Source organism: Epilithonimonas tenax DSM 16811 (assembly GCF_000428485.1).
Lineage (GTDB): Bacteria > Bacteroidota > Bacteroidia > Flavobacteriales > Weeksellaceae > Epilithonimonas > Epilithonimonas tenax.
Map to the genome: position 1 here is coordinate 1 of NZ_AUAA01000003.1, position 57,671 is coordinate 57,671.

The following is a 57,671-nucleotide window of genomic DNA, read 5'->3' on the forward strand; positions in this document are numbered from 1 at the left end:
TCGATAAATATTCCGCAGAAATATTTATTGCAATGAGCTCTAAATCAGATAATTTTGGTTTAATTGGTTTGAAATAAAAATTTTCTTTGATGGTTAATTTTCTTAATTCCTTTAAAATAAAATCGTAAATTGCATCTAGGTTATTCATAACGTATTAGATTGATAGTCAATACAATATACGAAATTTTCGTATTATGAGTAACCTTTTTTATAATGCACTACGGGTTAAATTACAAAAGCAACAAGCTCCGAATATTCTCGGAGCTTGTTGCATGTAGGTGTGAACAACTTATTCTTTATTGAATTTGAATGCTTTTCCACCTTGTGAAAAATCGATGCTCTTTTTGTCCTTGCTGAAAGTGATAGACACATCGGCCTGCTCAAAAGTAAATTTGCTCTGTCCCTGGTATTCCAAAGGAAACTCCGGTTGGCCAGTTGCCTGCCCATATAACAGGCCTGCTTTATCCGTAAAAGTCAATTTCAACGGTACTTCTTTGGTGCTGAATGTTCCGGTAAATTCTTTCATATTCACTTTCTCTACCGGAACAGCCTGAGCCGAAGCCCAAACATTGTTTTTTGGATTGATGTCCGGCACACTGGAAGTTGGATCCAGCTTCACTTGCTCTACTTCTTTGGTAGAATTCACTTTGAAAGTCCATTCTGTATTGCGTTTCCAAACCTCGACAGGCACTTTCACCAATTGAGTCGTTCCGTCTTTGAATTTAACCTCCACTGTGGTTGGCATTGGCAATTGGCCAAGATTCTCGACAGTAATCTGTGCGCCGTTCTTATAATCGCCATTGAAAGGTTTTACCGCTTTCACAGCCTGATCTACTTTCCATTTATTGATAAACCAACCTCTCCAGAACCAGTTCAGCTCTTCTCCGGAAACATTCTCCATGGTATGGAAAAAATCCCAAGGTGTCGGATGTTTGAACGCCCATCTTGCCACATAAGTTCTGAACGCTTTATCAAACTTCTCAGGACCTAAGATTGTTTCTCTCAAAATCCCCAATCCCAAACCTGGTTTGAAGTAAGCCAGAACGCCGATACTTCTTTCCTTCATATTATCTGGACCTACCATGATCTGTTCGTAGTTGTCATTCAGGACAAAAGAACCCATTTTGCCAATATCTTGTTTGTGGTAATATTCCCCATTGTTAAAAGCTTCTGTAGAACCTTCATTGATAAAAGTATTGAAACCTTCGTCCATCCAAGCGAACAATCTCTCATTGGAACCCACGATCATTGGGAACCACGTATGGCCAAACTCGTGATCTGTAACGCCCCAAAGACTTTCTCCTTTGGAACTCATATGACAGAAAACGATTCCCGGATATTCCATCCCGCCTTCGTTTCCGGCAACGTTGGTCGCTGCTGGATAAGGATATTCATACCATTTCCCGGAGTAATGTTCGATGGAAGCTTTGGTATATTCTGTAGATCTTCCCCAAGCCTTTTCGCCGGCACTTTCTACAGGATAAGCAGAGATCGCCAAAGATTTTTTACCGCTTGGCAAGTTGATTCTCGCTGCATCCAAAATGAAAGCGGCAGATGAAGCCCAGGCAAAATCCCTAGCATTATCTATTTTGAATTTCCAGGTTTTTGTGCCTGACTTATTATTTTTCCCTAATTCAGATTCCGGGCGGATCGCAACCGTTTTCTCACTGCTTCTGGCTTGATTCCAACGGCTTACTTCCTCTTTGCTGTAAACTTCTTTTTCGTTCAGTAATTCTCCCGAAGCTACCACATATTGGTTGGCAGGAACCGTGATATTCGCTGAAAGTGTTCCGTACTCCAAATAAAATTCCGAAGCGCCTAAATATGGCGAAGTGTTCCACCCCAAAACGTCATCATACACGCACATTCTTGGGTACCACTGCGCCATTGTGAAGATCTTTCCGTTCTTGGTATCTTCGATTCCCATTCTGTCGGAACCATATTTTGGCGATAAAAAAGAATATTCGATCTTCAATTTCGCAATACCACCGTTCGCTTTCAAATCTTGCGGAAGGTCGATCTGCATTCTGGTATCGGTGATGGTATATTTTACATCTTTACCATCGTATTTTACAGATTTGACCTTGTAACCGCCATCAAACTCTTCGCCGTGTGCACCATTTCTACTTCCGGAAAGTGGCACCACTGCATTACCTCGCGAATCCTTTGCGAAAAGATTTTGGTCCAGTTGCAACCAAAGAAATCCTAACTGATCCGGACTGTTGTTCGTATAAGTAATTTCTGCTGAACCTGTGATTTCATTTTTAGCTTCATCCAGACTTACATTGAGTTGATAATCCGCTGAATTTTGCCAATATTTGTGACCTGGCTGTCCACTTGCAGAACGGGTTTCTGTTCCGGTCTGAGGATAGAACAAAGGCTTGAAAGCCTCGGTATAACTGTAGGCAGGCGTTTCCTGTGCGTAGCCTTTTGCTGTGAAGGCAAATATCGCAACCACAGAGAGAAGTGTTGGAAGTTTGAAGTTCATTAATAGATAGATTTATTGTTAAATAAAATTAGTCAATAAAATCCTGAACTTGTTACATCATTGGACTGAAGTCTCCTAAGGTTCATAAAAAAGCAAGCTTGCTATCGGGTGATAGCAAGCTTGCTTTTTTTATATAGAATCTAATTATTGAAAGTTTAAATCAATCATCTCTCTCAAAGATAATATCATCTCGATTATTTTTTGAAAGGACATTCTGCCAGTTATTGATGATTTGTAAATTATCGTCAAGTTTAATTTTAAATTTATAAAAACCTGATTTTTCCAAATCTATTTCAAAAGACTCATTTACTGTTTTAATCTCATAAACCATTTTAGATTCTCCAGCGACAGAATATTTTTTAGATATGACATTAATAATTTCGTCCCATCTTATAAATCTTCGGGATTCTTTTAATTTCAAGTAGAAACCTTCATCTCTATATTCAAAATCACCATCAAATTCTGCAAGTTTTTCAACATCTTCATACGTTCTAATGTCATTAATATTTCTGTAATTTTTATCCCAATAATATGCGAGAACAAAAATTAAAATTGCTAAAACAACAAGCAGAATAATCGTATTCATTCTTATCAGTTAGATTTTTTCGCCTTAATCATGGTCTCCAGCATATCCCACATTTCCTGAGGCACCTCCTCCAGCATATTGAATTCACCGGCACCTTGAAGCCACTCGCCACCATCGATGGTCACGACTTCGCCATTCACGAAGGATGAAAAATCAGAAACCAGATAAGCCGCAAGATTGGCCAACTCCTGATGTTCTCCTACTCTTTTGAGCGGATTTTTTTTAGCCAAATCAAATTTATCTTTCATATCGCCAGGTAGCAACCTGTCCCAAGCGCCTTTCGTAGGAAATGGTCCCGGAGCAATCGCGTTGAAACGGATGTTATATTTCCCCCACTCCACAGCTAAACTTCTTGTCATTGCCAAAACGCCCGCTTTTGCACAAGCCGATGGAACGACATACGCTGAACCCGTCCAGGCATAAGTGGTTACAATATTCAGAACGGTTCCAGGCACTTTGTTGTCAATCCAATGTTTCCCGATGGAAAGTGTGCAGTTCTTGGTTCCTTTCAAAACAATATCAAGGATCGAATCAAAGGCGGAATGCGTGAGTCTTTCGGTTGGTGAGATGAAGTTTCCGGCGGCGTTGTTTAACAGAATATCAATTCTGCCAAATTCTTTCAGCGCGGCTTCTTTCATAGCCTCCACTTCGTCCCAGTTTCGCACATCGCAAGCTACACAAAGGACTTTTCCGCCTGTTTCTTCTTCCAGTTCTTTGGCTGTTCCCTGCAGTTTCTCCAGGTTTCTGGAAGTGATGACGACCTTTGCTCCAAGCTGAAGAAAATATTTGGTCATCGCTTTTCCCAGTCCGCTTCCGCCACCGGTTACGATAGCTACTTTATCTTTAAGTGCGTCTTCGCGCAACATTGGCTGTGTATATAAATTCATTGATTAAGTGATTTTTAGATTACAATTTAAGGTTTTTGAGTCTTTGGTAAATTTAGATTTTTATTTTGTATTGAAATTTAATAAAAGTTATGCGCCAAATATGAACGCTCATTCAATCCATATTAATGAATCCTTCTCGCAACAAAAAAGTAAGGCAGATTCTCTGTTTATTCTTGAACTTCAAAAAGCAAACGCTCTCCGAATTTTTTTTCATTCAAATTTCCGTTATCATAAACTAGATTTCCGTTGACGAAAGTGTGGGTTACTTTAGAATGAAATACGGTTCCTTCTAGTGGACTCCATCCACATTTATACAATATATTTTCTTTTGCAACCGTCCATTTTTCATTTAAATCTACCAAAACCAAATCGGCTTTGTATCCTTCTCTCACAAAACCTCTTTTTTCTACTCTGAAAAGAACAGCAGGATTGTGGCACATTTTTTCCACGATTTTTTCTAAGCTAATTTTTCCTTTTCTAAAATTCTCCAGCATCACCACCAAAGAATGTTGTACCAAAGGCGCACCAGAAGGGCATTTTGTGTAAACATTTTGTTTTTCTTCCCAAGTGTGAGGCGCGTGGTCTGTGGCAATCACATCAATTCTGTCATCCAGCAAAGCTTCCCAAAGTCCGTCTTTATCTTTTTGCGTCTTTACCGCAGGATTCCACTTGATTAATCCTCCTTTTGTATCGTAATCTTCATTGGTGAAAGTTAAATGATGAACACAAACTTCTGCCGTTATTTTTTTATCTTTTAAAGGAATATCATTTCGGAAGAGTTCCATCTCCTTCGCTGTAGAAAGATGGAAAACGTGTAGTCTGGCTCCTGTTTTTTTTGCTAACTCAACTGCTTTTGAAGAAGATGTAAAACAAGCTTCCTCACTTCTTATTAAATGATGAAATTTCACCGGAATATCTTCACCATATTCATCCAGATATTTTTGCGTATTTTCTCTAATTGTAGCTTCATCTTCGCAGTGTACAGCAATGAGCATTTTTGTATTACTGAAAATATTTTCCAGCGTTTCAGGATTATCAACCAACATATTTCCTGTAGATGAGCCTAAAAACAACTTGATTCCGGGAACATTTCTAGGGTTTGTTTTTAAAATCTCTTCTAAATTATCATTGGTTCCGCCCATCATAAATCCGTAATTGGCGTATGCTTTCTGAGAACCAATTTCATATTTTTGAGCCAATAATTCCTGAGTTACAGCATTAGGAACGGTGTTGGGTTGGTCTATAAAACTTGTAATTCCTCCCGCAATAGCAGCTTTTGATTCGGATTCAATATTGCCTTTATGAGTTAATCCCGGTTCGCGGAAATGGACTTGATCATCAATCACTCCAGGCAAAAGATACTTTCCGGCGGCATCGATGATTTGGTCAACATTCTCTTCAGAAATATTTTTTGAAATGATTGAAATCAAATCATTTTCAATCAGAATATCACTTTGGAAAACCAAATTTTCATTAACTATTTGGGCGTTTTTTATTAGAATTTTCATTTTTAATTAGATATTAGAAGTTGGATATCAGAGGTAAGACTTAGATCTAAAAGTTTCATTTCAAGCAAAATTAAGTTTTTGAAAATTATTACCCGAATTTGTACTTTAAAATTAATGCAAAAGCGCCATTGTATTGATTTTAAATCTCGTCGATCAATCCATCTGTTTTTATATAACCTAGGAAATCCGGGTATCATCCATTGCAACACTCAACTTGGAGAAAGGAAAAACGTGTGCGACCAAACCCAAAAACCAATCAGCACAGCATGTTTACATCGAAAAAATCGAGCTGAGTAAAAAACCCTTTGAAGGCTAAAAATCGCAGCACGACAGTATTATGATTGGCGGAAAATTTGTTTTTTTTGTGAATTCCAAGCTGAAAAAATAAATCGGTTTCTTGTCAGAATAGCGTATTTTTGCAAAAATTTTTGAATTGAAATCGCAGATTCTATCTGGCCGATGCAAACCATAAACTATTAGATGAAAAAACTTCTCGGACAAACTGCTCTTTATGGATTAACAACTGTGATTATCAGACTGTTTCCTTTTGTAATCAATCCAATTATTACGAGAACTTTTGGTCCGACAGCCTATTCTCCTTTTGCAGATTTTTATTCCGTAGCAGGCGTTATCGCGGTGCTATTGACCCATGGTATGGAAACTACTTTTTTCCGTTTTGCTTTGGACGAGAAAGATGACAGAAAATTGATTTCAACTGCTTTTTTCAGTGTGTTGGCCGTGACTTTGGTTTATTTATTTTTCACTTTACTTTACCGGCAACCATTAGCTGTTGCTTTCAAAACGCCAGATCAAGTTGACCTTTTGGCCATTCTTACCGTCACTTTGGCTTTGGACGCATTTTGCGCTATGCCTTTCGTGATGCTTCGGAAAAACGAGAGGCCTTTGAAATATGCCGGAATCAGAATCACAAACGGAATCATCAATTTTCTGTTGGTTGTCTTTTTCATCATCATACTGCCTAGATATCCAGAAGGAATCTTTGGGTTGAAATACAGTCCGGAGTTCGGGATTGGATATGTCTTCATCGCCAATCTGGCAGCCAGTTCTGTCACATTTCTGATGCTATCACAAGAATTATTAATCGCAAGAATAAAACATTTCTCTTGGGAACTTTGGAAAAGAATGATCAAGTATTCCTGGCCGATCACGATTGCTGGATTAGCTGGGATCATCAATGAAACCTTTGACAGACAGTTCCTTAAATTCCTTTTACCGGAAGCTATTGGAAGGCATGAATTAGGCATTTATGGCGGTGTTGCAAAAGTGGTGACGTTCGTCATTCTTTTCCGCCAAGCGTACTCTTTGGGAATAGAGCCATTCTTTTTCAGCAATTCAAAAAACAAGAATGCAAAAGAGATGTATGTGAAGCTGATGGATATTTTCATCGCCATCAACTGCCTGATTGTCTTATTCTTATCTGTAAATCTCAATTGGATCGCAAAAGCTTACATCAACAATCCGGAATATTATGAAGGCATCTCTATTCTTCCCATTTTGTTCTTTGCCAGTTTATTTTTAGGAATCTACCTCAATCTTTCGATTTGGTATAAATTGACAGATCAAACCATCATCGGCGCATATATCTCTGCTATTGGGGTTTTTATAACCATCATTATTAATTTTTATTTTATTCCTAAATACGGCTATTGGGCTTCCACTTGGGCTACCATTGCCAGTTATTTTGCAATGATGGTTGTATCATACGTTTGGGGACAGTCCAAATACCCAGTTCCATACCACATTTACAAGAACGCCATGGTCATTCTTGTAACAATGGTAGTATCTTTGGCATATTACCAATATTTAAAAGAAAACATTTGGTTGGGAAATCTTATATTTCTAATTTTGGCAACCATTTTGATGAAGTCAGAGAACTTGATCCCTCAGAAGATGCTCCATAAAATCGGAATGAAATAAACCTATTACCCGCCTAATAGTCAACAACTTAACAATAGAAACTTATGAAAATAATAGTCCCAATGGCTGGACGTGGTTCCAGACTTAGGCCGCATACATTAACCGTTCCAAAACCGTTGATTCCAATCGGTGGAAAACCAATTGTACAGAGATTGGTAGAAGACATTGCAAAAGTTGCGAACCAACCAATTGAAGAGATTGCTTTCATCATTGGTGACTTCGGTTCAGATGTTGAAGAATCTCTTATCAAAGTAGCCGAGAATCTGGGAGCAAAAGGAAGTATCTATGCTCAAACAGAACCACTAGGAACAGCACATGCGATCAATTGTGCGAGGGCAAGTATGAGTGGGCCAGTAATTATTGCATTTGCCGACACACTCTTCCGTGCAGATTTCCACCTTGACACCAATGCTGACGGTGTGATTTGGGTAAAAAAAGTGGAAGATCCTTCTGCCTTCGGTGTTGTAAAACTGGATGACTATGGCTTCATCACAGATTTTGTGGAAAAACCTAAGGAATTTGTCTCAGATCTTGCCATTATTGGCATTTATTATTTCAATTCTGCAGAGAAACTGATGACAGAGATTGACCATATTATGGAAAATCACATTACAGAAGGTGGAGAATATCAACTCACAACCGCCTTGGAAAATCTAAGAGCGAAAGGTGCAAAATTCTCCCTGGGAAAAGTAGATGACTGGATGGATTGTGGTAACAAAAACGCAACTGTAGAAACCAACAGCAAGATATTGCAGTACGAACGAGCTAATATGGCGAATTTTCCGGAATCTGCAGAAATCGAAAACTGTATGATCATCCCACCTTGTTTCATCGGGGAAAATGTGAAAATCCTGAACTCTAAAATTGGACCTAACGTGTCTCTAGGTAACAACACTATTGTTATCAATTCTAATATCGACAACTCACTGATCCAGGAAAATACAATCATCGATCACGGGAATCTAAGTAACTCAATGATTGGAAACTCTGCCAAATACTTCGGCGTTGCGAGAGAAATATCTTTGGGAGATTATTCCGTTTTGGATTTCGTTTCGAAAGATTAATTTCATTTTAATCATACATCAACTTTGTCAAGGTCCAGAACTTTGACAAAGTTTTTTTTAGATACTTATGCGAAAATATAAGTTTATTTTTGGCGTTAATATTGTAAGTTTTTATCCAAAAAAATTATGCAAAAATATATTTTAATCCTACTTTCTGCTCTAGCTGTAACTTCCTGTAAAGTCCAAAAAACACAGAATACAGCGCCCGTAAGCACCACCAAACCACTTTCCGATAATGCCAATTTCTTTTCTGCAATTGAGAAAAAATCGACTTTCGATGCGGTCAAAATCAGCAGTAAGATCGATGCAAAAACAGGCTCATTCATCCCAACTCTGGATGCTGTCATTTACATAGAAAATGGCCAAAAAGTATGGATGAATCTCGTAGCTGTCATTCTGCAAGCCGCAAGAGGTGTTGCAACGCCTGAAGGAATCAAAGGCTATTATAAACTGGACAAAACCTATATTGATTCGGATTTTGGCTACCTCAATAAGCTTCTCAATGTCAACTTTATTGATTACAACGCACTGCAGAATCTGTTGCTGGGTAAAACCTTTATTCCTGTGTCTGAAAAGGATTATAATGTCACACAAAATGCTGGCGGTTTCAGCTTGAATTCAAAACAGACTCAGAAAATTACAGAGAATGGAAAAACGAGCGAATTTAAAATCGCATTAGATTATGATCGGGATTTCAACCTGAATCACGTCCTGTTAACCAACATCTCTAATAACAATGAGTTGGAAATCACTTACTCCAACAGAGAAATACTCAACAATGAGAGCTTTCCAAAAAGTGTTAAAATAATTATAAAAGCCAATAAAACAGACGAAATATTATTAGAAAATACGAAATTTGACTTTTCCCGGATGGAAACTACTTATTCCGTTCCTGCCAATTACAAAAAGACAGAGATTAAATGATCAAGAAATTAAGTTTTTTAATAAGTATCATCCTTTTCGGAAGCGCATTTGGACAAAAAGATAAAGAGGTTTTGCAAAAGCAAAATGCTGATCTGAAGAAACAGATATCTACCATCAATGCCTCATTAAATCAAACCAAACAGGAATCCAAACTTTCTATCGCTTACCTGAATGCCGTGAATCAAAAACTGACTTTACGCGAAAAAGTGTACAACAATACGCAGAAAGAAAAAAGATTCATTGAAGATGACATCTACACAAGACAGCTGGAAATCAATAAAAACAATAGAGAATTAGAGGTTCTCCGGAAAAACTATGCTGAGATATTGGTCAAAGCGTATAAGACGAAAGGTGTTCAAAACAAAGTGACTTTTATCCTCTCCTCGAAAAATGTAGGTGAGGCACTCAGTAGGATAGAATATCTCAAAAGATACTCAGAATATCAGGACAAAAAAGCCGCAGAGATCTCCAACAAGGCAAATGAGATAAAGAAGAACATCAGCCTGAAGAAAAAATCGGTTTCGGAAAAAGACAATCTGCTTCTCAATCAGAAGAAAGATCTGGCAACCATAGAGCTGGAAAGGATCCAGAAACAAAAGCTTTTGGACGAGTTCAAAAAGAATGAGGTCAAACTGACAGCAGAGCTGAGACAGAAACAGACCCAATCCAAAGAATTAGAACGTCAGATCAGGAATATCATTGCTGAAGAAATAAGAACAGCCAAGGCAAAAGAAGAAGCAGAAAGAAAAGCCGAAGCCGAGAGAAAAAGACTGGCTGAAATAGCTGCTAAAAAAGAAAAAGACAGAATAGAAGCCGAAAACAGAGCAAAAATAGCAGCTGCAGAAGCGGAAAGAAAAAAAGCTGAATTAGAAGCTAAACGTGCAACAGAACTTGCCGCAAAACGTGCGGAAGAACAAAGAAGACTAGCCGAAACCAATAAGGCCATCGAGAAAAAAGAAGCCGCAGAAAAAGCCACAAGAGATGCAGCCGAAAGATCCAAGGCTGCCAATGACAAGCTAGCTGCAGCCAAGGCCAATGAAGCTGCCGCTAACAAGAAGAAAGAGGATGCCCAAGACGAAGTTGAGAAAAAAGTAATGAAAAGCTACGGTGTAGGGTCTACTGTAGGTAATAATTTTGCTGATAACAAAGGAAGAATAGGTTTTCCTGTAGAAAAAGGCACCGTTACCCACCGATTTGGAAGACAGCCACATCCAATTTTCAAAAACATAGTGGAAGAAAATACAGGTATTAAAATTGCTGTTTCCGCAGGATCAAAGGCCAGATGCGTTTTCCCTGGTGTTGTTTCTACCATCCAGGTCATCAACGGTAGCCGTACCGTCTTTGTCAAACATGGTGCATATTTCACCATATACTCGAACTTGTCCAATACATTGGTCAAAGCCAATCAACAAGTCTCTGCTGGCACATTGATTGGAGAAGTTGGCAGTGATTTTGATGGGTCATATACATTAGATTTCCAAATCTGGAATGGTCAAAATCCGGTTGATCCATTAGGTTGGGTTTCGTATTAAAAAATAATTTAACTTTGTAAAAAAATCAAGATGACACTATCAACTGTTATACTAAGTATTTCTTGGCAGCATATCCTAATTGTAGCCTTGATATTGCTTTTGTTGTTTGGCGGAAAAAAAATCCCCGAATTAATGAAAGGTTTGGGCTCTGGTATCAAAGAGTTTAAAGATGCTGTAAAAGAAGAAGACAAAAAGAAAGACTCTTCCTCTACAACGAATGATCCTTCTCAAAATTTATAACCTGATTAATGAGTTTAACAGAAAAATCATGGGAAATCTTTAACCAGTCGGTCAAAGATTATCACATCACAGACGACGTTAACACTGAAGAAAACAATCCATTCCAAACCAACAGCTTGGAATGGATTTTGTATTCAAAGAACTGGATAGATACGGTTCAGTGGCATTTGGAAGATATTATCCGTGAGGAAGATATCGACCCAACGGATGCATTAAAAATAAAAAGAAGAATTGATAAACTCAATCAAAAAAGAACAGATCTGGTAGAACAGATCGATTTTTGGTTCTATAAAAATTTCGAAAATATAGTACCAAATTCCGATGCCAGAATAAACAGCGAAACGCCGGCGTGGTGTATAGATCGTTTTTCGATTCTTTCTTTGAAAATATACCATATGTCTATTGAAGCGTCTCGCGCAGATGCTTCCGAAGAACATCAATTACAGTGCTCTCAAAAGTTAAATGTACTTTTGGAACAGAAAAAAGACCTTTCTACAGCCATAGATCAGTTGCTTTCTGATATCGAGAAAGGTGCAGTTAAGATGAAACTTTACAAGCAAATGAAGATGTATAATGACGAAAGTCTTAATCCAGTCCTGTATCAAAAAATGCAGAAAAAATGAAAAGTTTTCATAAACTTTTAACGATAACAATTATTACAGCCTTTTTAGGATCTTGCTCCGCAAACTCTGCAGCATCGGAGCAGGTGCATTCTGATTTGCTTTCAGACACCTATTCCTATCTTTCTCCAGAAGCCATAGTTTACGCTTCGTCCATTTCTAATCTTATCGCAACTTTTCCAAAATTCAGAAATGATGCGGTCAACAAGGAAGTTTCTTCCCTAAAAGTTTCACTTTCAGACTACCTCGTTGCTGTCAGAGATTTCAATCAATCGTCTAAGCATAAATCTTTAGAAGATTTCGAAAAATATTATAAAAAGATTCAGAAACTTAGAAAATTCATGGTAAAAGATGATGAGGAAGTCCTGAACAGATATATGGTCAAAATCAAAACCAATATCAATCTTTTGGAAGCTGCTCAGTCAAAGACAGAAGAAATATCTATGTCTTCTAACTAATTTTACAACACGCTAATTAATGTTAAAATTACAAGCAGAATCGAATGTTCCCACAGATTTCGGGGAGTTCAGAATGATGGCCTTTTCTGAAAATGAAAAAGATTGGATGCCTCATATGGCTCTGATTGCTAAAAACACAGATCTCAGCAAGCCTGTCAATGTAAGAATCCATTCGGAATGTATTACGGGTGAAGTGTTTCATTCACAAAAATGCGAATGCGGACAGCAGCTGGATTCTGCGATGCAATATATGCAGGAAAACGGCGGAATGATCATCTATCTAAGACAGGAAGGAAGAAACATCGGTATCATCAACAAACTTAAGGCTTATGCTTTACAGGAAAAAGGTCTGGATACGGTTCAGGCCAATTTGGAATTGGGATTACCAGCTGATGACCGTGATTTCGGGATCGCTATAGACATACTAACAACCCTAAACGTAACATCTCTCAATCTGATGACCAACAATCCCGATAAAATAAAAATCATCCAAGATAGTGCTATCGGTTTTAACGCCAGAATACCTTTGCAGATCAAATCAAACGACGCCAGCGCTTCGTATCTTAAAACCAAGAAAGAATTCTTCGGACATCTTCTGGATGATGAGAATACGGACTCCTAAAAACATAAAAAAACCGTCTTACGACGGTTTTTTTATTTGAAAATTCAAATAACATTATTTTTTCTTTCCTGTAGCAGGACCAGCAACCGCAGTAGCCAAATCAGCTCCAGCTTTGAATTTAGCAACAGTTTTTGCTTCAATTTGGATTGGCTTTTTAGTAGCCGGGTTGATTCCTTGTCTAGCAGCTCTTTCAGATACTGAGAAAGTACCAAATCCTACTAAAGATACTTTACCGTCTTTTTTCTTAAGTGTTTCCGTTACGTTAGCAACAAATGATTCCAAAGCTTTTTTAGCAGCAGCTTTTGTGATTTCTGCATCTTTCGCGATAGCGTCGATTAATTCAGACTTGTTCATAATATTTATTAATTAAAGTTATGTTGTTATAGCAAATATAAGACAATTTTGATATCGTGCAAATATTTTTACAAAATTTAGTGAACTACGTACTTTTTTATAAAATCTGATGAATTTTCAACAAATGACATTTTAACGAAAACACGCATTTATAGACCGTACATTTTTAATAATTTACCTTTATTCATCAACAAATATAATACTTCGTAACAAAATTGTGCCAAATTCATAAATTCACAAAAAGCAATCTACATTTTATGACTATTTACAATCGGTACAACTTGGACAAAACGCGCCACAACTGCAGGAAAAACAAAATGTTCTTTTCCACTTTTATTATTTAACGTAAATTTGCAACTATGTTAATCGAAGTTTTTAAATCGAAAATCCACAGGGTACGCGTTACGGCCTCAGACCTTGATTATATTGGAAGCATTACCATTGACGAAGATCTTATAGAATCTGCCGGCTTGATCGTGGGCGAAAGGGTCTACATCGTCAATGTGAACAACGGCGAACGTTTTGACACTTATGTGATCAAAGGGAAAAGAAAATCCGGAGAAATCTGTCTTAATGGTCCTGCAGCCAGAAAAGTACAAAAGGGTGACATCATCATCATTATTGCTTATGCACAAATGACACCTGAGGAAGCCCAGAATTTCCAGCCCAAAATTGTTTTCCCAGACGAAGCGACCAATCTCCTTACATAATTCCCTGCTACATTGGAAGAAAAAAAATCCTCAGCATTCAAAAATGCAGTCACCGTGCTGGTTTCTATCGCTATTGCGGGACTATTTCTTTGGGTTGCACTGAAAGGATTGCACCTGGATAAGATCAAAGTTTCTCTCAAAAAGGCTAATTATTTCTGGGTGGCATTCGCTTCGGTTTTTGGAGTTTCCGCTTATTGGTTCAGAGCCATCAGATGGAATCTTCTTCTGGAACCTATGGGTCACAAAATATCGAACACCAATGCGCTCTGGTCTATTTCCTTTGGATATCTGATGAACCTTACAATTCCAAGAAGTGGCGAGGTTGCAAGATCTACAGCGCTTTACGGTGTAGAAAAAGTACCTGTAGACAAGTCTTTCGGGACCATTATCTTGGAACGTGTCATTGATCTGGTTTGTATGATGTTATTTCTTGGACTCACTTTGATTTTCAAATTTGAGGCGATCAGAAGTTTCTACGACAATTCTGGCTTCCAACCAAACCCTGCGATATTCATTTTAATTTTGGCTGCGGGAATCATTGGATTGATTTTATTTTTCAAATTCAAAGAAAAATTTCGACGCTTTGCTGTGATTTCAAAAATCATTGATTTCATTGACGGAATTTTTGAAGGTTTAAAATCAATTTTCAATTTAAAACAAAAAGGAAAATTCATCTTTTACACAGCAGGGATCTGGATCTGCTATTTCTTCGCTTCTTATCTCGTTTGTTTTGCACTTCCTGAAACATCAGATTTTACATTAGCAGATGGTTGTTTCATCCTCGTTATTGGAACTTTGGGAATGATCATTCCTGCAAGTGGCGGCATTGGGGCATTTAATCTAGCGATGAAATTCGGTTTTATGGCCTTATTCATTTCGATGGGAAAGGACGCCACAGCAGGCGGAGAATTGGGCCTCACCTACTCTTTCATCACATTGCCTTTACAGATCGTCATTATGCTTGTCATGGGCTTGATTTCCATCCCAATGTTGGCAAAGAACAGGAAAATATAACATCTTTCTTATTCTAACTCATCAAATTTCGCCTTCATTGTAGGATTTCCGTAAGTCAGTTTTTTTATGGTCAAATCTTCTGCTTTATTATTGGCAAGCCGCAGATTGTTAACAGAGGATAGTAAAGCGTCTTTTGTCTTTTGAAGATGAGTGATTGTTTTATCAATTTCATCAACTGCGGTCTTAAATTGCCTGCTCGCCAACTCATAATTCTTCGCAAATCCTTGTTTGAATATATCTATTTTCTCTTCGAAATTGGTAATATCAATATTCTGGCTCTTTACCAAAGCGAGTTCTTTTTTGTACTGTAAAGAGCTCATGGCAGCATTCCTCAGAAGTGTAATGATTGGTATAAAAAACTGTGGCCTAACTATATACATCTTTGGGAAACGATGCGAAACATCTACAATCCCTGTATTGTAAAACTCGTTTTCGGCTTCTAACAATGAAACCATCACGGCATATTCGCATTTTTTTTCAGTCCTGTCTTTATCCAGTTCTCGGAAAAAATCTTCATTCCGCTTTTTGGTTGCCGTTTGATCAGCTTCATTTTTCATCTCAAACATGATTGAAATAATTTCATTCCCAGAATCATCAAATTCCCGGTAAATAAAATCACCTTTACTTCCAGACCTGGAATCATTATCCTTTTCAAAATACACATTTTGAAAGGCGGTTGCACGCAGTTTATTAAACTCGATTTCACAATGCTGCTCCAGAGTTTCACCAAGCATTTTTGTAGAAAGCCTGGCTTTCATTTCTTTTACACGGTCGATTTCTTCGTCCTTATATCTAATGATAACATCTTTTGATTTGAGCTTTTCATCATACTGTTCTTTTAAAGATTTCTCAGAAAGTTCTTTTTCCAAATCTTTATTTTTCAGCTTATTACTCAGTTCATTTTTTTCATTTTCGATACTGTTTTTTTCATTTTCGATTTTTTGAACTGCTTCTGAAATCGCCAATCTTTTTTCTGTTTCAGCTTTTTCAATTGTCGCTTTGAGTTCCAGAATTTCCATTTCTTTTTCAGAAATTTTGCCCGTCATCTTCAGTTCGCTAACCGATTTTATCTGCGAAATTTCAGCATCTTTTTTGGAGAGTTGCTCTTGCAGATAACTTTTGAATTTTTCTTTAGTAAGTTCAATCTCACTGTTTTTTTCTCTCTCAGCAATTCTTACACGCTCTTGTAGTTCTTCTTCAAATTGATGATTGCGAACTTGTTTCAGAATCTCTGCAAATCCCGCTTCGTCCACTTTAAATGCTTTTTGACAATTCGGACAAATGATTTCGTTCATAATATTTCGGTTTCGTAGAGGCAAGGTACAAATTTATCAATAATTTAGAAATTAAAAATGATAGTGATAAAACCCAATAGCTGCTTGGGAATAGTCATCCCTGTGCACGCACTAAGTCGTCTCTGCGAAGCCGCGAAGTCTTCTCTGCGCACATTTCTAAAAGATGCTACACTAAATGGAAATTTAATTTGTATTTTTAGCTTCTAGGCCATAAATCTAATGCAGGAACACAAAGAAAATATCGAAACGAAAACCAATCCACACGAGGGTACAGAATCAATTCCAGCCATCAGATTATTCACTAAAGAAGACGGTTCCAGTAGTTTTGAAAGAGGAACTATTCCCACGCTCAAACCAATGAACACCACTACTTTCTGGATCAGCAACAAGACCGAAGAATGGGAAAAAAGCAAACATCCTGCACCAAGAAAGCAGCATGTAATCACAACCAAAGGGAAAATTAAATTCAAAGTGAGCGATGGTTCTACTTTTATTATTGAGCCTGGAATTATTCTGCTGGCGGAAGATACGATTGGCGAAGGACACAGTTGGGAAATGATGGATCCCAATGGCTGGGAAAGAATTTATCTGCCAATTCCCGAAGGCGCAGAAGATTATTTCACCAAAGAAATATAGCACCAACCTTTCTCAAGAATCAATATCATTGCGTAAATTTGCACTGTGAATCCCGACCTAGAACTTCAGCTCAAAACACTCCCTTCGGAACCCGGCGTTTATCGTTATTATGATAAGAACGACCATCTATTGTATGTAGGAAAAGCAAAACATCTTAACAAAAGAGTCCTTTCGTACTTCAACAAAAACCAAAATGGTTACCGCACCCGGATGATGGTTTCGAAGATTCACAGATTGGAGACTACAGTTGTGAATAGTGAATATGACGCACTTCTGTTGGAAAATAATCTGATAAAAGCCCACCAGCCATTCTACAATGTGATGCTGAAGGATGATAAAACGTATCCGTGGATTTGCATCAAAAATGAAGATTTTCCGCGAATATTTTTGACGCGAACCAAAATAAAAGACGGATCAGAATATTTCGGGCCTTATGCCAAAGTAAAACCCGCGAGGGTTCTTCTCGACACCATCAAGAATCTTTATAAAATCCGTACTTGTAATCTGAATTTGGCGCCTTCAAAAATAGATGAAGGAAAATATAGAGTTTGTCTCGAATACCACATCAAAAACTGCAATGGCCCTTGTGAAGACTTGGAATCCAAGGAAGATTATGACGAAAAGGTGGAAGCAATAAGAGGCATTATCAAAGGGGATTTCCGCTTCGCCAGAAAATATCTGGAAGAAAGAATGTTCCGTTTTGCTTCGAATCTTGAGTTTGAAAAGGCTCAGATGATTAAGAATAATATAGAATCTCTGGAAAATTACCAGGAAAAACATACCGTCGTGAATCCAAGTATTGATGATGTGGATGTTTTCGGGATGACGAGCGATGAGACGGCCGCTTACATCAATTATTTCAAAATCAGGAATGGCTCTATCGTACAGAGTTTTACGACTGAGATCAAAAAAGTCCTGGAAGAAACCGATGAAGATATGCTGGAGGAAGCTTTGGTGGAAATTAGACAGAAATTTGATTCGACTTCGAAAGAAATTCTGATTCCTTTTCATCTTGGTTTGGAAATCCCAAATGTCAAGTTGATCGTTCCAAAAGTGGGCGACAAGAAAAGAATCGTAGAACTTTCCGAGAAAAACGCCAAAGAATACCGACTGGAAAAACTGAAGCAAGTCCAGATCATCGATCCGGAAAGACACACCAACCGAATTATGGCGGAAATGCAAAAACTCCTGCATATGCCTGTAGAACCACGACATATTGAAGGTTTTGACAACTCGAATATCCAGGGAACCAATCCCGTTTCTGCCTGTGTGGTTTTCAAAGATGGGAAACCGAGCAAAGCGGATTACAGAATTTTCCATCCAAAAACGGTGGTTGGCCCGGATGATTTCAAAACGATGGAAGAAGTGATCTACCGCCGCTACAGAAGATTGCTGGACGAAGGCGATGACCTGCCTCAGTTGATCTTGATTGATGGTGGAAAAGGACAATTGTCCTCCGCCGTCAAAAGCCTGAAACTGCTAGGACTGTACGGAAAGATAACCATCGTTGGGATTGCAAAACGTCTTGAGGAGATCTATTTCCCAGAGGATTCTATCCCTTTATACATTGATAAAAAAGCGGAAACCCTGAAAATCCTTCAACGGGTAAGAGACGAGGCGCACCGTTTTGGTGTGAAACACCACAGAACCCGACGGACAAACTCGACCATCAAATCTGAACTGGAGCAAATCCCCGGAGTGGGCCCAAAATCCATAGAAATGCTTCTGACAAAACTGAAATCTGTCAAAAGAATCAAAGAAGCGGATCTTGTAACACTAGAAGAAATTCTCGGGAAAGTAAAAGCAAAAGTAGTTTGGGCGTTTTTCAACAGTTAATCAAACTCAAACATGACAAAAACCTTTGTCGGATAAGTGATGATTGATTCGGAATTTCGACTGTTAATTATTATCTTTGCAACCTAAATTTTAAACATGAACAAATACATAAAATTTGTAATTGCGGCAATCATTATCGCTTTGGGTGTCTATCTGATGTTCAACCGGAATATTGGCTGGGGCGTAGTTGTGGTTATTCTTTCCGCTATTCCAATTGCACTTTTCTTCAAAAATGAAAATATCCTTTTGGCTTTCTGGCAATTGCGAAAACAAAATATGGAAAAAGCATCCAAGTTTTTATCCAACATTACAGATTATAAATCTCAGCTTCACAAAAGCCAATACGGTTATTTTCATTACCTGCAAGCGTTGACAACGGCTCAGGATAATCCTCAAAAAACAGAAGGATTGATGAGAAAAGCATTGGATTACGGATTGAATATGAAGCACGACAGAGCAATGGCAAAACTGAATCTTGCTGCGTCCGCACTTGCAAAGGGAAGAAAATCTGAAGCTCAGAAATTACTTGAAGAAGCAAAACAGCTGGACTCTGCGGGAATGATGACAGATCAGATCAAGATGATCAAAGATCAGATGAAAATGCCGACAATGCAAAAACATATGCACAACCCTAATATGAGAATAAGAGGGAAATTCTAAAATTAATAAAGTTTATAGGTCAGATTTTGATCAATGACTTAACAATAAAAAGGATCGGAATAATTTTTCGATCCTTTTTTAATGTCTTACATTTCCTGATTGCTTTCGTAACCGTAGAATTTTGGGATTCTCCAGTGGTATTTTACGGCCAGGGTTCTGATCGTAACGATAAGAACAATGGTAAAAACCTGAACAAAAGTATAAGAAAGTGTAGAAAACCTTGTCAATAAGAGGAATGCACCACCACCCAATATACAGGCCGTTGCATAGATTTCTTTTCTGAAAATCAATGGAATCCGGTTCAGCAAAATATCACGGATGATCCCACCAAAACAGCCGGTGATAGTCCCCAAAGTCAAACAGATCAAGGGATGAAAACCTTCATTAAGCCCTTTTTGTATGCCGATAATCGTAAACAGTCCCAATCCAAAACTATCAAAGATAAACAGCGTCACCCGGAAGTTTTTCTCAATCGATTTGAAAATCATAGAAAATACACACGTGGCAAGAATCAGAACAAATGTTAGCAGATCTGTCATCCAAAACACCGGAACATCCAGCAAAAGATCTCTCACCGTTCCGCCACCAACCGATGTAACAAAGGCAATAATCAAAACACCGAAAGGATCCAGACGTTTTTGCATCGCTGCAAAACTGCCCGACATCGAGAAGGAAATGGTTCCAAGGATTTCTATAATAAGATTAAATTGTTCGTGCACGGTTTTTATAAATGATGATTGATTAATGATAAATGATGACGTTAGATAAAAAAATAATCGCTAATGAAAATCAATTATCGATTATCATTTATCATCTATAAACTCAGTTCCACCATCACCGGACAATGGTCAGAATGTTTGACCTCGGGCAGAATGAGGGCTCTGGTCATTTTGTCTTTCAACGGTTCTGAGACGAAGTTGTAATCCAAACGCCAGCCTTTGTTTCTTGCCCTGGAACCAGCCCTGTAACTCCACCAGGAATATTGGTCCGGCTGGTCATTGAAATGTCTGAAACTGTCTGTGAGACTATTTTCTTTCATAAAATTGGTCAGCCATTCCCGCTCCATTGGGAGAAATCCTGATGTGTTGGCCAAACCCACCGGATTGTGAATGTCAATCGATTCGTGGCAGATATTGAAATCGCCGCTGATGATGAGATTTGGGATGGTTTTTCTGAGTTCCTTAATGTATTCTAAAAAGTCAAAACAGAACTGCATTTTAAATTCCAGTCTTTCGATATTGGAAGCAGATGGCACGTAAACAGAAATCACGGAAAAGCCGTCGAAATCGGCACGGATAATTCTGCCCTCGTTGTCATAACTTTCAATGCCACAACCAGATTCTACGTGGTTTGGTTTTACTTTGGAAGCGATTCCCACACCGCTGTAACCTTTCTTCACTGCAGAATGCCAATAACTGTAATAACCGGCTTTTTCCAGACTTTCTATATCGATTTGGTCATTTCCTGCCTTGCTTTCCTGAATGCATATGACATCCGGACTTGCAACATTGAGCCAGCCGAGGAAGTCTTTTGTAAATGCCGCGCGGATGCCGTTGACGTTGTAGGAAATGATTTTCATAGTTTTTATAATTGATAAATGATGGTGGACGAATGATTTTTCAAAGTTCGGGAATTTGGATTGAATGGTCAAAAGAAATATTGGATTCGACTTTTTGAAAGGTGAAAAGAGATACCAAACCTCAGCATAGCCCCGATAGGAACGGCATCCTTTTTTGCTTTTTGAGGACATTTTATTTGGATCACAAAACGTTCTGAAAGCAAAAAAGATAGAGTGGATAGCGGGTTGGACTGGTGAAAAGAAGTACCAAACGTCTTGCTCCGAAACATAAAAAGGCGGAAAAAGCATGCGCTTCTTCCGCCCTGATAAACCCAAATCTAATAAACTATGAAAAAACTATTTGGGTTCCAATATGCTGATCGGGATGATGACCTCCTCGAGGGAAATCCCACCATGCTGATAAGTTTCTTTGTAATAATTCACAAAGTGATTATAGTTTTTTGGGTATGCTAAGAAAATATTGTTCTTCGCAAATATATATTTTGAACTTAGATTTCCCTTTGGTAGAAAGAGTTTGCCGGGATCATTTACCGCCCAAACGTCTTTGTCTTCGTAGGTTAAGCTTCGTCCGGTTTTGTATCGAATGTTGGTAGACGTTTCTCTGTCGCCCACGACCTTACTAGGTTTTTTAACATAAATTGTGCCGTGATCTGTGGTGATGACCAATTTGAATCCACTTTCTGCGGCGGCCTTGATGATTTTCAGCAAAGATGAGTTTTCGAACCAATTGTATGTCAGAGATCTAAAGGTTTTATCATCTCTAATTAATTGATTGACGATACTATTGTCTGTTTTTGCGTGAGACAGGATGTCTATAAAGTTGTAAACAATGACTAGCAAATCATTGTTTTTATGTTGATTAAAATCTTCTAAAACTTTGCGTTCAAAATCCGAATTCAGGATTTTCAGGTATTTCATAGATTTGCCGGACAATCCCAGACGTTTCATCTGATCTTCCAGGAAGTCTCTTTCGAATTCGTTTTTGTTGCCTTCTTCGTTGTCATTGAACCAATTGTTCGGGAATCTTTTTTCGATTTCTGATGGCATCAAACCTGCAAAAAATGAGTTTCTTGCATACTGAGTCGCCGTTGGCAAAATACTGAAATAATAATCCTCGGACGTTTTGTTGTAGAACTTGGTGAACAGAGGTTCTATCACTTTCCACTGGTCGTATCTCAGATTATCGATCATCAAAAGAAGCACTTTTTCTTCCTCCAGTTCCGGTTTCACTTTGTCTTTGAAGAGCGTGTGGCTCATCATTGGTTTGTTACTACCAGTAAGCCATTCTTCGTAATTATTTTCTATGAATTTCGAAAACTGAATATTGGCTTCTTCTTTTTGATTCTGAAGCAGATCTGCAAACTCGTTATCAGAAACTTTATCAAATTTGACTTCCCAGTTCAGGATTTTCTTGTAATATTCTGCCCAATCCTGATAAGTTCTGAGGTAGGACAGCTCCATACTCAGGTTTCTGAACTCCTGCTGATAATCTACAATTGTTTTCTGCTCTACAAGCGATTCACTTTGCAAAATCTTTTTGAGTGACAAAAGGACTTGGTTTGGATTCACTGGTTTCAGGATATAATCTTCGATCTGCGAGCCGATGGCCTGCTCCATAATGTGCTCTTCTTCACTTTTGGTCACCATCACGATTTTGATCGCATTATCTTTTTCTTTGATCATTGGAATAGCTTCCAGACCAGAAATCCCAGGCATATTTTCGTCAAGAAGTGTCAGCACGAATCTTTCTTTTTCTATCAATTCCAAAGCCTCATTTACATTGTTTACTGGTGTTACACTGTAGCCTTTATTTTCCAAAAAGACAATATGAGGTTTGAGCAGATCTACTTCATCATCGATCCATAAAATTTTTCCTGACATATATTTTTATTTAAGTTTAAAGTATCAAAAGTATGACCAAAATATCACAATAATATGTAAATAACCGAAGATGGGCGTTAAATATTAGTTAAAGGAAAATTTAATTTTACAATCAATTATCAGGCTCAGTATATCAATATATTTTTAAATCTTTTAGAAATTTATTATTTTAGAAGATAAAAACACAAATATTTTATGTTAACTCAATCTTCAATTATCAATTTTTTCTGAAAGTAAAACGAGTTCATGCTTGCTATTGATAAAATCCACCAACATAGGGCGGAATAATTCTGGCAGTCTTTCTGGATTTTTTCCCAACATATTTGCAAGGTTTTAAAGTTCTAAGATACAAATTTTTGCAAGGAAAAACAAGTAGATTGATATTTAAAATATTAATATTCAGTGCGTTAATTGTATTTTAAGGAGTGACTAATTATTTTTTTTAAAATCACTGGGTATTTTTTTATTCCACCGAATTTTCATCTGGTGGATATAAGGGCAGTTATGATGGTTTTTTTGGAACCACGAGATATTTTTCTCAAAACGGACAATGGAATATTGGAGTAAAATACAAAAGGATATTCAAGCCGTAATAAATGAACCAGACGCCAAAGAATTATTTGATTTGATGAACAAGAAATATGCACACATCCATCAAATAGGCTACCGCAGTATGCCTGAAAATATGTATTTGGATTGGTTGGTTTCTTTGAGAACGGAAAGGGCGAAATATGAGGGTAAAAGACTTAGTGAATAAGGTTTACTTTTTCGAAAACTCATCTTGCTTCTTAGAAACAAGCTTACTAATCATAAAAAAGGTCGCTGTTTTTCCAGCGACCTTTTGTGTTTTATTAATTGGAAAAGCTAATCAATTCCTTTTTCTCTGCATTGTAGAGATGAAACTCCAACATCTTGAAAGAATCTCTAGGAATGATTGTTACCCATTTTTTGTACTTCAGAAACCATTTGTTCTGGATGCTTGCCAGACCTTTGGTCAGATAAGCTTCTACAAATGGATGCACGTGAAGGAAAAGCTTTCCTTTCTCTGTCTGCATAAGTGTTTTGATAGAATCTTCCATCTTTTCGATAATCACGATCGGGGCGATGATCTCGCCGTCCTTATTCGGATTTTCTTCGTTGGTTTCTATGCTTTTTTCTGCGCGGACGCGCTGTCTTGTCATTTGGATCAGACCAAACTTCGAAGGTGGGAGAATCTTGTGTCTTGCCTTGTCACGCTTCATTTCGTCCCGGAAATGTTCGTACAGTTCCTTTCTGTGTTCTGCATCTACCATATCAATAAAATCCACCACGATGATGCCGCCCATATCACGAAGACGAAGTTGCCTTGCAATTTCTGTGGCTGCCATTTTATTGACTGTCAATGCGTGCATTTTATTAGTAGAAGATGAAGAAATATTGTTTCCGGAATTCACATCCACCACGTGAAGTGCTTCTGTATGCTCGATCACGAGATACGCACCTTTGGAAGCGGGGATATTCACGTGTTTCCCGAAACTCTGCTTCAACTGTTTTTCGACATTGTAATATTCCAAAAGCGGAATATGAGAATCGTAAAACTGAACGATGTTTTTTCTTTCAGGAGCAATGACCTCGATGTAAGCTTTCATATCTTCTACCATTTTTTCGTCATCACAGATGATGCTGACAAAATCCTGGTTGAAGTTGTCGCGAAGAATAGAAGATGCTTTGTCTTCCTCACTTAGGATCTTACTCGGAACTTTATTTTTCTGAATATTTTTGAAGCTTGTTTCCCACTTTTTCACCAGCTGATTCATATCATTATGAAGTTCAGCTACTTTTTTTCCTTCTGCTACTGTTCTGATGATGACCCCAAAACCTTCCGGACGGATACTTTCGATCAAAGTTTTGAGGCGTTCTTTTTCAGCACCGTCACTCACTTTTTTGGAAATCGAAATTTTGTTATCAAAAGGAATTAGAACCAAAAATCGTCCTGTGAGAGAGATTTGCGTAGAAATACGTGGCCCTTTGGTAGAGATTGGTTCTTTTGTGATCTGAAGAAGGACAACATCACCGGCAGTCAGTACTTTGTCCACCATTCCCATTTTGTCTATATCCTTGGCATGTTCAGCATTTTTGAGACTTGGCGTCTGCTGTTTTTTGGCGAGGGTATTTTTGAGAAACTTCTTGTAGGAGAGAAATTGTGGGCCTAGATCCTGATAATGCAGGAATGCATCTTTGTCTGTTCCAATGCTTACGAAAGCAGCGTTTAAGTTCGGGGCAAGTTTTTTTATTTTCCCTAAAAAAAGGTCTCCAACTACAAAATCGGATTTGGTTTTCTGCTCGTGAAGTTCAAAAAGGCGTCCATCTTCCAACAATGCGATCTTTGAAGCGTCTTCCTCATTGGAAATTATCAGTTCTTTCTTCATAACTTCATAAACTGGTTTTTTTACTAAGATTAGGTTGTAAATATAAAACAAAAATATAGTTGGCAATAGAACCAACTATATTTATATGTGTAAGACGTTAAAATAATAAATTATTTCTTCTTATGTCTGTTTGCTCTTCTTCTTTTCTTTCTTTTGTGAGTTGCAACCTTATGTCTCTTTCTTTTTTTTCCGCTTGGCATAATTTATATTTTTATACGTTAGTTAATTATTTTATTTTACTGCAACTTTGGTTTTCACTTTTTCTACAAAAGTTTTTGAAGGTTTGAAAGCCGGGATATTATGAGCAGGGATCTCTATTGCTGTATTCTTAGAAATATTTCTGCCTGTCTTAGCCGCTCTTGTTTTGATGATGAATGACCCAAAACCTCTTAAGTAAACGTTATCTCCGTTATACATAGACGTTCTGATCTCCTGCATGAAAGCCTCTATAACTTTCTGTGTATCATTCTTTTCTACTCCCAGCTTGTTCGAGATGGTATTTACCAATTCTGCCTTTGTCATTTTCTAATTTTCTTTATATTTTTGGTGTGCAAATATAATACATATTTTTGAAAACAAACAAACAAAATGCTGATTTTCTTCACATTGGAAAAAAGCTCATAAAGTGGTACGATACGAATGCCAGACAACTTCCCTGGAGAGAAAACCAATATCCTTATCATATATGGATATCCGAAATCCTTTTGCAACAAACGCAGGTCAAACAAGGTCTCGGACATTACCTCAGGTTTATAGAAAGATTCCCGAATGTAGAGGAACTTCACCAAGCTCCCGAAGACGAGGTATTGCTTTACTGGAAAGGCTTGGGCTATTATTCCCGGGCAATCAATCTTCACAAAGCGGCGCACCAGATCATCGAGGAATTTGATGGGAAATTCCCGACGCATTACCAGGATATCCTGACACTCAAAGGTGTCGGAAAATACACCGCTGCTGCAGTGGCAAGCATTTGTTTCGATGAAAAAATACCGGCGGTTGATGGTAATTTCTACCGGGTTTTGTCGAGGATTTTTGCGGATAGTTTTGATATGTCAAACTCTAAGGCGTTTCAATATTTCACAGATCTGGCCTTATTAATTATGCCAGAAGACAAACCAGGTGACTTTAATCAGGCCATTATGGACATTGGTTCGGAAATTTGCAAGCCCAAAAATCCACTGTGCGGTGACTGCCCGGTGAATGATGACTGCATCGCCTTCCAAACTGGCAGAATCTCCGAATTCCCCGTGAAAACCAAAAAGACAAAAGTCACAGATCTGAATCTGAAATATTACTTTATCAAATTTCAAAACCAGTTTCTCATCAAACAAAGAGCTAACGATTTCATCTGGAAAAAACTGTATGAATTCCCGACTTCGGTTCCTGGAGCTTGGGAAGAATTGATCATCCAATCCAAAATCATCAACCACAAACTGACGCATAAAAACATGACGATAGAGATCAACACCATCGCATTGGAATCAAAAAAAGAACTTGAAAAATGTGCCTCTGATTATGACTATTTGATTGTTGATGAAAACCAAGCTGACGAAAAATCTTTCCCAAAACCATTAGAAAATTTTTACAAGCAAAGAGAGATCCCGGAAATTGGAAAATTTCCTTTTTAAACTAATTTCAAAATATTAATTGAACTTCAGTATATTTGCCGAGATTTTGGTTCCCGAATGTTTCGGGATTAAAAGGGAATGAAGCGTAAATCTTCAACTGTCCCCGCAACTGTAGATCGCAACAAAAGTATTTTGCAACAATGCCATTGTCTGCCCAAGGTGGATGAGAAGGCGCAAAATCAGCGAAAGTCAGGAGACCTGCCAGAAATAATTTAAAACAAATGCTTTCGGAGGAAAGGCAGGTTATCATGAAACGTTTATTTACATTTTTTTCTCTGCTCGTTCTGCATCAGGTTTCCGCTCAGGAAAGACTGATTGATACTGTATTTATCGACAATCAATTCGCTAAAGTTTCGAAAACAGCAAAAATCAACCATCTAAGTTCTGATAAAATTCTGGAAAATTCTACTTCTTTATCCGATCTTCTAAGGTTCAACTCCAATATCTACATCAAAGAAAATGGCCGTGGTGCCACTTCATCGCCCTCTTTCCGGGGAACTACAGCTCAACAGACGGCTTTTGTATGGAACGGAATCAATGTCAACTCACCTTTTCTGGGACAAGGCGATCTAAATACGATGAGTCCGCTGAGTTATGAAAATGTCGCAATCAAATATGGTGGTGGCAGCGTGATCTATGGTAGCGGTGCTATTGGCGGTTCTATTCACCTAAACAACACATTGCTTTTTAACCGTGGTTTTGAAGGAAAACTTTTCTCAGAATACAGTTCGTTTACGACAAGTAACTCGGTTGCGTCGGCAAAACTCAGTACAGCAAATCTAAGCTTCAATGTTAACATCAACCATTCGCAAAGTGAAAACGCGTATGAAGTGGAAGAAAAATATTATAAGAACAGAAATGGCGCGTATCAAAACTCAGCATTCAATCTTGGAATGGCGCATAAAATATCCGCTGAAAATGAGTTGTATTGGCAGACCCAACTGTTTGACGGTGTTCAAAAATATGCCCTTTTATCTGAATTTTCTACACCCACAAAATATGACACCCAAAATTTCCGAAGTCTTCTTGGCTGGAAATTGAAGAAGACAAAACTCAGCAACGAATTCAAAATTGCGTATTTGACAGATGATTACCAGTATTTTGCAAATTCTGACAGAAAGGACTCTAAAAGTGGAGGTAGTTCCGGACAATATATTTTAAAGACCGATTTTAATTATGCTTTCACTGAAAAATCTTCCATCAATACAATCTTAGAGTACAATTATATAAAATCTGAAAGCCTTAATACCAACCGTTTGCCTTCCAACAGAAATCAAGGCTCTATTGCAGTTTTATACCGAAATCATGCATTGAAAAACCTGTTCCTGGAAGCTGGCGCCAAGAAAGATTTCGTAGAAGATTTCGTCAGTCCTTATCTGTTTTCTGCCGGAATTGAATTCTTGCCAACATCTTGGTATCAGATGAAATTTAATCTCTCAAAAAACTTCAGAGCACCAAGTTTCAATGATCTGTACTGGGAACCAGGTGGCAGTTTAGATTTAAAATCTGAAACTTCTCACCAGGCAGAATTATCTCAAATGCTTAAATACAAGAACTTGAAATTTTCCGTCACATCTTACATTATGGACATCACAGATATGATAAGATGGATTCCCAACCCAACTGGCTTGTACGCAGTCACCAATACAGAAAAAGTCAGATCCTGGGGCCTGGAAGCGCAGATTGGATATGATTATACCAAGAATCACCATCAGGTAAAAACGCAAATTTCCTATTCCTACACCAAATCTACAGATGAAAAACTGAAAAAGCAGCTGCCTTACGTTCCTTTTCATAATCTGAATGGTTTTTTTTCTTATCAATATAAAAGGTATGAGATTTTTGCTCAGGGCCTCTGGAATGGAAGAATCTTCAGCGATTCTGAAGAGTCGGAAAAATTGGCTTTGGAGTCCTTCGCCCTATGTAATGCCGGTGTATTTGTACAAATCATCAGAGGTGCCAAAGTCGGGATCAAAGTCAACAATATTACAGACAAAATTTACAGAACTGTCTACGGTTATTATATGCCGAAACGGAATTTTGCCGTCAATTTGAATTTAAATTTTTAATCTATAAAATCTTATGAAAATCAGAAAATTACTAGCAGGCTTTTTTGCCGCAACATTGCTTCTAACAACAGCCTGTAAAGACGATGAATTTATCGAAACCGACGGCGGCACAAAAGGCGCTTATGAAGGTGGGATCCTGATGGGTATTGAAGGTGGTTTTAATAAGAACCAAGCAGAAGTGTCTTATCTTTCTGCCGATCAGTCTACCTTCCTGGAAAATATCTTCGCAACCAATAATGCGAACCAGCCTTTAGGAGATATTTTGCAGACGATTGCCTTCAAAGACGACAAGGCATTCTTAGTAGTTAACAACTCAAATAAAGTAGACGTTGTAGACCGTTATACTTTTAAAAAAACGACCACTTTCCAGGTGGAGCAACCAAGGGGAATTGCATTTACAGGTAACTATGTGTATGTTACAAGCAACGATTTCTTCAGCAAATACGAAGTGAATGTTTATAACGCCTCCACTTTTGCACCAGTTAAAAAATTATCTTTTAACAGATATGCCGAAAAAATCGTGAATGTTGGAGATCAAATCGTGGTACAGACCGACGGCTCTACGTACGAAAGCACGCCTCCTTACAACGAAATTCCATCAGGGCATACGATCACGACAATCAATTCCGCAACCAACACGGTGGATAAAACCATCACACTCACAGACAACGGCATCATCAGTGATTTAGTTTCCGGAAACGGCTATGCGTATGTACTTTCTACAGGAAATTCAGATTCTTACATTTATGAAATCGATGCAAAATCCGGCACTTTCACCACTTCCAAATTAACTGGAATAAGAGCCAGTAAACTGAGATTCTCAGACAACAAATTGTACTTTGCAGACTCGGATGGCAACATTTACAGCAAGGGTACCGCAGCCACTACCACCGCTACAAAACTTTTCAAATACAGCAAAACAACAGGATTATATCTATACGGATTTAATATTATCGATGATAAAATTTACATCTCTGACGTTAATTTCAATGGTCCAAGCAAGATCTTCATTTATTCTATGCAAGGAACTTTGACGAAAACATTTTCGGCAGGAGTGGGCGTTAATGCCTTTTACAAAAATTAATTTTCATTAGTTAATTACGCTAAGAGCCTTGTCAAAATTTGACAAGGCTTTTTTGGAAACACTCCAGTATTAATGAATGCAGATTTAAGCATACTATTTGCATTATCCAAAACTCAAAAAATAAACCTTAATTTTGTAAAAAATTCGCAATGAGGGAAAAGATTGTCATTATCGGAGGTGGTTTCGCAGGTTTGCAAATTGCACGTCATCTTAACAACCAGGGAAAATACAAAGTCATGGTCATCGACAAGATGAACCACCACATGTTCCAGCCGTTGTTTTATCAAGTAGCAACAGGCCGAATCGAGCCATCCAATATCTCCTTCCCCTTCAGAAAAATATTTCAGAAATCCAAGAATATCCAGTTCCGGATGACGGAGGTGAAACAGATCATCCCAGCCGAAAATAAAGTCATTGGAGACGACGGCGTTTTCACGTACGACAAACTCGTGATCGCGACTGGTTGCAAAACCAACTTTTTCGGAAACGAAAAGATGCAAAAGCTGGCACTGGGAATGAAAAACACGCAGGAAGCCATCACGATCCGAAATCATATCTTAATGACTTTCGAAAAAATGATTATTGAAAGAAAAGCCAGTGATGATGGAAATTGGAACCTTGTCATAGTAGGAAGCGGACCAACAGGCGTGGAATTAGCGGGTGCATTTTCTGAAATGAAATCCAGCATACTGCCAAGAGATTATCCAAGAATGAATTTCTCAGATCTTAACATCATTCTCATCAGTTCCAGTGACAAACCTCTGGACGCAATGAGTCAGGAATCCCAAGATGCTGCAGAGAAATATCTGATTCAGTTAGGCGTCACTTTCATGAAAAATGAGCGCGTCACCGATTACGACGGTGAGGTGATCTATATGAAAAGCGGAAACTCTATCCCAACCAACAATGTCATTTGGGCAGCCGGTGTCACAGGCAATATCATTGATGATTTTAACAAAGAAAATCTGATAAAAAACAGATACATCGTCGACAGATACAACAAAGTAAAAGGCTTCGATAATATTTTTGCCATAGGTGACATCGCTTACATGGAAACACCAAAGTATCCGCAGGCACATCCTCAGTTAGCGAATGTCGCCATCAATCAGGGGAAAAATCTGGCTCGTAATTTCAAAAAAAAATCTGAAAAAGATTGGAAACAGTACGAATATACAGACCGCGGATCCATGGCCACCATTGGGAAACACCGCGCGGTGGTAGATCTTCCGAAATTTAAATTTCAGGGATTCCTTGCTTGGTATTTCTGGATGTTCTTACATTTGATGCTGATTCTGAGTGTCAGAAACAAGATCGCAATTTTCTTCAACTGGATGTGGAGTTACATCAATAAAGACTCTTCATTGAGGCTGATTATTGCACCAAGCAGAAAAAACGCAACAGAACAGTAATATAATCGATAGTTGCAAATCATAATTGATTGCAATTCATCACTTATCACTATCATTCATCATTTATTAATATGCGCATAGACATCATAAGTGTACTTCCAGAACTGATGGAAAGCCCATTTCAAACTTCGATCCTGAAAAGAGCAATGGAAAAAGGATTGGCAGAAGTGCATTTTCACAACATCAGAGACTGGAGCACCAGCAAACATCGTAAAGTAGATGACGAGCCCTACGGTGGTGGCGCAGGAATGATCATGACGGTAGAACCACTGGATCTCTGCATTTCTGAATTGAAATCCCAGAGAGATTACGACGAGATCATCTATCTCACGCCAGAAGGCGAAACGCTCAACCAAAGAATTGCCAATACCCTTTCTATCAAAAAAAACCTGATTTTCCTTTGTGGACATTACAAAGGCGTCGATCAACGTGTACGGGACCTCCATATTACCAAAGAAATTTCTATCGGCGATTATGTTTTAACTGGCGGCGAACTAGCAGCCTGTGTTTTGGCAGATTCGATCATCCGGCTCCTGCCCGGTGTTCTAAATGACGAGCAGAGCGCTTTGACAGACAGTTTCCAAGATAATCTTCTTTCGCCGCCCATTTACACAAGACCGGAAACTTACAAAGGATTATCTGTCCCGAAAATCTTACTGAGTGGAAACTCCGCTGCCATAGAAGATTGGCTGCACGATGAAGCCGTACGAGTGACGAAGGAAAGACGACCTGATCTTTTGGACTAATTTCCGTAAATAAAAACCACACTTTTAACCCACGGGTTTTCATCCTGATGAAGGTGTTACAGCGGCTCATTTATACGATCCGAAAACCAAAACTAGCGTTATCGTTTGGGAAAACCAAGCGAATGAAAACTTCGGTATTGCTTATTATTTTGAGCAGGAAATCAGAAAGATTGTGAACGATTCTAAACTGTTGAATTGATATTATCCAATGAAAAAATCAATATTAATCCTCTGCCTCGCCCTTTTCTCTGCTCAGGCCTTTGCTCAGCACTTGCTTGAACTTCGGAAAGAACTTAATGGGATCATCTCCACAAAGAATGCAACAGTTGGTGTTTCTATAAAAGGAATTGAAGATGAAGACACCTTGAGCATCAACGGCAATATGAAGATGCCAATGATGAGCGTTTTCAAATTCCATATTGCATTAGCAGTTTTGAGTGAAGTGGATAAGGGTAAACGCAATTTGAAACAGAAATTTTTCATCAAAAAAGAGGATCTAAAGAAAGATACTTGGAGCCCAATGCGTGAAGAATTCCCGGATGGAAACATGGATGTGACCTTAGACCAATTGTTACGCTACACCGTTTCCCACAGCGATAATAATGGTTGTGACATTCTTTTGAAATTAATCGGCGGTACAGAAGCAGTTCAGAAATTCATCAATAAAAGCGGAATAAAAGATTTCACCATCAAAATGAATGAAGACCAAATGCGAACTTGGGAAAATCTTTACATCAACACCACAACACCGATAGCTACGACAGAATTATTAGAGAAATTCTACAAAGGAAACATTCTGAAAAAAGCTACTACAAAATATCTTTACCAAATAATGGTGGAATGTTCGAGAGGAACAACTTGGATGAAAGCTGGACTTCCCGACGGAACAGAATTGGCGCACAGAACAGGAATTTCCGGAACGAATGATAAAAATCTGCGTGTCGCAATGAACGATATTGGAATAGTGAAACTTCCGAATGGAAGACATTTTATCCTTTCCATTTACCTGAAAAACATCACCGAATCAAGGGAAGACACGGAGAAAATCATCGCCGATATCACAAAAGCCACCTGGAATTATTTTATCAATAAATAAACAGCTTTGGTTTTGGAATAATTTATGATTTTCATAGTCGAAATATACCTTTCTAAATATGTTTAGAGAGGCTTTTTATTTATTTTTTTAATGATTATCTTTATTCAAAATTGGATTTATGCAGAAGACGGTTTATAATAAAAGTGAGTTGCGCAATTTTGTGAATGACAGCATTTCCGGGAAAGTAAAAACGCTTGAGTTTTACCTTAATTTCTCTCTGGAAGCCAGCCGAGACATCAAGAAAACTTCAAAATACGATTCGATAAGAGAAGAAATCCAAGAAGAAATTTATCTTCTGGACAAACAAATGGTGTCGCTGAAAAATATGCAGCGGGCGATGAGAAAAGTCCTGAATTCGGTTTCGGATCAGGTAAAACTCGGCTCATTGGTCATCACCAACAAAGCACGTTTTTACATCTCGGTTTCTTTGGGAGAATTTTTCTTCCAAGGCGACCGCTTCTATGCCATCTCGCCAGAAAGTCCAATGGCGCAGACGATGATGGGAATGAAACCCGGCGACTCCTTCGTCCTGAACAAGATTGGGCAGGAGATTGTGGAGGTTTTTTAAAATCCCAATCCTTTGCAGGGGTCGCGAAAATTTGAACAATTTTTGACGGGGGTAGTTACTACTTGACTCTTTTTTCTTTCCTCTTTGCTCTTTTGTTTTTCTTCCCGTATCTTTGAATATGGAAAACGCTACAATTTTAAAAAACATCATAGAAAAGCGCAGAAGCATCTTCCCAAAAGATTACTCTGATGCAGAAATCCCCCAACATATTCTTGACGAAATCCTAAGCAACGCCGTTCTAGCTCCCAATCACAAGCGTACGAAACCTTGGCGTTTCAAAACTTTCCGAGGCGAGGAAAAACAAAAGCTTGGAGTAGAACTTCAGACAATCTATAAAAACGCTACACCGGAAGCGCAGTTTCTGCAGAAAAAATACGATGATATCGGGTTCAAAATCTCAAAAGCGAATGCAGTGATTTCGATTGTTGTCAACTACAGTGGGTTGGTTCCGGATTGGGAGGAGATTGCAGCCGTTTCTATGGCCGTTCAGAATATGTATTTGACTTGTACGGCACATAATATCGGTTGCTACTGGAGTTCTCCAAAAATTGTTGAGCAATTGAAAGACTCTTTCACCATCGAAGACAATCAGCAATGTTTGGGTTTGTTTTATATGGGAAGCCTGGCTTAGATCTGTACTTTTTGCCAAAGCCTAGCCCTGATTGAAGTGGAAATCCTTTTTTGCGCGGGCTTCCAGAACCATGGTTTGACAAAACGTGAAGCAAAAAAGATTGCAACGGAAAGCAGGTTCCCGGCTCCTGAAAAATGTTATGTGACAATATAATTTTCAAATTGGTAGATTATTAGATTTTCAAATTGTTACATTAAAATATTTTTCTATCTTTGCGCACTTAATATTTAACCGGGACGTGTTCCCAAAATTTTAAAATTTATGTCAGTAAAAATCAGATTACAAAGACACGGATCTAAAGGGAAACCTTTTTTCCACATCGTGGTTGCAGATTCTAGAGCTAGAAGAGATGGTAGATTCATCGAAAAACTAGGGATCTATAACCCAATTACTAACCCTGCTACAATTGAATTGAATGTAGATTCTGCTGTACAATGGTTGAACAACGGTGCACAGCCAACTGACACTGCAAGAGCGATCCTTTCTTACAAAGGAGCTTTGTACAAAAAACACCTTCAAGGCGGTGTTGCTAAAGGTGCTTTTGACGAGGCTGAAGCTGAAAAGAGATTCGGTGCTTGGTTGGAAAGTAAAGAAGCAAAAGTACTAGGTAAAGTTGAAGGTTTATCTACAGCAAAATCTGACGCTAAGAAAGCGGCTTTGGAAGCTGAAGCTAAAGTAAACCAAGCAAGAATTGATGCTGCTGCGAAAGCTGAAGCTGATGCAAAAGCTGCTGAAGAGGCTGCAAACGCACCTGCTGAAGAAGTTGCAACTGAAGAAACTGCGACTGAAGAACCAACTGCTGAAGCAGAAGGAACTGAAGAAACTCAGGCTTAATTCTTTACAAAAAGATACAATCTCAAAGACACGATAATCTCGTGTCTTTGTTGTTTAATAAAAACCAATTTGTTTCCCCAAACTTAACGGGAGAAATTTGATTTTGACTTCGTCGAACCACTTCGCTAGGTTTCTTCCAGCCTTTAGGGCTGGGGAAAAGAAGAAAATTAATTTTTGAAATCATGAGAAAAGAAGACTGCTATTTTTTAGGAACCATCACCAGAACGCACGGCTTGCAAGGCAACGTGATCCTGAAACTGGACACAGACCAACCTGAAATGTACGATAAACTAACATCGATTTTTTTGGAAATCAATGGTTTGCTGGTGCCTTTTTTTGTTGAAAAACAGCAATGGCAGAGAGGCGATACCAAAATCATCACTTTCAAAAATTCTTCCGAAGCTTTGGTCAATCAATCCATTGGGAAAGGTGTTTACCTTCCGCTTTCTACGCTTCCTGCACTGACTGGGAAAAAATTCTATTACCACGAGGTTATAGGTTACGAAATCCGTGAAGAGGATGGAAAATCTTGTGGCACTATTGTCTCTATCAATGATATGACGACTCAGAACTATTTCTTTCTGGACCTTTCCGGAAAAGAAATCGTGATACCGATTATCAAAGACTGGATCCTGGAAGTCAACCGTGAGGAGAAATTTATCAAAATGTTTTTGCCGGAAGGTTTGATGGATGTTTTCCTGATTCCTTCGAAAAAAGACGAGTAATCTCTAAATCGAATTCTTCACACTTTCGATTCTCTCCAACATACAATTGAAAAATTTTTTACGATCGCGTTGTCCGGAAAAACTGAGCGATGTTGAGCTCTTGATTTGATGCTGAAAGAAATTGAGTGCGTCATCGCAAGTACTTTGGTCGTCCGTCATCATATAGCCAAACATATTGAATGGCACAAAAAGCGATGATTTTTCTTCATTTTTGAATAGAATACTATTGTTCAGAATCAAAATATCGTGGGCATAAATATGGAAATTTTTGTTTTTATTTTCTGCTTTTTTCTCGATGCTTTTGACTAATATTTTTAGTTCTTCGAGAATTAATTTCGCTGTTTCCTTGGACAGAATTTCGATTTCTGAATAAAATAAAACCTGGTTCAGAATGCTGGAAATGGTCGTGTTGTTCCAAATTTCTGTCACGTTCAAATTTTCATAAAGGTTTTTCAAATCCTCACTTTTGTCAGAATATCGTTCTAATTTGAAATCGTCGAATGGTTGCATAAAATCTTTTTCATTAAGAAGATTCATCCAGACAAACAACTTAAATCTCGACAACACAGAGTCCGAAATCGTATAAAAAAACGGAATATCCTTCGCGGAATAATAAACCTCAGTTTCTTTATTGATTTTGAAATCGTTCAGAAGATGCAATGCGTCATCAAAATAATTGAGCAAATCCGTAACCGTTCTGATGGGCTTGGTTTTCTTCGCAATGATTTGGTTGTTACTTTCCATAAAACTGTCGAGCGAAATATTATAGAATTTTGCCAAAACCAGACTTTCTTCCAGAGAAAATTTAGATTTCATCGAGGTTCTTCGGTGCGATGCGTCGTAACTGATGTTGAGAACATTGGCAATCTCATCGTTCAGAGATTTGTCTCCAATCTTGCTTCGAATCTGTTTCAATAAAAGTTCCTGATACATCTTTTGCGATTTTCACAAATTTAGAAAAAACATTAATTCTTTTCCGCATTGAGAAGCTTGAGTTTCAAATATAATTTTGACTCATAATTAAAATCAACTGTTATGAAAACGAAATTATTAATACTCTCAATTTTTATTTGCACCTTCTTTTTTGGACAAGATTCCTTAAAGCAAGATTTAAAACCAAAATCCGCGTTGGTCACTTTCAATCCTTCAAAAGTTGCAAGAAATACAAATGGGTTAAATCTCGGAATTTTTGATGCCTATCAGAAACAAAGAATCAATGGCATTAATATTCAAGCTAATCCTGTAACGTTATTATATTTATTAATTCCGAAAGCTATTGAACTTCCTAAAGAAGGCGAGGAAACTGTGACCGTAAATGGCCTTCATATTTCGACAGGAGGAATGATGGACGGCAAAAAATTAAACGGAATCGGGATTTCTATGTATCATATTTCTCAGGAGACCAACGGTATTTCGATAAATGGATTCAATAGTAATATTGGAAAAATGCATGGCGTACAAATCTCCTGGCTGAATAACTCTATCGAAAAAGGAAATGGACTTCAACTTTCATTTTCAAACGGGGCTGAAAAATTCAATGGTTTTCAAATTGGTCTCGCTAATGAGATTAATTCAGGAAACGGTGTTCAAATTGGGTTTTATAATTCTACTAAAAAACTAAAAGGTCTGCAAGTAGGCGTCATTAATAAATCCGAAAACAGAGGTTTGCAAATCGGATTTTGGAACAAGAATTCGAAAAGAACTTTACCATTAATTAATTTTTAAAGCGATGAAATTCTTATTTATATTCTTGGGAATTATTCTGGCGAATGCTCAGAATCAAACCGAAAGCAAAGATTACAAGTTGATTGTCGAATTAGGAATCATTTCTGATAATTCTTCAAAAATTTCAAAACCAAATCCCGCGTTTGCTTTTGGAATCCGGTATCGATATCCAATGGAAGCCGATACAAGATTGGAATTAGGAGGAAATTTGAAATCCGGAGCGACTATTTACAATTTCGATTACGGAAAGAATGGAAGTTTTTATAAAATCGAATCCAAAGGCTATATTCTTAATCTTGGAGGAAGGCTTGTGAAGGAATTTTCTATTAATAATCAAAAAATAGAATGGATAAGCGAGTTAACATTCAACACACTTTTCGTGGACGGAACCGGAATTCCGGACGATCCAATCCGTGAACCTGAAATTGAAAATACGACTCAAATCATCATCGATGCAGAATCTATTCCCACTTTGCAATTTGGGCAAGGACTGCGGATTTGGAAAGGAAATATTGGAATTGGAATCAAAGCCAGCATCACACCGTATGGACTTTGGTACAAAACAACTGTTCCAAATCAATTCAATGTATTTTCCGCAGAAGCGACGATTTCTATAAAACTTTAAATCATTAAAATGTACTACATCTTAATTACAACGTTTTTTCGTAAATTTGCACTCACTAATTTTTGATAATGAAACGACAGACAATTAAAGACCTATTAGCAGATTACAAAAAAGTATTACATCACGATATTACCATTCAGGGTTGGGTGAGAACATTCCGTGCGAATCGCTTTATTGCCCTTAACGACGGTTCCACAATTAATAATTTGCAGATTGTTGTTGATTTCGAAAATTTTGATGCCGATATTATTAGTAAAATAAGCACAGCTTCTTCTCTTAAAATTGTAGGTGAAGTAATAGAAAGTCAGGGTGCAGGACAAGCCGTAGAAATTATAGCTAAAAAAATTATCATTTTAGGCGACAACTTTTCTGAAGAAAGAGAAAAAACTATTCTTCAGCCAAAAAAACACGCTTTGGAAACGATAAGAGAGCAGGCACATTTGAGATTCAGAACCAATGTTTTTGGAGCGGTTTTCAGAATCCGTCACTCGGTGAGTTTTGCGATTCACTCTTTCTTTAATCAAAATCAATTTTTCTACATCAACACGCCAATTATTACCGGAGCCGATGCAGAAGGCGCTGGCGAAATGTTCGGCGTTACCAATTTTGATCTTAATAATATGCCGAAAACCGAAGAAGGCGACATCGATTTTTCTCAGGACTTTTTCGGAAAGAAAACCAACTTGACCGTTTCTGGTCAATTGGAAGGCGAAACTGCAGCGATGGGATTGGGAAGAATTTATACGTTCGGACCAACCTTCCGTGCAGAAAATTCTAACACAACGCGTCACTTAGCTGAGTTTTGGATGATTGAGCCAGAAGTGGCGTTCAATAATCTTGAGAATAACATCGACCTTGCTGAGGATTTCTTGAAATATGTAATCCAATACGTTTTGGATAACTGCAAAGACGATTTGGAATTCCTAGACAAACGTTTCGAAGAAGAGCAAAAATCAAAACCGGAGAAAGACAGAGCAAAAGAAGGCTTGATAGAGAAACTCACAAACGTGGTTGCGAAGCGTTTCAAGAGAGTTTCTTACACGGAAGCGATTGAGATTTTATTAAATTCAAAAGAAAATAAAAAAGGCAAATTCCAATATCCGATTGAGAAATGGGGAACAGATTTGCAGTCTGAGCACGAGAGATATCTGGTGGAGAAACACTTCGAAACGCCAGTTGTCCTTTTCGATTATCCGAAAGAAATCAAGGCCTTCTATATGAAACTGAATGACGATGGAAAAACGGTTGCCGCAATGGACGTTCTTTTCCCAGGAATCGGCGAAATCATCGGTGGATCTGAAAGAGAATCCAGACACGATGTTCTTCTTGAAAAAATGAAAGACTTCGGTGTTGATGAGCACGAACTTTGGTGGTATCTTGATACGAGAAAATTCGGTTCTGTGCCGCACGCTGGATTTGGTTTAGGATTGGAAAGATTAGTTCTTTTCGTAACTGGAATGACGAACATCAGAGACGTGATCCCTTTTCCAAGAACACCTAAAAATGCAGAATTTTAGGCATTAATTAACATATAAAAAGCAAATTCCTTCAGTTATTATTGAAGGAATTTTTTATTAACTTTACTTAAAATTTTACAATGAGCACAATTACTTTACATAACGAATCTGAAAATCAATTAAAATTAATTGAAGCGCTTTTGAAGGAATTGAATATAAAATTTGAGGTTTCGAAAAAGGAAAAGTTAACAGATTGGCAACAAAAGCAATTGCAAGAAGGTATTGACCAAGCTAAGCGAGGTGAATTCTTCACTGAAGATGAAGCTGAAAAAATCCTTGATAAATGTTTCAAATAAAATGGACGAAAAAAGCTTTGCTAGATTTAGCAGAAACTTTAAAATATTGGAATATTCATAATTCATCCGAAACTTATTCAAAAAAGTTGAGACTTGAAGTAAAGAAAAAACAATTAGAGCTCTCTGAAAATCCTAAAATTGGAATAAAGACCGTCTTTGATGAAATATATAAAATTAAAATTCTTAAATATTATTCATTATTTTTCAGAATTGAAAAAGGCACAATTGAAATTCTTGCGTTTTGGGATAACCGAAGAAATCCAGAAAATCTTGAACCATAAAGCAAAAACCTTCAGATTCCTTTGAAGGTTTTTTTGTTAACTTTTATTAACTCATCAAAAATCGTGCTAAACTTGTTGTTTTTTGAAAATTATTTTTTAACTTCGTAAACGTTAATCATAACTGATAAACGTTACCAATATGCTAAAGCAAAATCTACAAATGCGACTTGGGCAGAAACTTGCCCCTCAACAAATTCAACTGATGAAGCTGATACAACTTCACACTTTGGAGTTTGAAGAAGAACTCGAGAGAGAGCTTGAGGAAAATCCTGCTTTGGAAAAAGTCAACGAAGAAGAAAGCAAAGAAGATGACTACACAGCGGCAGAGGAAGCATACGAAAACGAAGGTACGGAAAGCATAGAAACAGATTTCGATGTCAATGATTATCTTTACGATGATGAGCCTAATTACAAAACCGCCAGCAGCAATTATTCTGCGGACGATGAAGAGTTTGACAATCAATCCTTACTGACAGAAGGACAAACGCTTTATGATTATCTTCTGGAGCAAATCCGACTATCAACCGTAGAAGAAGACGATTTGAAAATCTGCGAATATGTGATTGGAAACCTTGACACAGACGGCTATCTGAGAAGAGACATCAAATCTATTGTGGACGACCTCGCCTTTTCTCAAGGAATTTACACCACTACAGAACGAGTGACTTACATCCTTGAAAATTATGTTCAGAAACTGGATCCACCAGGAGTTGGTGCACGGGATCTAAGAGAGTGCCTTTTACTTCAAATCGAGAAAAAAGTAAGTTCAAATCCTGTTGTCATTTTGGCAGGAAATATCTTAAGAAATCAATTTGATGCACTGGCTAACAAACATTACAATAAAATCCTTCAAAAATACGACATCGAAGAAGAAGACCTAAAAGAAGCTTTGGACGAAATCGCAAGACTTTCGCCAAAAGTAGGTGGAAACTTCGATACACAAACAATCACCATCAATCAGGAGATTATTCCGGATTTTGTACTCCAAGTCAAAGACAATCAGGTGACCGCCACATTGAATAACAAAAATGCACCTTCTCTTCGTGTATCGGATGAGTATAAGGAAATTTTGACCACTTATTCCCACGACAAAAAATCCGCAGAACACAAGCAGGCAGCGCTTTTCATCAAACAAAAACTGGATGCCGCAAAATGGTATATTGACGCCATCAACCAAAGGCAGAATACATTAATGCAGACTATCACGGCAATTGTAAAACTTCAAAAGGATTATTTTATATCAGGCGATGAGAAAAATATCAGACCAATGATCCTCAAAGATGTTGCAGATATCACAGGATTTGACATTTCTACGATCTCAAGGGTGGTAAAAAGCAAATACGCCGACACACCCAACGGAATTGTTTATTTGAAAAATCTGTTCTCAGACTCTCTAACCAATGATGACGGCGAGGAAGTTTCTACCAAAGAGATCAAACAACATTTGCAAGAAGCCATTGACAAGGAAAACAAAAGAAAACCCTGTACAGATGATGCTTTGGTAGGCATTTTAAAAGAAAAAGGCTACAACATTGCCAGAAGAACGATCGCAAAATACCGCGAACAGCTGAATATTCCGGTAGCCAGATTAAGAAAAGAACTATAATAGAAACAATCCCGACTCATTTTCGGGATTTTTCCTTTTGTTTGATACAGAATGATCATTAAATTAACCATATAATTAACATTCCATTAAAGTTATTTAGAAAGATTACAAACTGTATTTTTGTGACATTTCTCAATGTTACTTGAGTCAACTATTTTCTAAATTTGTGGAAATTCAAATAACAAACAGAATTATGGCAGGGATTACGTCTTCTATAGGCAGAAAATATGCTATGGCACTTTCAGCAATGTTTTTGCTGATTTTCTTGGTGATACATTTGTCCACCAACATGATCTCAATCTTCAGTGAGGATACTTTCAACGCCGCTTCCCATTTTATGGGATATAATCCGGCCGTTCAGTTTCTGATGCAGCCGATTTTGATCTTCGGAGTTGTTTTCCATTTTGTAATGGGTTTCATTCTAGAAATCAGAAACAACAATGCTAGACCAGTGAAATATGCGATGAACCAAGGTTCTGCTAATTCTACCTGGATGTCGAGAAATATGATTATTTCTGGCGCTGTGATATTAGCATTCATTGCCTTGCACTTTTATGATTTTTGGCTTCCAGAGATCAGTTACAAGTACATCCAAGGTAATAACCCGGACGAGATCAGATACTGGGAAGAATTGCATCACAAATTTCACGATTTGTGGAGAGTGGTGCTTTATGTGATTGCTTTTGTATTATTAGGTCTGCATCTGGCACACGGATTTCAGTCTTCTTTCCAATCTGTTGGAGCAAGACATCCTAAGTACACACCTTTTATCAAAGCGTTTGGAAACTGGTATTCTATCATTATTCCATTAGGATTTATCATCATCGCAATTTATCATTTCGTTACTCAATAATAACAACATAAATTATGGGTTTAGATTCCAAAATTCCTGCTGGTCCTATTAAGGACAAATGGAAAAATCATAAAGATCACATGAACTTGGTTGCGCCTAACAACCGGGACAAAATAGATATTATCATCGTTGGAACAGGTTTAGCCGGAGGTTCTGCCGCTGCTACACTTGCCGAGCAAGGTTATAATGTAAAGGCATTCTGTTATCAGGATTCTCCAAGAAGAGCGCACTCTATCGCAGCTCAAGGTGGTATCAATGCTGCTAAGAACTATCAGGGCGACGGAGATTCTACTTACAGATTGTTCTATGACACCATCAAAGGTGGCGATTACCGCGCTAGAGAAGGCAATGTTTACAGATTGGCGGAAGTTTCCGCAAATATCATTGACCAATGTGTTGCACAAGGTGTACCATTTGGAAGAGAATATGGCGGACAATTGGACAACCGTTCATTTGGCGGCGTTCAGGTCAAAAGAACTTTCTACGCAAAAGGACAAACCGGACAGCAGCTATTATTAGGCGCCTATTCTGCGATGAGCCGTCAAATTGGTAAAGGCAGAATCAAAATGCACAACCGTCACGAGATGCTTGATCTTGTCATCGTAGACGGAAAGGCCAGAGGAATCATCGCAAGAAATCTTGTCACAGGTGAAATCGAAAAACATTCTGCTCACGCGGTGGTGATCGCATCAGGTGGTTACGGAAATGTGTATTTCCTTTCTACCAATGCGATGGGATCCAACGTTTCTGCAGCTTGGAAAATTCATAAAAAAGGAGCCTATTTTGCAAACCCTTGTTATGTACAGATCCACCCGACTTGTATTCCCGTTCACGGAACGCAGCAGTCAAAGTTGACCTTGATGTCAGAATCTCTTAGAAACTCAGGAAGAATCTGGGTTCCTAAAAACATTGAGGATTCTGTAGCCATTAGAGAAGGAAAATTAAGACCAGAAAATATCGCTGAAGAAAACAGAGATTACTATCTCGAAAGAAGATATCCTGCATTTGGGAATTTGGTTCCAAGAGACGTCGCTTCCAGAGCTGGAAAAGAGCGCTGTGACGCCGGTTACGGAATCGAAAATAATGATACAAAAGAAGGCGTTTACCTTGATTTCTCAACAGAAATCATGAAAAAAGGTAAAGAAACCGCTATCGAGAAAAATATTCATAATCCGACAGATCAGCAAATCTATGATCTTGGAAAAGCTTGGATTGAGGAAAAATACGGTAATTTATTCGTCATGTACGAGAAGATCACCGCTGACGATCCATACAAAACGCCAATGAAGATCTATCCTGCAGTGCACTACACCATGGGTGGTGTATGGGTAGATTACAATCTACAGTCTACAATCCCTGGATGCTTCGTCATCGGAGAAGCCAACTTCTCAGACCACGGGGCTAATAGACTTGGAGCTTCTGCTTTGATGCAAGGTTTGGCAGATGGCTATTTTGTATTACCTTATACGATCGCAGATTACCTATCCTCAGATATCAGAACCGGAAAGATCCCAACAGACACGCCGGAATTCAACAATGCTGAACAGGAAATTAAAGAAAAAATCAATTTCTTCCTAACCAATAAAGGAACACATACAGTAGATCACTTCCACAAACAATTGGGTCACATTATGTGGAACAAAGTAGGAATGGGAAGAACGCCAGAAGGTCTTAAAGAAGCCATCAAAGAAATCGAACAAGTGCGAAATAACTTCTGGAAAGATGTACGAGTTCCTGGTGATGCAGATAATATGAATCCAGAATTGGAGAAAGCTTTCAGAGTGGCTGATTTCTTGGAATTGGGACAATTGATGGCGATTGATGCATTGAACAGAAATGAATCTTGTGGAGGACACTTCCGTGAAGACCATGCCACACCGGAAGGTGAAGCAGAACGTGACGACGTGAATTACAAATACGTTGCAGCTTGGGAATACAAAGGTATGGACATCAATCAATCCGTAGTACACAAAGAAGATCTTGTGTATGAAAATATTGAAGTTAAAGCAAGAAGTTACAAATAAACAAAAACTATGAAAAGCATCATTTTTAAAATTGGAGCTGTCATATTTGCAGGAAGCGTGTTAACCAGCTGTGCACTTAGCAATTCCATAGAAAAGATTAATTATCAACCAGCATATACTGTAGAAAAAACAGTAACTTCTGCTAGCGGTGTTAAAGTAGAACCTATGAAAGATGAACGAGGTTATACTGATGAAAAAGTTATCTTCTACAAAAAGAATATGTATAATCAGACTATGTCTGGTGCCTATTTAGCAGAAGAACCTGTTCCGCAATTATTAACCAAAGCGATCAGTTCCGGATTAGTTAAAAAAGGAATTAATACTACAGGGACTACAAACAAAACCTTGAAATCGAGTCTTCAAAAATTTGATTATGAAGCAGTTTCAGGATTTTCATCTGTTCAGTTGATACCTCAAATCACGGTAAAATTCCAACTTATTGATGAAAATAATAAGATTGTGTGGACAGATATACTCGTAGGAAAAGCCAATACAAAGGGTGCGAATTTTTCAAAATTTTTGCCTCCTGCGATTGATAATCTTGTAGTACAGCTCATCAATAATGAAAGCTTTTTGCAAGCGCTTGAAGGTAATTAAGAATGAAGAAATTAATTTTATTATTGATTATTTTACCCACCATTGCTTTTTCTCAAAAGTTAGATCTTGGAGTTGACTTTGGTTATGGTTTTTCAAACATTGTCAATTCTAAAGTAACAGAAGGAAGAGCTGTAATAGGTTCCGCTATGTGGAAACCAAATTATGGTTTATCGGCAGTTTATTACTTCAAAAATCCAAATATTGCAATATCTTCTGCTATAAAGGTTGAATATAAGAGAACAGAAAAAGGTTCAATAAGTGAAGATTTTTCTTCTAATAAATATCAGTTTGATGTCAATTCCATCAATCTGCAATACAGAATAGCAGGAGGAATTGGTAATGGATTAAGGTTTTACGGAGATTTAGGTCTCGGATTTAATACGTTTGATAATAATTCAACTTATTATTTTGGAGACAAAGAACCCAAATTGGCCTTTAACAATTTAAATGAAAACTTGGATTTAAAAAAATCAGAAACCAATTTTATTTTTGGTGTAGGATTAGAAAAGTCTATCTATAAAAATGAAATATTTGCTTCTATTGGAGCAATAGGAGAAGCTGGAATCACCAAAATTGCTCCATCTTCCTATCGCACACAAGGCCTCGGTTTTACCTGCGGTATTAAATATGAATTTGATTTAAAAAATGATTAAAATCCTCTCAAATTATTAAATTATGAGTGCAAAAAAAGGCTTAAATCTTACGCTGAAAATTTGGAGACAAAAAAATAATAGAACAAAGGGACAGTTCGAAACCTATAAGATTTCTGATGTTTCTACGGATTCTTCATTCCTAGAAATGTTGGATATCCTGAACGAGCAGTTGATCAACGACGGGAAAGATCCTGTTGCTTTCGATCACGATTGCCGAGAAGGAATCTGCGGTATGTGTTCACTTTACATCAATGGTAGAGCGCACGGCCCGGATACAGGAATCACAACTTGCCAGCTGCATATGCGTCATTTCAAAGATGGTGAAACCATCCATATCGAACCTTGGAGAAGCGCTGCTTTTCCAGTAATTAAGGATTTGGTGGTTGACAGAAGTGCTTTTGACAGAGTAATGGCCGCAGGCGGATTTGTATCAGTGAATACTTCTGGAAACACTTTGGATGCCAATGCAATCTTAGTTCCAAAAGAAGACGCTGATAAAGCGATGGACGCGGCGGCCTGTATTGGTTGCGGTGCCTGCGTTGCTTCTTGTAAAAACGGATCAGCAATGCTCTTCGTTGGAGCAAAAGTATCACAGTTTGCATTGCTACCGCAAGGTCGCGTAGAAGCTACCAGAAGAGTTCTGAATATGGTAAAAGCAATGGACGAAGAAGGATTCGGAAACTGTTCCAATACCGGTGCATGTGAAGTAGAATGTCCGAAAGGAATCTCTCTTGAGAACATCGCTAGAATGAACAGAGAATATGCATCTGCAAACTTGAAAACTGCGAATCCATAATCTAGATTTTAGAAGTTAGATCTTAGAATTTAGACTAATATTTCAAAATATAAATCCGGTTGAGTTTTTCAATCGGATTTTTTGTTTGGAAATGATTTGGGCAGCTTCTCCGCCTTCCGTTCCCAAACCTAACGAAGTGGTTCGACGAAGTCAATCTTTTTTGCAGACGATTTCAGTCTAAATAGAAATTAAGTTAAAGCAAAAAAGGATTTCCACTCAAGCCGGGCTGCGGGATTCAGCATAAAAACAATATTTATCTAAAAACACAAAGTTTGTCATTCAGTAGGAAACCTAACAAAGTGGTTCTACGCAGTCAATCTCAACAGTATAGATTTCTACGGAATGATAATATGATGTTTAACTTGAAATCTGAAAAATTTGCTAAATCTGCGAGATTAATTTTTTTTACAAATCAAAAACACTTGGTCTTTTCGTGACAATACAATCCTTAATCCAAAGCATAAAAGCCATTCCAAGATAAAACAGGAAGAAAATACCAGCAGTCGCAAAAGTGGAATAGATAAAGAAAACACGAAGCTTAGAAACCGGAATTCCCAGTTTGTGTCCGTATCGCGTCAACACGCCAAACCATTCTCTTTCCATTTTGTGGCGCATTCTGTTGATTGAAACTGGTTCTTTCATCCCTATTCTTGTTACGTTAATCTTGGCTTTTCAACAACTGAAAACCGATACCGCAATTTAAGCATTTTTTCTGAGTGCAACATGTTTTGTATTGGTAAAGAAAAGCCTGTGTTTGCAACGCATTTTCAAACTTGACACCCAAGTTTATCCAATCTTCAAGCAAAGAATTTTTCTCTGGTTTCAGTTGCTTGTAGAAATCAAAAATATCATCCACGATTTCTGGATTGTGATTCTTCTGATAAAAATATTTGATCGGTAAAATGGCATTAATGATAATCAAATCGATGAAGTTTTTACTCAATAACTTCTGATTTTCTACCGTAGAAATCTTTCCAAAATTAAAATGATGATCCCAATATTCTGACGCGGAAATATCGTCGAAGATTGAAAACAAATCGTTCACCGATCTCGCTTCAATAATCTTTGAGAAAAGATTGGGCTGTGAATGATAAAGATTTGCCAGTTGCGAAAGCCTAATGGTGGGGAAATTGGGTGGACGAAGCTTGGAAAATTTTGGAGCGATTCTAACTTCGTCCAGATTGAATTTGACTTTCAAAAAATCAAATTCGCGTTTCCAGACTGTCATCATTTCATCTTTTGGCTCTTCGAGAAAGTTGCAAATACCGAATAGCAAAGCTTCTAATTGTGTCCTATTTTGTTTGATTTTTTGAACCACTGAAAATTGAAGACTTTCCGCCAACTGCAGGAAAATCGCCGCGTTGACATTCAATCCAAAAGTATAAGCCAATTGCTGAAACAAGACCGCTTCGTAATTGTTTTGATTTTTGTTTAAGGACAATTCCAGAGATTCAGATTTGTAATCTAATTTCTTGAGAAAAACTTCTTCTTCGAAAAACAATGGGATTTTATCTTTATCAAACAAATCTTCACAAGGAATAAACGAATGTTCTTCCCGTAAATTCTGATGCTTGTGAATCAAGGTTTTATCAATATAATTTTTCAATTCCAAAGTAGGAATCTGCTGGTTTTCCAATTCCGGAATGTCACAATCGTTGATGTAAACGGCGTGAAGAATCAGATTTCCAAACTCGGGATTTCCGGAATGGTTGTGGAAAAACCAATCGGAAGCTTTGGTGTGGATCTCGATGTTTCCGGCGAAAATGATATTGTCAATTTTAATTTTAGCCAACAAAAAATCCGGTCCCGAATTCTTGTTCCACTCGCCAAAGTCGAGGATTTCGATATTCTTTCCATCGACGGAAACAAAATCGAAACGCCGGAATTTTTTGAAATTCCAGAGATATTGTAATATTTCTTCATTCATTTGTGTGTTTGATTTTCGTTAAACAAAAACCCCTTCAAAGTACGTGACTTCGAAAGGGTTAAGTTATAAAAATTTTGGAAATTTCTAATTATTTTTGACAGCGAAAAAGTAGTAATAAAGTTTAACGCAAAGTTCGCAAAGATTTTTTTTATAATTATTGAGAATATTTTTAAGTTTCGCAAAGACGTAAAACTCATCAAAGCAAAAATATTTACGAATATGCGTAATCAGTAATGATTGAGTTTTTAACAGTTTTTTGTCATTCCGCAGGAATCTAAACTGCTATCTTTTCCGTGTGTTGAGATTCCTACGGAACGACAAAATTGGGTTTTAGGACAACTGTTGTAGTATGCGGACTCTGCAGCCCGACTTGAACGGAAATCCTTTTTTGCTTTGACTCTATTTCTATTTAAACTGAAATCGTCTGCAAAAAAAGATTGACCTCGTCAAAATAGTTTAATTCCCAGCGTCAATCAACTTCGCTTCTTCAAACTTCGAAATCGTTGTTTCATACATTTCGATGTAGATTGGAAGGATATTTTTGAGGTCAAATTTCATAGCTTGCGTTTTGGCGTTCACCTTCATCGTGGCCAATAGGTCTTCATTACTCAAAAGTTTGATACAGTAATTGGACATCGCTTCTACATTCCCGATTTCCGCCAGGAAACCTGTTTCACCTTGGATGTTAACCTCCGGGATTCCACCAGCATTACTGCTGATGACAGGTGTTTTTGCCGCCATTGCTTCCAGAGCAGCCAATCCAAAACTTTCCTGCTCTGAAGGCAAAAGAAAGACGTCTGAAAGCTGTAGAATTCTATAAAGGTCATTCACTTTTCCGAGTAATTTGATTTTCCCGATCAGCTCTGGATTTTCTTCCAGAAACTGATTGATTTTTTCCATTTCCGGACCTTCGCCAATGATGATGAGCTTCGATTTCACCTTTTTATTGACGTTTTTGAAAATTTCCATCACATCCTGAATTCTTTTGACGGGACGCAGATTGGAAACGTGAATCAGAATTTTCTCATCGTCAGTCGCAAACTGCTCTCTATGGCAGGTTTTGCAATCTTCATCAAAAACAGAATTATCAATAAAATTGGTAATCACCTGGATCTCTTTCTGAATATTAAAGAACTGAAGCGTATCTTTTTTCAGACTTTCGGAAACCGATGTTATCGTATCACTTTGATTGATAGAAAATTCGACGGCGTGTTTGTAACTTGGATGTTGTCCTACCAAAGTGATATCCGTCCCGTGAAGCGTTGTCACCAAAGGCACATCTTTGTGCTCTGCTTTGAGCATTTGCTTCGCCGTGAACGCTGCATAAGCATAAGGAATCGCATAATGCGCGTGCAAAATATCCAATTTGTAAAGATTGACAACGCGATAGATCATTGATGACAAGGCGATATCGTAAGGCTGATACTGGAACAGCGGATAGGTCTGAACATTCACTTTATGGAAGAAAATATTAGGGTTGGTAACGTCCAAACGTGCTGGCAATGCAGAACTTATGAAATGAACTTCATAACCTTTGTCGGCAAGACTCATTCCTAATTCTGTTGCTACAATTCCGCTTCCGCCGTAAGTTGGGTAACAAAGTATACCTATTTTCATTTTTTTATGTACAATGTATGTTGTAAAAAGTATAAAGACTCTTGATCTTAGTCTAAAATAACATTCCAAATTTACTCAATTACCGTCTTAGAATTTTTCGTTTCTGAACTATTTTTTCTATCAGGTTGATTGGTTGGTATTTTTGCATCAACATCCATTCCGATTCCGTATTTCAGATTGTCACTGACCAAAACTGGCAGTCTTCCCCATATTTTCGTTCGTCCTAAAAGTCCGTTGGCTGTGGCTTTCATCGCATCGTCATTATTTTCGTAAGAAACTAAGACTGTGGAAACTTTGGAAATATCAATATCTTTTAAGGCATAAGGACTTCCAAAAACATCCAGAATCACACTTTGGTTTTTGCTTAAATCTGAAAGAATCTTTTTGTTTGAATCTGAAATTTTGTAAGGTTTGTAAGCCGTGGAATTATCTTTATGAAAACCGACAATCACTTTGGAATTGGCTGGAATTGAATTGATTTCTGAAGCTTTTTTCAAAATCACCGTTGTTTCTGTATTGAGTTGACTGAGGAACATTTCAAAACCTGCTTCTTCCAATGGAACATAATAGTACGTTTCTTTGCAATCGAGCGGTAATAATTTCTTGTCATCTTTAATTAAAGTCAAAGCGTTGGCATACATTTTTTGAACGATTTGCGAATGGGAAGCATTGTTCAAATCCTCATTGATATTTTTTGGATTGACGTTGGAATACTGATCAAGTCCTAAAAAATACTTGGTCAAAAGGATCTTCTTTACGCTTTCTTCTACTCTACTTTGCAGGATTTCTCCGTTATCAATTGCTTTTTGGATCAGTTTTTTTCCTGTGGCAACATCTTGCGAAAACAGCATCAAATCATTCCCAGCTTTGAAAGCTAGTGCATCTAGTTCTCCCGCTTTGAATTTGTTTGCAACTGCGCCCATATTAAGCGCATCCGTTATAATCAAACCTTTGTAACCGTATTTTTCCTTCAAAATTCCAGTCACTATTTTTTTTGAAATTGAAGCCGGAATTCCTTTTTCACTTTCAAGACTCGGAACGTAAAGATGCGCCACCATTACACCACCAATTCCTTTGTCCATCATTGCTTTGAAAGGTGCCAATTCTGTTTTTTCCAAACGTGCCATATTGTGAGAAACAACTGGTAAATCCAAGTGAGAATCTTTATCGGTATCGCCGTGACCAGGGAAATGTTTGATAGCGGCAAGAATTTTATTATCTTGTAAACCGTTGGAATAGGCCAAAGCAGAATTCACGACATTACCGACATCAGAACCGAAACTTCTGTTCCCAATAATTGGATTATTTGGATTGGTGTTCACATCTACAACGGGCGCAAAATCCCAATTGATGCCCATTCTCTTGCAATCTTCAGCAATTTTGGATGCCATATCGTGAATCAGATTTTTATCCTGAATCGCTCCCAAAGTAATTGCCCAAGGATATTTATGTGCTTTCGCAATTCTCTGGAAAACGCCCCATTCTGCATCCATCCCGATCATCAATGGTACTTTTGACCTGGACTGGAACTCATTGACCAGATTAATTTCTCTCGCTGCATCGTCTTGCATCAGAATCAATCCACCGATTTTCTCATTGGTCACCATTGTTCTGATTTGACTGATATGAGCCTCGTCCTTGTTGGTATACAGTGCAACAATGAAAAGCTGACCTAGTTTTTCCTCTTGAGAAAGGCTGCTGTAGGTATGATCAACCCAATCATTTGCTTTTTTGATATCCGACTTGGAAATATTCTTTGGCTGATACTGAGGGTAATAAAATTGCGAAATAAAAGTTATTATAATAAGACTTAACCTTTTCATTTTTTTGATATCTAAAATTTAGAAAACTTTCTATAAAGATATTAAATCCGCTGAAAATGGCTATTTTTATGGTCTGTTATTTGTAAATAAATGATAACGTAAATATTTAAACTTATGAAAAAATTCCTTCCCCTTTTATTAGTACTGATATCCAGTATATTAATCTTCAGTTGTAAAGATGATGACGAAGAAGTAGTTGTAGATTATCCAACTGTTTATGATTTGAATATTAACCTTGTACAAAATGCGACAGATTATTATGGCTTCAATCAGCCATTTGACGGATCATTACTAAACCAAGATATTGTTTTGGTTTACCGCAAAAGTAATCCAGGTAACAACAGTGCGGTGTGGGAACCTCTTCCAAAAACCTACTTTTTCAATGAAGGTGCTATGGATTATACATTTGATTTTACCACTACCGACGTGCAAATTGACCTTAGAGCAGATTTTGATCTCTCCATCAAAAATGATAATAATTTCAGAAGCACTTTCCTTACGGGACAGACTTTCAGAGTGGTATTAGTACCAGCAGTTTATGGAAAAAATAGCGTAGATCCAAGAACTTTGTCTTATGAGGAAGTGATTGCAAAATATCATATTAATGACCGTAACGTTGGCAAATTCTAAAGTAATTTTTTAATTGACAAAATAAAGCCATGTCGGAATTCCGGGATGGCTTTTTTATAGGTTGAAAATAAATAATACCAAATTAGTATGAATTGAATTTTTATGGTTAAATTTGTGTTAAACTAAACAAAGAACAATATATTATGTCTATAAAACTTGGTGATACGGCTCCCAATTTCGATGCGGAAAGCAGTCTTGGAACACTTAATTTTTACGAATACCTAGGAGATTCTTGGGGAATCCTTTTCTCTCATCCTGCAGACTATACGCCTGTCTGTACAACGGAACTTGGTAAAACATCAGAACTGAAACCAGAGTTTGATAAGAGGCATACAAAAGTCTTGGCATTGAGCGTAGATGGAATAGAGAATCACAAAGGCTGGATCACGGATATTAATGAAACCCAGAACACAGAAGTACAGTTCCCCATCATTGCGGATCAAGATAAAAAGGTCTCAGCATTATACGACTTCATCCATCCCAATGCCAGTGCATCTTTGACGGTAAGATCTTTACTCATCATCGATCCAAACAAAAAAGTAAGACTAATTATTACATATCCTGCATCCACAGGTAGGAACTTCACAGAGATCCTAAGAGTTCTGGATTCTTTGCAATTGGTAGATGGCTATGGTGTGGCAACGCCTGTAGACTGGAAAGATGGCGATGATGTGATTGTTCCGGCAGCATTATCGCTGGAAGATGCGGAGAAAAAATTCAGCAAAGGGGTGAAAGTCGTCACGCCTTATTTACGGTACACACCTCAACCGAACAAATAAATGCATTAAAACAATGATGGTCAGAAGCAGTTCTGACCATCATTGTTCTATTAAGAGAAAACCCTTTCAAATTACTGAGCATAGAATACTTCATTGGAAAATTCGCCATTGCTCTTTGGCATTTCGATGGTGATATTTCCATTTTCAAAATAGCCAATTGTAGATTCTCCTGTTCCCAATTTTACTCTATAAACATCTTTCTTGGCTGTAGATCTGAATGTAGCAAAGGGAACAGAGCTGTTGCCATCTACTAAAATAAACTGATCTTCTGCAATTTGAATCCTCTGTAATGACAAATTACCTTTGGTAAATCTCTGTGCAACGTTAGTTGGTGGGTGTACCTCAATTGTTGCAGTCTGTTCCGCTTCTTTTATCACCTCCTGAAGTTTGGCATCCGCGGATTTTCCTGTAATGGCCGCAGGTTTCGAAACTGGCATTTTCATCAAAGCCTGTTTCAACGCATCCTGATAACCTGGTTCAAATTCTTTGATAGGGCTGCTTGCCTTCTGTGTGAAAACAACCTGGTTGTTACAGTCTTTGAACTGCACAATAACTTTGTTTCTAAACATACTTTTATCATCCAAGATCTCAGCATTTAGAACTGCACATGGATTTATAAGTGCTTCGGAAGGCCAACTGGATTTGGTTTCAGGAAGTACTGTGTATTTTTTTCCTTTCAAAGCATTTTCAAGAAGACCGTCCAAACCAAATGATCTATTATTTTTAAAGTCCGGAAATTCTTTTGGAATGACCACATATTTATAATCAGAAAAAGCCTGAGACTTCACAAAAGTTATAAAAAAAATGGATAAAAGAATTGAAATCTTTTTCATAGTTTGAAGTTTATAATATTATCTAAAGCCCTGCATATCCAATTTTAAAGAAAAGAAATTGGAGTAAAAATTGGAGCCGCCAATTCCGGAATTGGTAATAGCGTAATCCAAAGTCAATCCTTTATATTTGATCCCAATACCTGCGCTTGGCTGGAAAGAAACTTTGCGTTTCAGATCCTCGATATCAGAAATAGTTTGAAACCTATTGAGTCCCAACCTCACAAAGATCATATCCTGGAAAATCAGTTCTCCACCAGCATACGGCGTGATACTTGCGAAATCTGTAGAAACCAGGGCCGCGGTTTTAGCAAAATCAATATTAAGACCTGCTTCCGGCAAAAGTTTTAGATCTCTGTTGAATTCATATGTACGACTGACACCCAGATTTAGCTTTGGCATTGTGATTTCCATCTTGTCCTTTGGCGCCGGGTTGAACTCTTCTCCATTGACAACCGCTGACAATTCTTTCTGATTGATTGTCCAGAAGTTAACTGTAGTGGTGGCATCTCTGAGCATAAAACCCAAATTCCACTCCGTATCTGTATGATAGATCGCACCAAGATCGAATCCAAAACCGTAACCGCTTGCAAACTTTCCGACATTTCTATAAACCACTTTGGCTGTAGCCCCAACGTCTAGTTTTTGGTTGCCGTTCGGATGAAAAGCATAAGAAAATAAAGCAGCATAATCTGAGGTAGAAAATGAACTGATTTTATCATAATCAATATTCCCCTCGGAATCAATCAACTGGGTTGTATTGAGGATATTATCAACGCCTAACCGGACAAAAGAAATGGCAAAAACGCCGTTTCCATAATCCAGTGGTTTGGCATAGGACAGATAATCGTATTTGGCAATGGATTCAAAATATTCTGCATGCATGGCCGCCACCTGCCAATCTTTATCGATTTTCATCAATCCAGCGGGATTCCACATCGGAGAATAGACATCGTCCTGATTGGAAACCACAGCACCACCCATCGCAAGACCTCTTGCACCGGCACCAATATTCAGGAACTCATTGGAATATTTTCTGATGATCTGTGCATCAGAAAACGGGGTTAAAATAATCAGTAAAAAAAATAAAATTCTTTTCATTCCACGTTATTTACAGAGGTTTCTGTAATGGTTTCTTCCTGTCTTCTTCTCGATTTGATAATTCCGTTAACCACAATCGAGGCAATCATGACGAAAGAGGCACCATAAAAAACAGGACTCATATGCTCTGATGCTCCAAAGATAAAAAAAGCTAGGATAATCCCGTAAACCGGTTCCAGATTAACAGTCAGGATCAATGTAAAAGGCGAAATGAACTTCATCAGTTTCACACTTTCAAACATTGGGTAAGCCGTAAATACAGAAGCCAGCAATACTATTAACGCAATATCGGCATAACTTATTTCGCCGACAGAAGAAATTTGTCCTGTGAAAACAAAAAACAGACTGATAATTATCCAACCGCCGGCAATCTCGTAAAAAATAATATTTCCAGAGCTGGTTTTTCCAAACATTTTTCCATTCAGAACAGAGAATATCGTCCCAAAAAGCGCACAGAAAATCCCATAAACAATGCCTTCCTTATATTTCAGCTCTGCATTGAAAATCAATGAAATACAAATCACAATAATGATTCCGATGATCACTTCTGCCCAATCGGGTTTTCGTTTATAAACCAATGGTTCTATCAATGCGGCAAATAATGTTGATAATGAAAGACAAGACAAAGCAATAGAAACGTTGGAAACCTTGATAGACTGGAAAAAAAACAGCCAGTGAAAAGCCATTACACTCCCGATTCCCACCAATTTTATTAGTAAGTTTTTAGAAACCTTGATGCTTTCTTTTTTTATTAATCTTAAGTATAAATAAAGAAATACTGCAGCAAATAACATCCTGTAAAACACAAGTACCTGAGCCTCTGCTAAGATCAATTTCCCAAGAATTGCCGTAAAACCCCACAAAAAAACGATAAAATGCAACCTCAGCAAATAGGAATTCTTCATTGTAACTATTGATTTTCAGTTTGCAAAATTACTATAAATAATAGAGATTCTGATTCTAAAAAGCAACAATCGGAAACATTCTTTGATAAAAAAATCCGTCCAAAATTTCGGGACGGATCTTCTAATAAAGAACTTATTAAAATAACATAAACTAACTAAAAATTTATTTCATTTGGATTGATAACGGAGAAAAGCCCCATATATTTTACGCCAATCCTCAAAAACGAAGAATGATAGATTCCGTTTTGTGATTATTTAAAATATTTTATCTTTAGAGCAAAGAAAAAACCAATGGATTTAGAGTTCAATAAAAGAGAAGACATCAACAAACTGAAATATTCTGACATCAAAAAGACCTTGTCAAAGATCAAACTGGGTGGTGGCGAAAAAGCGCTTCAAAAGCAACATGACCAAGGAAAAATGACCGCCCGAGAAAGATTGGAATATCTTTTCGACAAAAATTCTGAATCTATAGAAATCGGTGCTTTTGCAGGTTACGAGATGTATGAAGAGTACGGCGGATGTCCTGCCGGCGGCGTTGTCGTGATGATGGGGTATGTTTCCGGCAGACAGTGCGTGGTCGTTGCCAATGATGCCACGGTAAAAGCAGGCGCCTGGTTTCCCATCACGGGAAAGAAAAATCTACGTGCTCAGGAAATAGCGATGGAAAACCGTTTGCCTATTATTTATTTAGTAGATTCCGCAGGTGTTTTCTTACCGATGCAGGACGAAATTTTCCCAGATAAAGAAATGTTTGGAAGAATCTTCCGAAACAATGCCAAGATGAGTTCAGCGGGAATCGTTCAGATCTCTGCGATCATGGGAAGCTGTGTGGCCGGCGGCGCCTATTTGCCCATTATGAGTGATGAAGCGATGATCGTCGACAAAACTGGAAGTATCTTCCTCGCAGGAAGTTATCTTGTGAAAGCAGCTATTGGAGAAAATATTGACAATGAAAGTCTGGGTGGTGCAACGATGCACTGCGAGATATCTGGCGTGACAGATTACAAAGCCAAAGACGACAAAGATGCGCTGGATAGGATCAAAACCATCATG

General features: G+C 37.8%; 57 protein-coding genes, 1 pseudogene and 1 riboswitch (1 of these 59 running past the window's edge). Of the genes and pseudogenes, 38 read left to right on the forward strand and 20 right to left on the reverse strand.

Going from position 1 to position 57,671, the window contains the following annotated elements:
* From F564_RS21270 to F564_RS0101850, 5 genes and pseudogenes are all read right to left on the reverse strand, one after another.
* Positions 1-148 (reverse strand): annotated as a pseudogene (locus tag F564_RS21270) (IS982 family transposase); the annotation flags it as partial.
* Between the two features lie 141 nt (positions 149-289).
* On the reverse strand, positions 290-2,488 hold the full coding sequence (locus F564_RS0101835) for a M1 family metallopeptidase (RefSeq protein WP_028121098.1): 2,199 nt from the start codon (positions 2,486-2,488) through the stop codon (positions 290-292).
* A 160-nt stretch (positions 2,489-2,648) separates the two neighbouring features.
* The gene (locus F564_RS0101840) at positions 2,649-3,074 is read right to left on the reverse strand and encodes a hypothetical protein (protein ID WP_028121099.1); all 426 of its coding nucleotides are present in this window, start codon (positions 3,072-3,074) and stop codon (positions 2,649-2,651) included.
* A gap of 5 nt (positions 3,075-3,079) precedes the next feature.
* Positions 3,080-3,961 (reverse strand): SDR family oxidoreductase, encoded by an 882-nt coding sequence (locus tag F564_RS0101845; RefSeq protein WP_028121100.1) that lies wholly within the window; start codon positions 3,959-3,961, stop codon positions 3,080-3,082.
* A gap of 167 nt (positions 3,962-4,128) precedes the next feature.
* The gene (locus F564_RS0101850) at positions 4,129-5,469 is read right to left on the reverse strand and encodes a dihydroorotase (protein ID WP_028121101.1); all 1,341 of its coding nucleotides are present in this window, start codon (positions 5,467-5,469) and stop codon (positions 4,129-4,131) included.
* 480 nt (positions 5,470-5,949) lie between these two features.
* Here F564_RS0101850 and F564_RS0101860 point away from each other — a divergent pair, with 480 nt between their 5' ends.
* The 8 genes from F564_RS0101860 to ribA all read left to right on the forward strand — a co-directional run bounded on the left by F564_RS0101860 (position 5,950) and on the right by ribA (position 12,867).
* Positions 5,950-7,407 carry a lipopolysaccharide biosynthesis protein gene (locus F564_RS0101860; RefSeq protein WP_028121102.1) on the forward strand — a complete coding sequence of 486 codons (1,458 nt, stop codon included), beginning with the start codon at positions 5,950-5,952 and terminating at the stop codon, positions 7,405-7,407.
* 44 nt (positions 7,408-7,451) lie between these two features.
* Complete coding sequence (locus F564_RS0101865) at positions 7,452-8,471, forward strand: sugar phosphate nucleotidyltransferase (RefSeq protein WP_028121103.1); 1,020 nt, start codon at positions 7,452-7,454, stop codon at positions 8,469-8,471.
* Between the two features lie 126 nt (positions 8,472-8,597).
* Positions 8,598-9,395, forward strand: a complete 798-nt coding sequence (locus F564_RS0101870; RefSeq protein ID WP_028121104.1) for a DUF4292 domain-containing protein — start codon at positions 8,598-8,600, stop codon at positions 9,393-9,395.
* Entirely contained in the window at positions 9,392-10,927 is a 1,536-nt protein-coding gene (locus F564_RS0101875; RefSeq protein ID WP_028121105.1) for a murein hydrolase activator EnvC family protein, read from the forward strand. The genes F564_RS0101870 and F564_RS0101875 overlap by 4 nt, the downstream gene beginning before the upstream one ends.
* Positions 10,928-10,957: 30 nt before the next feature.
* Entirely contained in the window at positions 10,958-11,167 is a 210-nt protein-coding gene (locus tag F564_RS0101880) for a twin-arginine translocase TatA/TatE family subunit (RefSeq protein ID WP_028121106.1), read from the forward strand.
* Between the two features lie 8 nt (positions 11,168-11,175).
* Entirely contained in the window at positions 11,176-11,790 is a 615-nt protein-coding gene (locus F564_RS0101885) for a DUF4254 domain-containing protein (RefSeq protein WP_028121107.1), read from the forward strand.
* On the forward strand, positions 11,787-12,245 hold the full coding sequence (locus F564_RS18545) for a hypothetical protein (RefSeq protein ID WP_051259528.1): 459 nt from the start codon (positions 11,787-11,789) through the stop codon (positions 12,243-12,245). Before F564_RS0101885 ends, F564_RS18545 begins: the two co-directional genes overlap by 4 nt.
* A gap of 19 nt (positions 12,246-12,264) precedes the next feature.
* Positions 12,265-12,867 carry a GTP cyclohydrolase II gene (ribA, locus tag F564_RS0101895; protein ID WP_028121108.1) on the forward strand — a complete coding sequence of 201 codons (603 nt, stop codon included), beginning with the start codon at positions 12,265-12,267 and terminating at the stop codon, positions 12,865-12,867.
* 54 nt (positions 12,868-12,921) lie between these two features.
* On the opposite strand, the gene F564_RS0101900 is transcribed toward ribA, so the two are convergent.
* The gene (locus F564_RS0101900) at positions 12,922-13,221 is read right to left on the reverse strand and encodes an HU family DNA-binding protein (protein WP_028121109.1); all 300 of its coding nucleotides are present in this window, start codon (positions 13,219-13,221) and stop codon (positions 12,922-12,924) included.
* Positions 13,222-13,580: 359 nt separating this feature from the next.
* Here F564_RS0101900 and panD point away from each other — a divergent pair, with 359 nt between their 5' ends.
* Complete coding sequence (panD, locus tag F564_RS0101905) at positions 13,581-13,931, forward strand: aspartate 1-decarboxylase (RefSeq protein WP_028121110.1); 351 nt, start codon at positions 13,581-13,583, stop codon at positions 13,929-13,931.
* Positions 13,932-13,943: 12 nt separating this feature from the next.
* Positions 13,944-14,945, forward strand: a complete 1,002-nt coding sequence (locus F564_RS0101910; protein ID WP_028121111.1) for a lysylphosphatidylglycerol synthase transmembrane domain-containing protein — start codon at positions 13,944-13,946, stop codon at positions 14,943-14,945.
* 8 nt (positions 14,946-14,953) lie between these two features.
* On the opposite strand, the gene F564_RS0101915 is transcribed toward F564_RS0101910, so the two are convergent.
* Positions 14,954-16,240 (reverse strand): DUF2130 domain-containing protein, encoded by a 1,287-nt coding sequence (locus tag F564_RS0101915; protein ID WP_028121112.1) that lies wholly within the window; start codon positions 16,238-16,240, stop codon positions 14,954-14,956.
* A 219-nt stretch (positions 16,241-16,459) separates the two neighbouring features.
* Between F564_RS0101915 and F564_RS0101920 the strand changes: the two genes are divergently transcribed.
* The 3 genes from F564_RS0101920 (at position 16,460) to F564_RS0101930 (ending at position 19,372) form a co-directional block, all read left to right on the forward strand.
* Entirely contained in the window at positions 16,460-16,876 is a 417-nt protein-coding gene (locus tag F564_RS0101920) for a cupin domain-containing protein (protein WP_028121113.1), read from the forward strand.
* A gap of 45 nt (positions 16,877-16,921) precedes the next feature.
* Positions 16,922-18,712 carry an excinuclease ABC subunit UvrC gene (uvrC, locus tag F564_RS0101925; RefSeq protein ID WP_028121114.1) on the forward strand — a complete coding sequence of 597 codons (1,791 nt, stop codon included), beginning with the start codon at positions 16,922-16,924 and terminating at the stop codon, positions 18,710-18,712.
* A gap of 96 nt (positions 18,713-18,808) precedes the next feature.
* Entirely contained in the window at positions 18,809-19,372 is a 564-nt protein-coding gene (locus tag F564_RS0101930; RefSeq protein ID WP_028121115.1) for a membrane protein, read from the forward strand.
* Positions 19,373-19,458: 86 nt separating this feature from the next.
* Here F564_RS0101930 and F564_RS0101935 read toward each other — a convergent pair whose 3' ends face one another.
* The 3 genes from F564_RS0101935 to porX form a co-directional block, all read right to left on the reverse strand.
* The gene (locus F564_RS0101935; protein ID WP_028121116.1) at positions 19,459-20,091 is read right to left on the reverse strand and encodes a trimeric intracellular cation channel family protein; all 633 of its coding nucleotides are present in this window, start codon (positions 20,089-20,091) and stop codon (positions 19,459-19,461) included.
* 95 nt (positions 20,092-20,186) lie between these two features.
* The gene (locus F564_RS0101940) at positions 20,187-20,951 is read right to left on the reverse strand and encodes an exodeoxyribonuclease III (RefSeq protein WP_028121117.1); all 765 of its coding nucleotides are present in this window, start codon (positions 20,949-20,951) and stop codon (positions 20,187-20,189) included.
* A gap of 336 nt (positions 20,952-21,287) precedes the next feature.
* Positions 21,288-22,832 (reverse strand): T9SS response regulator signal transducer PorX, encoded by a 1,545-nt coding sequence (porX, locus tag F564_RS0101945; RefSeq protein WP_028121118.1) that lies wholly within the window; start codon positions 22,830-22,832, stop codon positions 21,288-21,290.
* 550 nt (positions 22,833-23,382) lie between these two features.
* Between porX and F564_RS0101955 the strand changes: the two genes are divergently transcribed.
* Positions 23,383-23,589, forward strand: a complete 207-nt coding sequence (locus F564_RS0101955; protein ID WP_028121119.1) for a hypothetical protein — start codon at positions 23,383-23,385, stop codon at positions 23,587-23,589.
* Positions 23,590-23,683: 94 nt separating this feature from the next.
* On the opposite strand, the gene F564_RS0101960 is transcribed toward F564_RS0101955, so the two are convergent.
* On the reverse strand, positions 23,684-25,240 hold the full coding sequence (locus F564_RS0101960) for an Rne/Rng family ribonuclease (protein WP_028121120.1): 1,557 nt from the start codon (positions 25,238-25,240) through the stop codon (positions 23,684-23,686).
* A 231-nt stretch (positions 25,241-25,471) separates the two neighbouring features.
* Positions 25,472-25,762 (reverse strand): HU family DNA-binding protein, encoded by a 291-nt coding sequence (locus tag F564_RS0101965; RefSeq protein WP_027383593.1) that lies wholly within the window; start codon positions 25,760-25,762, stop codon positions 25,472-25,474.
* Positions 25,763-25,809: 47 nt separating this feature from the next.
* On the opposite strand from F564_RS0101965, the gene mutY reads away from it, so the two are divergent.
* From mutY to rimM, 10 genes are all read left to right on the forward strand, one after another.
* Complete coding sequence (mutY, locus tag F564_RS18550; protein ID WP_051259529.1) at positions 25,810-26,868, forward strand: A/G-specific adenine glycosylase; 1,059 nt, start codon at positions 25,810-25,812, stop codon at positions 26,866-26,868.
* A 30-nt stretch (positions 26,869-26,898) separates the two neighbouring features.
* A riboswitch (cobalamin riboswitch) is annotated at positions 26,899-27,088 on the forward strand.
* 28 nt (positions 27,089-27,116) lie between these two features.
* Entirely contained in the window at positions 27,117-28,937 is a 1,821-nt protein-coding gene (locus F564_RS0101975; RefSeq protein WP_028121121.1) for a TonB-dependent receptor plug domain-containing protein, read from the forward strand.
* A 13-nt stretch (positions 28,938-28,950) separates the two neighbouring features.
* Positions 28,951-30,021, forward strand: a complete 1,071-nt coding sequence (locus F564_RS0101980; protein WP_028121122.1) for a YncE family protein — start codon at positions 28,951-28,953, stop codon at positions 30,019-30,021.
* Positions 30,022-30,170: 149 nt separating this feature from the next.
* Positions 30,171-31,430 (forward strand): NAD(P)/FAD-dependent oxidoreductase, encoded by a 1,260-nt coding sequence (locus tag F564_RS0101985; protein ID WP_028121123.1) that lies wholly within the window; start codon positions 30,171-30,173, stop codon positions 31,428-31,430.
* 71 nt (positions 31,431-31,501) lie between these two features.
* Complete coding sequence (gene trmD, locus F564_RS0101990) at positions 31,502-32,176, forward strand: tRNA (guanosine(37)-N1)-methyltransferase TrmD (RefSeq protein WP_028121124.1); 675 nt, start codon at positions 31,502-31,504, stop codon at positions 32,174-32,176.
* Between the two features lie 208 nt (positions 32,177-32,384).
* Positions 32,385-33,272, forward strand: coding sequence for a class A beta-lactamase, subclass A2 (gene bla, locus F564_RS0101995; protein WP_028121125.1), 888 nt, complete (start codon positions 32,385-32,387; stop codon positions 33,270-33,272).
* 118 nt (positions 33,273-33,390) lie between these two features.
* A complete protein-coding gene (locus F564_RS0102000) occupies positions 33,391-33,840 on the forward strand; it encodes a GreA/GreB family elongation factor (protein WP_028121126.1) in 450 nt (149 codons plus the stop codon).
* Between the two features lie 118 nt (positions 33,841-33,958).
* Positions 33,959-34,471 carry a nitroreductase family protein gene (locus tag F564_RS0102005; RefSeq protein WP_028121127.1) on the forward strand — a complete coding sequence of 171 codons (513 nt, stop codon included), beginning with the start codon at positions 33,959-33,961 and terminating at the stop codon, positions 34,469-34,471.
* Positions 34,472-34,732: 261 nt separating this feature from the next.
* Positions 34,733-35,305, forward strand: a complete 573-nt coding sequence (locus F564_RS0102010; protein WP_028121128.1) for a 30S ribosomal protein S16 — start codon at positions 34,733-34,735, stop codon at positions 35,303-35,305.
* Positions 35,306-35,487: 182 nt separating this feature from the next.
* The gene (rimM, locus tag F564_RS0102015) at positions 35,488-36,030 is read left to right on the forward strand and encodes a ribosome maturation factor RimM (RefSeq protein WP_028121129.1); all 543 of its coding nucleotides are present in this window, start codon (positions 35,488-35,490) and stop codon (positions 36,028-36,030) included.
* 3 nt (positions 36,031-36,033) lie between these two features.
* Here rimM and F564_RS0102020 read toward each other — a convergent pair whose 3' ends face one another.
* Positions 36,034-36,963 carry a hypothetical protein gene (locus tag F564_RS0102020; RefSeq protein WP_028121130.1) on the reverse strand — a complete coding sequence of 310 codons (930 nt, stop codon included), beginning with the start codon at positions 36,961-36,963 and terminating at the stop codon, positions 36,034-36,036.
* Between the two features lie 102 nt (positions 36,964-37,065).
* Here F564_RS0102020 and F564_RS0102025 point away from each other — a divergent pair, with 102 nt between their 5' ends.
* The 11 genes from F564_RS0102025 (at position 37,066) to F564_RS0102075 (ending at position 47,003) form a co-directional block, all read left to right on the forward strand.
* Positions 37,066-37,755 (forward strand): LA_2272 family surface repeat-containing protein, encoded by a 690-nt coding sequence (locus F564_RS0102025; protein WP_028121131.1) that lies wholly within the window; start codon positions 37,066-37,068, stop codon positions 37,753-37,755.
* Between the two features lie 4 nt (positions 37,756-37,759).
* On the forward strand, positions 37,760-38,380 hold the full coding sequence (locus F564_RS0102030) for a hypothetical protein (RefSeq protein WP_028121132.1): 621 nt from the start codon (positions 37,760-37,762) through the stop codon (positions 38,378-38,380).
* Between the two features lie 68 nt (positions 38,381-38,448).
* Positions 38,449-39,897 (forward strand): asparagine--tRNA ligase, encoded by a 1,449-nt coding sequence (gene asnS / locus F564_RS0102035; RefSeq protein ID WP_028121133.1) that lies wholly within the window; start codon positions 38,449-38,451, stop codon positions 39,895-39,897.
* Between the two features lie 80 nt (positions 39,898-39,977).
* On the forward strand, positions 39,978-40,193 hold the full coding sequence (locus tag F564_RS0102040; protein WP_028121134.1) for a DUF2683 family protein: 216 nt from the start codon (positions 39,978-39,980) through the stop codon (positions 40,191-40,193).
* Positions 40,181-40,474 (forward strand): type II toxin-antitoxin system RelE/ParE family toxin, encoded by a 294-nt coding sequence (locus tag F564_RS0102045; protein WP_028121135.1) that lies wholly within the window; start codon positions 40,181-40,183, stop codon positions 40,472-40,474. The genes F564_RS0102040 and F564_RS0102045 overlap by 13 nt, the downstream gene beginning before the upstream one ends.
* A gap of 139 nt (positions 40,475-40,613) precedes the next feature.
* Positions 40,614-42,080 carry an RNA polymerase factor sigma-54 gene (gene rpoN / locus F564_RS0102050; RefSeq protein WP_028121136.1) on the forward strand — a complete coding sequence of 489 codons (1,467 nt, stop codon included), beginning with the start codon at positions 40,614-40,616 and terminating at the stop codon, positions 42,078-42,080.
* Positions 42,081-42,273: 193 nt separating this feature from the next.
* Complete coding sequence (locus F564_RS0102055; protein WP_028121137.1) at positions 42,274-42,933, forward strand: succinate dehydrogenase cytochrome b subunit; 660 nt, start codon at positions 42,274-42,276, stop codon at positions 42,931-42,933.
* A 14-nt stretch (positions 42,934-42,947) separates the two neighbouring features.
* Positions 42,948-44,957 (forward strand): fumarate reductase/succinate dehydrogenase flavoprotein subunit, encoded by a 2,010-nt coding sequence (locus F564_RS0102060; RefSeq protein WP_028121138.1) that lies wholly within the window; start codon positions 42,948-42,950, stop codon positions 44,955-44,957.
* Positions 44,958-44,966: 9 nt separating this feature from the next.
* Positions 44,967-45,554: a hypothetical protein gene (locus tag F564_RS0102065; protein WP_028121139.1), complete on the forward strand. Its 588-nt coding sequence runs from the start codon at positions 44,967-44,969 to the stop codon at positions 45,552-45,554.
* Positions 45,555-45,556: 2 nt separating this feature from the next.
* Positions 45,557-46,207 (forward strand): outer membrane beta-barrel protein, encoded by a 651-nt coding sequence (locus tag F564_RS0102070; protein ID WP_028121140.1) that lies wholly within the window; start codon positions 45,557-45,559, stop codon positions 46,205-46,207.
* A 22-nt stretch (positions 46,208-46,229) separates the two neighbouring features.
* On the forward strand, positions 46,230-47,003 hold the full coding sequence (locus F564_RS0102075) for a succinate dehydrogenase/fumarate reductase iron-sulfur subunit (RefSeq protein ID WP_028121141.1): 774 nt from the start codon (positions 46,230-46,232) through the stop codon (positions 47,001-47,003).
* Between the two features lie 405 nt (positions 47,004-47,408).
* Here F564_RS0102075 and F564_RS0102080 read toward each other — a convergent pair whose 3' ends face one another.
* From F564_RS0102080 to F564_RS18555, 4 genes are all read right to left on the reverse strand, one after another.
* Complete coding sequence (locus F564_RS0102080; protein ID WP_028121142.1) at positions 47,409-47,645, reverse strand: PspC family transcriptional regulator; 237 nt, start codon at positions 47,643-47,645, stop codon at positions 47,409-47,411.
* Positions 47,646-47,661: 16 nt separating this feature from the next.
* The gene (locus tag F564_RS0102085) at positions 47,662-48,930 is read right to left on the reverse strand and encodes a DUF2851 family protein (RefSeq protein ID WP_028121143.1); all 1,269 of its coding nucleotides are present in this window, start codon (positions 48,928-48,930) and stop codon (positions 47,662-47,664) included.
* A 456-nt stretch (positions 48,931-49,386) separates the two neighbouring features.
* Complete coding sequence (bshA, locus tag F564_RS0102090) at positions 49,387-50,547, reverse strand: N-acetyl-alpha-D-glucosaminyl L-malate synthase BshA (RefSeq protein ID WP_028121144.1); 1,161 nt, start codon at positions 50,545-50,547, stop codon at positions 49,387-49,389.
* Positions 50,548-50,618: 71 nt separating this feature from the next.
* On the reverse strand, positions 50,619-52,370 hold the full coding sequence (locus F564_RS18555; protein ID WP_084406759.1) for a glycoside hydrolase family 3 protein: 1,752 nt from the start codon (positions 52,368-52,370) through the stop codon (positions 50,619-50,621).
* Positions 52,371-52,484: 114 nt separating this feature from the next.
* On the opposite strand from F564_RS18555, the gene F564_RS0102100 reads away from it, so the two are divergent.
* Both F564_RS0102100 and F564_RS0102105 read left to right on the forward strand, forming a co-directional pair.
* Positions 52,485-53,000 (forward strand): hypothetical protein, encoded by a 516-nt coding sequence (locus tag F564_RS0102100; protein ID WP_028121145.1) that lies wholly within the window; start codon positions 52,485-52,487, stop codon positions 52,998-53,000.
* Positions 53,001-53,143: 143 nt separating this feature from the next.
* Entirely contained in the window at positions 53,144-53,779 is a 636-nt protein-coding gene (locus tag F564_RS0102105; protein WP_028121146.1) for a peroxiredoxin, read from the forward strand.
* A gap of 71 nt (positions 53,780-53,850) precedes the next feature.
* Here F564_RS0102105 and F564_RS0102110 read toward each other — a convergent pair whose 3' ends face one another.
* From F564_RS0102110 to F564_RS0102120, 3 genes are read right to left on the reverse strand one after another with little or no spacing between them, the layout of a single operon-like run.
* Positions 53,851-54,612, reverse strand: a complete 762-nt coding sequence (locus tag F564_RS0102110; protein ID WP_028121147.1) for a hypothetical protein — start codon at positions 54,610-54,612, stop codon at positions 53,851-53,853.
* Positions 54,613-54,630: 18 nt separating this feature from the next.
* A complete protein-coding gene (locus F564_RS0102115) occupies positions 54,631-55,710 on the reverse strand; it encodes a putative type IX sorting system protein PorV2 (protein ID WP_028121148.1) in 1,080 nt (359 codons plus the stop codon).
* Positions 55,707-56,615: a DMT family transporter gene (locus F564_RS0102120; protein ID WP_028121149.1), complete on the reverse strand. Its 909-nt coding sequence runs from the start codon at positions 56,613-56,615 to the stop codon at positions 55,707-55,709. Before F564_RS0102120 ends, F564_RS0102115 begins: the two co-directional genes overlap by 4 nt.
* Positions 56,616-56,906: 291 nt before the next feature.
* On the opposite strand from F564_RS0102120, the gene F564_RS0102125 reads away from it, so the two are divergent.
* Positions 56,907-57,671, forward strand: partial view of an acyl-CoA carboxylase subunit beta gene (locus tag F564_RS0102125; RefSeq protein ID WP_028121150.1) — the start only. Its footprint extends 864 nt past the window's final position; 765 of the gene's 1,629 nt are visible here — the first part of the coding sequence; the start codon lies at positions 56,907-56,909; its stop codon lies off the right edge, out of view.

Bases quoted from the DNA above. Each gene is read 5' to 3' on its own strand.
- F564_RS0101835 (WP_028121098.1), bottom strand. From the start codon at position 2,488: ATGAACTTCAAACTTCCAACACTTCTCTCTGTGGTTGCGATATTTGCC.
- F564_RS0101840 (WP_028121099.1), bottom strand. From the start codon at position 3,074: ATGAATACGATTATTCTGCTTGTTGTTTTAGCAATTTTAATTTTTGTT.
- F564_RS0101845 (WP_028121100.1), bottom strand. From the start codon at position 3,961: ATGAATTTATATACACAGCCAATGTTGCGCGAAGACGCACTTAAAGAT.
- F564_RS0101850 (WP_028121101.1), bottom strand. From the start codon at position 5,469: ATGAAAATTCTAATAAAAAACGCCCAAATAGTTAATGAAAATTTGGTT.
- F564_RS0101860 (WP_028121102.1), top strand. From the start codon at position 5,950: ATGAAAAAACTTCTCGGACAAACTGCTCTTTATGGATTAACAACTGTG.
- F564_RS0101865 (WP_028121103.1), top strand. From the start codon at position 7,452: ATGAAAATAATAGTCCCAATGGCTGGACGTGGTTCCAGACTTAGGCCG.
- F564_RS0101870 (WP_028121104.1), top strand. From the start codon at position 8,598: ATGCAAAAATATATTTTAATCCTACTTTCTGCTCTAGCTGTAACTTCC.
- F564_RS0101875 (WP_028121105.1), top strand. From the start codon at position 9,392: ATGATCAAGAAATTAAGTTTTTTAATAAGTATCATCCTTTTCGGAAGC.
- F564_RS0101880 (WP_028121106.1), top strand. From the start codon at position 10,958: ATGACACTATCAACTGTTATACTAAGTATTTCTTGGCAGCATATCCTA.
- F564_RS0101885 (WP_028121107.1), top strand. From the start codon at position 11,176: ATGAGTTTAACAGAAAAATCATGGGAAATCTTTAACCAGTCGGTCAAA.
- F564_RS18545 (WP_051259528.1), top strand. From the start codon at position 11,787: ATGAAAAGTTTTCATAAACTTTTAACGATAACAATTATTACAGCCTTT.
- ribA (WP_028121108.1), top strand. From the start codon at position 12,265: ATGTTAAAATTACAAGCAGAATCGAATGTTCCCACAGATTTCGGGGAG.
- F564_RS0101900 (WP_028121109.1), bottom strand. From the start codon at position 13,221: ATGAACAAGTCTGAATTAATCGACGCTATCGCGAAAGATGCAGAAATC.
- panD (WP_028121110.1), top strand. From the start codon at position 13,581: ATGTTAATCGAAGTTTTTAAATCGAAAATCCACAGGGTACGCGTTACG.
- F564_RS0101915 (WP_028121112.1), bottom strand. From the start codon at position 16,240: ATGAACGAAATCATTTGTCCGAATTGTCAAAAAGCATTTAAAGTGGAC.
- F564_RS0101920 (WP_028121113.1), top strand. From the start codon at position 16,460: ATGCAGGAACACAAAGAAAATATCGAAACGAAAACCAATCCACACGAG.
- F564_RS0101930 (WP_028121115.1), top strand. From the start codon at position 18,809: ATGAACAAATACATAAAATTTGTAATTGCGGCAATCATTATCGCTTTG.
- F564_RS0101940 (WP_028121117.1), bottom strand. From the start codon at position 20,951: ATGAAAATCATTTCCTACAACGTCAACGGCATCCGCGCGGCATTTACA.
- porX (WP_028121118.1), bottom strand. From the start codon at position 22,832: ATGTCAGGAAAAATTTTATGGATCGATGATGAAGTAGATCTGCTCAAA.
- F564_RS0101955 (WP_028121119.1), top strand. From the start codon at position 23,383: ATGGAATATTGGAGTAAAATACAAAAGGATATTCAAGCCGTAATAAAT.
- F564_RS0101960 (WP_028121120.1), bottom strand. From the start codon at position 25,240: ATGAAGAAAGAACTGATAATTTCCAATGAGGAAGACGCTTCAAAGATC.
- F564_RS0101965 (WP_027383593.1), bottom strand. From the start codon at position 25,762: ATGACAAAGGCAGAATTGGTAAATACCATCTCGAACAAGCTGGGAGTA.
- F564_RS0101975 (WP_028121121.1), top strand. From the start codon at position 27,117: ATGAAACGTTTATTTACATTTTTTTCTCTGCTCGTTCTGCATCAGGTT.
- F564_RS0101980 (WP_028121122.1), top strand. From the start codon at position 28,951: ATGAAAATCAGAAAATTACTAGCAGGCTTTTTTGCCGCAACATTGCTT.
- F564_RS0101985 (WP_028121123.1), top strand. From the start codon at position 30,171: ATGAGGGAAAAGATTGTCATTATCGGAGGTGGTTTCGCAGGTTTGCAA.
- trmD (WP_028121124.1), top strand. From the start codon at position 31,502: ATGCGCATAGACATCATAAGTGTACTTCCAGAACTGATGGAAAGCCCA.
- bla (WP_028121125.1), top strand. From the start codon at position 32,385: ATGAAAAAATCAATATTAATCCTCTGCCTCGCCCTTTTCTCTGCTCAG.
- F564_RS0102000 (WP_028121126.1), top strand. From the start codon at position 33,391: ATGCAGAAGACGGTTTATAATAAAAGTGAGTTGCGCAATTTTGTGAAT.
- F564_RS0102005 (WP_028121127.1), top strand. From the start codon at position 33,959: ATGGAAAACGCTACAATTTTAAAAAACATCATAGAAAAGCGCAGAAGC.
- F564_RS0102010 (WP_028121128.1), top strand. From the start codon at position 34,733: ATGTCAGTAAAAATCAGATTACAAAGACACGGATCTAAAGGGAAACCT.
- rimM (WP_028121129.1), top strand. From the start codon at position 35,488: ATGAGAAAAGAAGACTGCTATTTTTTAGGAACCATCACCAGAACGCAC.
- F564_RS0102020 (WP_028121130.1), bottom strand. From the start codon at position 36,963: ATGTATCAGGAACTTTTATTGAAACAGATTCGAAGCAAGATTGGAGAC.
- F564_RS0102025 (WP_028121131.1), top strand. From the start codon at position 37,066: ATGAAAACGAAATTATTAATACTCTCAATTTTTATTTGCACCTTCTTT.
- F564_RS0102030 (WP_028121132.1), top strand. From the start codon at position 37,760: ATGAAATTCTTATTTATATTCTTGGGAATTATTCTGGCGAATGCTCAG.
- asnS (WP_028121133.1), top strand. From the start codon at position 38,449: ATGAAACGACAGACAATTAAAGACCTATTAGCAGATTACAAAAAAGTA.
- F564_RS0102040 (WP_028121134.1), top strand. From the start codon at position 39,978: ATGAGCACAATTACTTTACATAACGAATCTGAAAATCAATTAAAATTA.
- F564_RS0102045 (WP_028121135.1), top strand. From the start codon at position 40,181: ATGTTTCAAATAAAATGGACGAAAAAAGCTTTGCTAGATTTAGCAGAA.
- rpoN (WP_028121136.1), top strand. From the start codon at position 40,614: ATGCTAAAGCAAAATCTACAAATGCGACTTGGGCAGAAACTTGCCCCT.
- F564_RS0102055 (WP_028121137.1), top strand. From the start codon at position 42,274: ATGGCAGGGATTACGTCTTCTATAGGCAGAAAATATGCTATGGCACTT.
- F564_RS0102060 (WP_028121138.1), top strand. From the start codon at position 42,948: ATGGGTTTAGATTCCAAAATTCCTGCTGGTCCTATTAAGGACAAATGG.
- F564_RS0102065 (WP_028121139.1), top strand. From the start codon at position 44,967: ATGAAAAGCATCATTTTTAAAATTGGAGCTGTCATATTTGCAGGAAGC.
- F564_RS0102070 (WP_028121140.1), top strand. From the start codon at position 45,557: ATGAAGAAATTAATTTTATTATTGATTATTTTACCCACCATTGCTTTT.
- F564_RS0102075 (WP_028121141.1), top strand. From the start codon at position 46,230: ATGAGTGCAAAAAAAGGCTTAAATCTTACGCTGAAAATTTGGAGACAA.
- F564_RS0102080 (WP_028121142.1), bottom strand. From the start codon at position 47,645: ATGAAAGAACCAGTTTCAATCAACAGAATGCGCCACAAAATGGAAAGA.
- F564_RS0102085 (WP_028121143.1), bottom strand. From the start codon at position 48,930: ATGAATGAAGAAATATTACAATATCTCTGGAATTTCAAAAAATTCCGG.
- bshA (WP_028121144.1), bottom strand. From the start codon at position 50,547: ATGAAAATAGGTATACTTTGTTACCCAACTTACGGCGGAAGCGGAATT.
- F564_RS18555 (WP_084406759.1), bottom strand. From the start codon at position 52,370: ATGAAAAGGTTAAGTCTTATTATAATAACTTTTATTTCGCAATTTTAT.
- F564_RS0102100 (WP_028121145.1), top strand. From the start codon at position 52,485: ATGAAAAAATTCCTTCCCCTTTTATTAGTACTGATATCCAGTATATTA.
- F564_RS0102105 (WP_028121146.1), top strand. From the start codon at position 53,144: ATGTCTATAAAACTTGGTGATACGGCTCCCAATTTCGATGCGGAAAGC.
- F564_RS0102110 (WP_028121147.1), bottom strand. From the start codon at position 54,612: ATGAAAAAGATTTCAATTCTTTTATCCATTTTTTTTATAACTTTTGTG.
- F564_RS0102115 (WP_028121148.1), bottom strand. From the start codon at position 55,710: ATGAAAAGAATTTTATTTTTTTTACTGATTATTTTAACCCCGTTTTCT.
- F564_RS0102120 (WP_028121149.1), bottom strand. From the start codon at position 56,615: ATGAAGAATTCCTATTTGCTGAGGTTGCATTTTATCGTTTTTTTGTGG.